We start from the raw sequence: 57,671 nt of genomic DNA, 5'->3' as shown, positions 1-57,671 counted from the left end.
GCGGCCCGATAGTCAGGTGATGCGAGACTATGCATGATGCGGTCTGCATATTCCCTGTAAGAAGCGGCATCGGGGACGTCATATGTGCTGATCTCGTACAGGGCAGAAGCGATGCAGGATGCGGAAGAGACGTCCCGGGGTTCATCGGGTATATTGGGTGCGTCCATGTCCCAGTAAGGTATCAGATCTTCGGGCATGTGCGGATCATTTTTCATCCTATTGAATGTTTTCAGTGCCTGATCCAGATATTTGCGGTCTTTCGTTTCACGATAGCAAATAGTGAAGCCGTAGATGGCCCATGCCTGTCCACGTGACCAAACCGATTCATCAGCATATCCTTGTGCTGTTTGTTTATGGCGTACGGAGCCGTCCGAAATATTGTAGTCCACTACGTGATAGCAACTTCCATCAGGACGGAAATGCTCGGAAAGAGTACGGTCGGCATGTGCTACGGCTACTTTATGGAAAGTGGAATCACCGGACAGTTTGGTTGCTTCGAACAGAAGTTCCAGGTTCATCATGTTGTCAATGATAACCGGACATTCCCAGCCTCTTTCACTTTGCCAGCTATTACCCTTTACATCCCAGCTTTGAATGACTCCGGCATTGGGGCGGAAACGCGTACAAAGTGATTTGGCTGCCTGTACCATTACGTCTTTATATGCAGCTGTATCGGGAGCGAGCCTCAGGCCGTTACCAAAACTGCAATTAATGATGAATCCTATATCGTGATGCCAAGTCAGGTGCTCGGCCGGGCGAATGGCTTCAGTATATTTTCTGGCCAGTGGGAGGTAGCTGGTGTCACCTGTCAGTTCGTACAGATACCAGATGCTACCGGGAAAAAATCCACTGCGCCAATCGGCATATCCGCAGTAATATACAGATCCATCTCTATTGAGAGTTACAGGATTGAGACATTTTCCGCTGGCCTCGATGGTGTCGATGGCCAAACCGAGTTGTGCTTTGGCAAATTCTACATTTTCTGTTATAAAAGACGGTACTGTGGGTTTGTGGCTTGAGCAAGCCACACATATCATTGCGCAGGCTGCTCCCAATAAGGGTTTTAAGTTCATGTTTTATTGTTTTTTTATGGTAAAAGAATAATTTCCTGTTTTATAAATGTTTGTTGCTGTGAGTGTAATGCGACAAATCGATTTACCCCATACATTGGATAGCCGGGGATCTGTTAATGGGATTATTTCTGTTTTCACATCGAACAGTTGTTTATCATATTCTATGACGGCTTTCTTTCCTTTTACTTCCAATTGAATTTTTCCCGGTATTTCCGTACACACCTGCCCCCATGTCATGAAATTGATTTGATTGGGCTGTTTGGCTGTCTTCAGACGGAAAGAATCTGAAATCCGTAATTGTCCTTTCTGAAGTGAATAGGAACGTATCCATGATTCCACTTCTGCTTCGGCCGGATAGGCTGTCGCTATATTGGCTGTGAATGTGTTTTTCCTTTTGTCAGCTTGTACTTGTGTTGCTTTATATGTTGCTCCGTATTTCTGGGGGACGCCATTAATCAGGGGGAGATTGTGATAATTGCTCTGCATGGTCCAAATGGTGTAGCGATCCTTGCTGAATGTCTGGCGTGTATAAGTCCCTACTCCGGCATCAATAAGAAAAGGAGTTTGGTCTATCCAGAATGAGAAGGTACCTGCGTCATTATGATTATGGCTTTCGTCGTTATATCCTCCTTTAGCGGCCAGGAAGTTTCCTTTATTGTCAGTTATATAGCAGAATTCGGTTTCCGGATACCAGGAGAATGGGGGAGTGAGATGTGCCGCTTGAGTTTCTTTTAGTTCGTTCGCAATTTTTATAGCAGCAAGCGTACGGTATATATCGCGTCCGGAAGGAAGCTTATTGGTGTTAATCATAGCAGCGAATCCTTTCATTTCGTTACTGTTTACAGCCTTGCCATACCGGAATATCAAGGGAGCGTCTCCACTGCTTTTCGCCGAGGCATCAGCGAAATTAACCACCCATCCTTTGCCCACGTATGAACGTGATATATATTCGCCCATATTCTTTATCATGGGATTATCGAAGATGGAGACAGTTCCTCCGGTAACGGCTGACAGTAATTCCAGATAATCAAACATTTTTCCTGCGGCATGTCCCCAGTAGGAGGGACCTTCCTCACATGCACCGTCGGTATGGGTATAGTTGATGAATTTATCTACCGAAACCATACTGCGGTATACTGCCTTCGCTAACATTTCTTTATCATTTTCAAGCAGCATAAAACACATTAAGGCGTTGCTGTTACACCAAGGATTCCAGTTGTTGACCATCATTCCCGGTTTATAGTCCACTGCCATCCACCAGAAGTGATCGTTATTCATGTAAGGATCCAGTATACGCTGTTGGAGCGTATGCCGTAAACGTTCGGATATGGCAGGATTGAGTTTGTCAAATTCTTGATGCATGTAATAATAGGTCCATGCGAGTAAAGAGCCCAGATCACCTGCTGTCAGGTCTATGATGTTTTCTTTAAAATCGGGTAGTGAGCGGTGAGACTGTTGTGCATTCAAATGGGCGGCCAATGCCCAGGAAGTCATCTCGCAGGAATGATATACACCGTTGATCAGCTGATCGATAAATCGTCCTTTCCCTTCTGCGAGTTCAGCGAGTAGCAGGTCGGCTATGGCATTGTTATTGTTGGCGAAGGGAGCTTCCATAACGCTACGGTTGCCGCTGCGTTCAAATTCCATATAATCAGTAGCTTTCACAACCTGCCATTGATAATTCAGCTGCTTTTCTCCGCGAAGGATACATTCATTCTTGAAAGAGCCTAAAAAAGTGTCCCATCCGGTTCGGTCGGTATAAGCAGGATAAGTGACCCATTGTTGATTTAATATAAGCACTTCCTGCAAACTGCTTACGCTGGCTTGTTTTTGAAGATAGTTCCGTTCTGTATAGCTGAGGGCTCTTACAGTACAGCATAGCAAGAGAGTGAATATTAATAATTTCTTCATCGTAATAAAATTAAGATTTTAACGTAGGCAAAGTAACAAAATTTATTGCTATTTCATCTTACTAAATGGTTCTTAATGCTATATAAATTTTCTATTTTAGTTGGATATTTGAGGGAGCCAATCCTCAAAAGAGGAAAAGTCGATAAGAGAGTTTATTTAGAACTTTCTTTTCAGATGGAATAGAGGGCGTGTGTCGAAACTCACCACAGAAGACACTGAGTAACACAGAGTGAATTTTAAGTCATTGATTATCTATGTTGATAATCTGTGATAATCCGTGTAATCTGTGGCGAAAAGAGTTTTGACACAGCCCTTTGGTTTATAAGAATCAGTAGCTTAAACGTATTTGTTTAATTCCAGCCCGAGTTCTGAGTCAGTGATTTATTCATATCAGTTTCATGTTTTGGGATTGGCCATACATAATATTGGTCTCCTCCCCATGTATAAGGATAGGTGACAGTACCCCATACATCTTTCATTCCGGCTGTACCATCAGCATTATTAAACTTACTTTCTTTCCATGTTTTCCAACGGAGTTCTTCGTAAAAGTCAACCCCTTCACCTGCTGTTTCCCAGCGGAATTCATTCTGGATGCGAATGCGCATATCTTCCTGTCCCTGGACTATAGTGGCAGTATTGCTGTTCAACAGTGCAACACCGGCACGTTGGCGTACTTTATTCAACCATTCGATGGCCTCGTCGGTTTTACCCTGCTCATTCAATGCTTCAGCCAATCCTATGACGACAGTTGCGTAGCGGATAATTGGCAGGTCAATCGGAGATTGTTCGCGATTGGTCATTTCACTTGAACCTTCGGCAACAAATTTGCGGAACAAATAGTATAAATGGCTCTGGGTGTCAGTGCGTAAGTCATAAGGATAATCGGTGTCGGCACCATAATAAGGCCAGCGTGAAGTGAAGGTGTGGTCTACGCTGTTTCCGGAACCATCATATGTAGCATATGGAGTGATGACAGTCTGGGCTAAACGAGGATCTCGGCTGTCATAAGCAGCTTTAATACGGGCCTCGTTTCCTGCCGGCAGATAGAATGCTTTTGCCTTGTCACTCAGCTTTTCCAGACGTCCGTCTACTTTTGCTTTTATTTTTTTTACCATATCGTCTAATGCCTCTTCCGTACCGTCAAAGCCGATTTCGCGATACTGTGCTTTTACTGTTGCCGGATCAGTATTACGCAAGAAGAATACTTCACGGTCTTTAATATCTAAGCTTGAGAACCCCGGAATGTATTCATCCCAGTTAAATTTACTGCCGTCTATATTTTCGTAGGTTTCTACAAAATCCACACTGGCCAACATGGTGTTCCAGCAAGAACCAAATGTAGTACGGCCACCATAACGGAAGCTCATGGAATTTCCGTAAGTGCTGCCATTGTTATCGATACACTGCAAAGAGAAGATAGCTTCATCACTCTGTTCATTAGCTTCCTTGAAGAGTTGCTTGTAACCATCCTGAAATAATGAATGTCCCAATTCACCTACTTTACGGAAATCTGCTTCCGCCTTACTCCATTCTTTGGTCCACAGATAGATTTTGCCACGCAGTGCATAAGCCACTGATTTGGTGACATGACCCCATTCTGCTTTACCGGCAGCGATACGGTCGGGGAAATTCGGATCGTTTATTGCGTCGGTTAAATCTTGTATGCAGAAATTCCATATATTCTCTTCGCTTTCACGTGGTTTGTCTGCTTGATCAAGTTCCATAGGCGTATTATAATAAGGAACACCCCTGAAGACTGCATTCAGTTTGTAATAATAAAACGCACGCAATACTTTTGCTTCGGATAATAATTTGCCTTTTACGCTTTCACTTATCGGTGCGTCGGGTAGATGTACAATGGCATCATTGGCACGATAGATACCTGCATAATGTTGTTTCCAATAGTCTGAGAATATTCCGGAACCGATAGAAGCTGTACCGGCCAGCAATGGATAATCGTTGTCGCGGCAGGTTGCACCCACGCTGAATGCCTCCATTAGATAAGCCTCTTTTGCCACATACCCTTCGCGCAGGGTGGCGTAGATAGAGGCTACTCCCATAGTACAAAAGTTTTCATTACTCCACATACTGCCCGATGATGCTTTATCATATGGCTTTGTGTCCAGTAAATCTCCCTGGCAACTGCTTATAGCAATTGCTGTGGCTGTTAATATGAATAATTTATTTAATAGTTTCATAAGATTTCAAGATTTATTTAGAATGTTATATTGGCACCTATTGCAATTGTTCTAAACGGAGAATAGCCCATACCGGTAGCAGATTCCGGGTCTTGGCCTTCAAATCCGGTAATTGTCAGCAGATTTTCAGCTGAAACGTAAACACGTGCATTCTGCATAGCGATTTTTGAAACCCAGTTTTTCGGTAGAGTATAACCTAAAGACAGGTTCTTCAATTTGATGTAATCACCTTTGTATAGCCATAAAGTTGTATTTCCATGACGATTTTGTACATAGCCGTCTATATAAGCCATACGCGGATATTTCGCATTGATGTTGGTACGTGGATCATCCGGATTTTCGGGATTGTAGAAATAATGGTTTTCGGCAATCCGTTGTGCGATGGTGCTACCCCATTCTGTAGATGCGGCATTATAGCCAGTGGTTGCTCCCCAGTATATGCTGAATCCGGCAGCTCCCGCCCATACCATAGAGAGGTCGAATCCTTTCCATGCGGCAGAGGCCTGAAAACCGAAATTGTATTTGGGCTTATTGGATGTTTTTTGGAAAGTATAGTCGTTATCGTCACCATATACTCCATTATTATTGGAGTCGGCATAGATGTAATCACCATACCAGATCTTGTTTTTGGCAACCGTCTTGCCTGGTTGAAATTCATATCCGGCTGCGATCATGTCTTTTACCCATGTCATATCTTTTTCTGTACGGATCATACCGGTCTTAGGTCCTCCTTGAGGATTTACGCTGCCATCCGCATTGTAGTAAGAGCCATTGCCATGATAAACGTTCCGTAAATAGTATTCATTCATCATGCGGCCTTCAACAATGGGGGTTGTGCCACCACTGGACACTTTACCGATATTATCTTCCCATTTACCTCCGGTCAGTTTGTTACTCGGATCTTCTACCCATGTTCTTTCATAAGAGCCGTTATAGGCATCTATATTGCTTTTGTTGTATGAGAAGTTGCCGTTAATGGAGTAGCTAACCCCTCCTATGTTATCACGCCATCCCAGTGATAACTCAACTCCCTTATTGCTCACTTTGGCGAGGTTCTGACGGGGGGCAGTCATTGTTCCGAATACATAAGGAATAGTTGGGCGGTATAAGATACCGTCGGTTTTCTTCTGATACAGGTCGGCACTTATGCTCAGACGGTCCTTTAATAAATTAACATCAACACCAAAGTTGACAGAGGTGGTAGATTCCCATTGCAGTAAGCTATTGGCGATGGCACCCATATACAGTGCAGAATTTAAGGCATTTCCAAATACTGCGTTGGTGGTACTGTATACCGACATGTATTCGTAGTTACCAATTTCAGAGTTACCTAATTTACCCCAAGATGCACGGATTTTCAGGTTATCCAGCCAGGCACGGGTATTTTCCATGAAGCTTTCTTCTGAGATGCGCCATGCACCTGATAAGGAAGGGAAGAATCCCCAACGATGATCTTTATGGAAGCGTGAGGATCCGTCATAACGGAAATTCGCCTCAAATAAATACCGGGAATTATATGCATAGTTCACGCGTCCGAATACAGAACGTGTGGCATAATCCTGGGTTGCACCTTTGGTACTTGTCATTTCGGTTGCTTCATCAAACTGGTTCAGTGATTCGTCGATCAAGCCTTTCTTTGCGGCATCTACAGTATAGTAATTCTTGTAGAATTCCTGATAACCTAACAATGCGGATACATCGTGTTTCTGAGCAAATGTGTGATGGTAGTTTAACAGGTTTTCCAATGTATAAGAATAATTGGATTCATAACCGAAACTTGTGCTTAATTGAGAAGGAGGAGTGATACCATCGACAATTACCCCGTCACTGAAACGTGTCTGATAAGCGGGTACTCCCCATTGGCGGGTTTCGTAGATGTAACGGTTGTAATTGAAGTTGAAATCCCAACTTAGATCTTTAAAGAACTTGACCTTACTAAATAGGGTCGTGTTGAAACGGTTGTAGCGTTTGAAGCCATCATTCCGTGCCAGTTTATATAGTGGGTTATTGGCTGTTGCACGTTCGTCCGGACATTCCGGGTAGCCGAAACTTCCGTTCCATTCAGGATAAGTACCGGCTGTAGATTGTCGGAGGAAAGTATTGGCATTGCTAAAGTCACCCACTTCACGGTCCATTTGTGAGGCATAAGTGCGCGTACCTAAAGTCAACCATTGAGTTGGGTTGGCTTCAATATTGGCACGTACAGAGTAGGTTTTGTTGGCTGTATTGTCTACAATACCTTCATTATCCTGATAACGGGCTGACAATAAGAAACGAATTTTGTTAGATCCTCCTGAAACCGAAAGATTATGTTCGTGTATCATACCTCCTGAGTATAGCTCTTTCAGCCAGTTGGTATTTGGGTATGCGATGTAATTAGGAACACCGTTTTCGTTTACTCCATTGGGATCTTTTGATTTCTCTCTCCACAAATCGATATACTTTTGGTCAAAAAGAGTTCCGGAGCCAACATTTTCGCAAGATTCGTTCATTAATTCCATATAATCCGCATAGTTGCTCATAGTTTCTATCATGCGTGTCGGGCTGTTGAAAGAGACGCGTCCACTATAGTTTACCTGTATCTTGTCGCGATCGCCGCTTTTTGTTGTGACTAAGATGACTCCGTTGGCAGCACGGGCACCATAAATAGCACAAGAAGCTGCATCTTTTAGAATAGAGATATTTTCTATATCCTGAGGGTTAATGGCATTCAATGAACCTTCCATGCCATCGATGATAATCAAAGGTGAGGCATTATTCATTGTACCGTTACCGCGTACCCGTAGGGTTGTGTTATCCTCTCCCGGCATTGCCGAGCCTGAGCTGGCTTGAAGTCCTGGACTTAGACCGGCTAATGCCGAAGATACTGTCGTAATGGGGCGTGATTTAGTTTGTTCTTCAAAATCAACGGAAGATACGGCACCTGTTAAATTTGCTTTCTTCTGTGTGCCATACCCTACCACTACTACCTCGTCGAGTGTTTTGCTGTCTTCTTCCAGTTGGATGTTGAAAGACACCTGGTTGCCACTTACTTTGACTTCTTTATTGAGATAGCCGATGTAAGAGATTTGCAGTGTTGCGTTGGACGGTACTTCGAGACTAAACTCTCCGTTCAGGTTTGTGATGACGCCAATAGTTTTATTACCTTTTACAATGACGTTAGCTCCGATAATCGGTTCTCCATTTGCATCTTTTACAATACCTTTAATCGTTCTGTGCTGTTGGGGGACTGCTGTGATCGCATCTCCGTTTTCAACTGTCTCTTGTGAAGAAACAGCCCAGGCACTACCGCTTAAAAGCATTATTAACGATGTACTTACAAGTACCCTTTTAGAAGATAAGGGTAGCAAATGTAATTTGCTTTTTCTCATAATACTTTAGATTGAGTTAATAAAAGTGTTAAATACATCGCAAAACTACGGTAACTGATCTGATCCGATGTGATACTTTTATTCTCAATAGGGGCACTAATTATTCAGAGCCTATTTGGAAGCTGTCCTAATCCGTGTTTTCCATATGGTTTTATGTACAAAATTTTGTGATAAGATGCTAAATTGAATAGGAATCTTGGGCATAATTTGTTCTTTTTCATGATCCGTATACTATTAAACTTTACAAAAAACAAATGAAAGAATCGGACTATGTCGTGAAGCAGACCTCTCTATGCTATTTTTGTTCGCAGTATAGGCACTAATTGTTCTTAACTCAGTAGAAGTTCCAGAAGAACTTTGGCGATGTCGCTGGAGAAAGAACGTATTGAAAAGGAACATATTGAAGAAATGAATCAAGCTAAATTACGATTCTTTACCAACGTGAGCCATGAGTTCCGTACTCCTTTAACTCTCATTATAAGTCAGGTAGAACTTATGTTACAGAAGAATACAATACCTCCATCTTTGCACAACAGTATTTTCAGGATAAGGAAGCATGCCCAACAAATGAAACTCCTAATCTCAGAATTACTTGACTTCCGGAAATTCGATCAAAACTATATCCAATTAAAACTATCGGAACAAAGTCTGAATACATTTTTGGAGGAGGTCTATCTGTCTTTCTCAGCTTATGCCTCTCAGAAGTCTATTTCTTATCATCTGAAGCTACTGGAGCAGGATGTATTTATTTGGATAGATGACTGGCAAATGAGAAAGGTTCTGTTTAATTTGCTTTCGAATGCTTTTAAACATGTTCCGGATAAAGGAAAAATAAATATATTGACCTCTACTACGCCGGATCAGGTAATTATTGCGGTTAAAGATTCCGGAAATGGCATTAGTAAAGAAGAACAGGAGCGGATATTCGACCGTTTTTATCAGGCGGACAATCGGAATAAAGCGATTCATGTTGGCACTGGTATCGGACTCGCATTAACGAAAAGTATTATTCAGCTACATCATGGTACAATTGAGGTAGAAAGTGAGTTAAATGAAGGAAGTTGTTTTATTGTGAAGTTACCTAAAACTCGTGCTTGTTTTGAAAAGGATACTGAAGTCGTTTTTCTGGAATCTCCAGAAAAAGAGCCTATGATACAAGAGAGTACCATACCGGATGAGAACTTTATGGAAAAGGATGATTCTATGTTCGAAACTCCCTTGATAGATGGGCGGGAAGGGAAACGGAAAGTTCTGTTGGTAGAAGATAATGTGGAACTTCTGCATGTACTTAAAGAAATATTTTCATCACTTTATCAGGTGGTGACGGCAGCTAATGGCGAGGAGGGATTAAAACAGGCTTTTGCAGAAGTTCCCGATTTGATAGTGAGTGATGTTATGATGCCGGTAATGACAGGAACGGAGATGTGCCTGAAAATAAAGAATAACATAAACCTGTGTCACATTCCGATTGTGTTGTTGACTGCACTTGACACTGTAGACCAAAATATTGAAGGACTACGTCGTGGGGCAGACGACTATATCACCAAGCCATTCAATGCAAAAATCTTAATAACCCGTTGCAATAATTTGATCCGTAACCGCTTGTTGATGCAAAGCCGTTTTGCTAAAGATCAGATTTCGGAAGTCGATCTGTTGGCTGCTAATCCGATAGATAAAAGTTTCTTGGATAGAGTAATCAAAGTGGTAGATAAGTATCTTGATAATGAGGACTTTGATATTGGTATATTATGTCAGGAACTTGGAATGGGGCGGACGTTGTTGCACACAAAATTCAAAGCATTGACAGGAATGACACCCAATGAATTTATTCTAAATCACCGATTGAAAAAAGCATCGCTGATGTTGAAGAACGAACCTTATTTGCAGGTAGCAGAAATATCCGATAGGTTAGGTTTCGGTTCTCCGCGCTATTTCAGTCGTTGTTTTAAAAACCAATATAACGTTACTCCGATGGAATATCGCAAAGGAGCTAAACAGGAAAATCTTAAATGACCTAAGTTGGATACCGGATAAGGAGAATAACATCTGAAAGTAAATTTACGCTCGTAAAGAAACTATTTAATCAATATGGACTCATGGTCTATTTAAATAGCTGGATTAAAAAGAATCTGATGATAGGTAAGAGAAAAGAGGCTTTGCCGTAATATCGCCAAAGTTCTTCTGGAACTTTTTTCGCGCCAGATAAAATAGGTCACTGAAATGCTGATAGTGATGTAACTGAGCCATGCCCACCAAGTAAGGTACCATGGGGTATTGATATGTATTTGTAATAAGATCTCCTGTGCTTTGCGCATTTTCAGGGAGTTGCCTTTTTGCCGTACGTGTAACACGTAGTCTCCAGGATCCAGATTGGTGTATTTCAGGCTTGTTTGTGAGGTGAGTGACCATTGCTTGTCAAAACCTTCTAACTGATACTCATACCAAGTATTATTCAGTATATCCACATAGTTGGAAGAAGCAAACTCAATAGTCAGGTTATTTTGGGTGGCATTTAGATTTATTTCCCGGACAAAAGGGAGCCCTTCTGTCAGTATACGACTTTTGTCATCCGGACTTATCCGTGCGTTGTTGACGGATAAACTTGAAAAATAGAGTTTAGGTTTGGGATATTCTTTGTTCAGGTCTTTTTCCAGAAAAGAACTAAGCCCTCCTGTACCTCCGATAAATATAGTATGGTCACTACACATCCATACACCACAACCATTAATGATGGATGAAAGGGACAGTCCGTTATCCAGTTCAATGGAACGGAATGATTCGGTGGTTGGATTAAACAGTGTGATACCCCGATCACTTGTGATGAGTATGTTGTCTGTCGAAGTCTGTAGAAGATTATAGCAATAATTACTGAGTAATTGGTTCTGCTCGGGAGTATAGTTGATGCAGGTCTGAGTTTGTTCGTTATAACAAAAAAGTCCTGAACCTAAAGTGGCGATATAAAGATATTGATTGTTACCTTTCAAAATCTTGCTGATGCCGAACTGTCCAATGGATGCAGGCAGACTGAATGATTTGACTTCTTCAGGGTGTTTCAGATTTATACTATATAAGTTAGTACCTGCCGACAACCAGAGAAAACCTTTGGGATCAATGGTGAAAGTTTGATAGTAATATCCGTCATAAAGCAAGCGGAATTCATTTGTATCGGGATTCATGGAAAAAACTCCGTTACGAGCGGAAACGATTAGCTGGTCGTTATAGAAAGATACTTGGAAGATAACATCATTGGGCTCTTTGAGGCCTTTCGTGGAATGATTGAGGTAGTTGTAAAAACGTCCGGTCTTGCGGTCGAACCGGGAGAGTCCTCCCATATGTGTACCGATATATAAGCAGTCTCTTTTAGGGTCGTAACAAATACTTTTCAGATTATTGTGGGGCAGTGAGTTGGGGCCTCCGGCAGTGTAAGTGGTGAAATGTCCCGCTTGTCGGTCTAAGCATGCCAATCCACCACCATCGGTGCATATCCATAGGTGGTGATCTTTGTCCTCGGTCATAGCCCCGGCGAACGGGTAGTTGAGACAGTCGCTACGATCGGGATTATAAGTGTAGTAATTGAATGCGTTGTTATCCGGGTTAAAGTAGTTGACTCCTCCATAATAACTACCTATCCAGATAGTGCCTTGTACATCCTGATAGAGTGAAAATATAGAAGAATGGCTGAGTCCTCCCGGGCGTTGTTCTTGCTTGATGAGGCTGTAGGTTTGGGTGCTTGGATCATATTTTTGTAAACCGTCGAAGGTCCCGAACCAGATGTTTCCTTGCTGATCTTCTACAAATTCACGTATTTGTTCGCTGGAAATGCCGTTTGGTGATGAGGGGTCATAAGGAATGCGGTTGATTCGTCCGTTCCGGTTGATACGGTATAGCCCTTGTGTACGGCAGCCTACCCAAAGTTCCTGACAGGAGCTTTGAAAAATACGATAAACATCTACTTTAGGGATCAGGCATTGAACCCTCCCTTTGTTTTCCGTGGTATATAGACCTTCTTTGGCACCGATATAAAACCTGTTGCCATTTATCGTCAGATAGTTGATGGATGATATACCTGTTTTTAATTGAAAGTCTAATTGATTGTTTTGGGGATTGTATCGGAAAATAGAGTCGTGTCCGGCACACCATATCTCACCGGCATGAGATGTTAAAGCATAGACAGATCCTTGACGCAGACGTTCGAAAGTCTCTTTACGAATATCGTATTTCAATAAAGCACGATCAACAATTAAAAACACATCTCCGTTTTGACTTCCAGTAATGGCGCTCACCTCATTCCCTATCAGAACTTTCTGATCCGGTTGATTCCCGTTCTGGATCCATGCTTTATAAACCGTCATCCTATCACTATTGTAGATGTTGACCCCTTCACGTGTACCAAACCACATTCTACCCAGTTTATCTTGATAGATAGCCATAACAGACGATTGCGAAAGACCTTCTTCTCTACCTATGTGTTTAAAATATCCGGCGTATGATAATTGAACGATGAAAATGCCGATAAAAGAAAAGGCTAATTTGTGTTTATTCATAGTTATTCCGTATTTATAAACGCAAATATATAAATAACAGATAGATTTAGTATACCAACTCTATGAAAAAAGTATATAAACAGAAATAAACCTCCCTACCATTCAACAGATAGGGAGGCTTGTGGGGGAAATCGTAGGTTTATCGGATGCTTTCCTGTATTTTCGGTTTCAGGATAGCGGTCCAGAGATCGTAGCCATTCTGATTCATGTGCAGGCCGTCCGGTTTAAAGATATCTTTTCGCAGTTCTCCGTTTGCACCGTACAAGCAAGAGGCTACGTCGACATAAGTGAGTCCGTCCGTCTTCGAAGCATACTCTTTAAGCAAAGTATTAATGATTTCATGCTTCGGAATCATCTCCTTGCGTGCGAGCGAAGGCTTATAGGAGAGAATGAATATCGGAATATCCGGATAGTCCCGTTGCAGCCGGTTGGTCAGTAAACGAAAAAAGTCGAATGTTTCTCCGACAGTCAGATCCTCGGGGGTACCTGCAAGATCATTTTCTACATAAACCACGATACTGCGCGGGTGATATCCCCGGGCAATCACGTCGTAATTATAAAGCATGTCTCGTAAGGCGGCACCACCGTATGAACGGCGGAGAATCTTCAGTGGGGCCATGTCCCGGTAAATGTTATCCCACAAGTTGATGGAAGAACTGCCTAAAAAGAGAACGTCGCAAGAAGTATCTTTCAATGTCCGGTTTTCTGTTTGGTACCGGTCTATTTCTCCTTGGTATCGGGTTACCCATGTAACCGGATCCGTGTGGCGGACAGGAAGATATTCGCTAAAGCGCACAGAATCCTGTGGCGTTTGTACCTCTGCTGCAACACTCTTGCAGCAGAGGAGGACAGTACAAAAGGTGATAAATATTGATTTTATCATTTATTTCTTTACGTTAAATCCAAGTTTCTTCAATCCGTTCTGCACGTCGGGATGACTCATGAAAAGTTTCCATAGAAGTCCGGTCCGGTAGTTTTCTATCATTACGGCTATCGGCCCTTGGTCGATGGCCAGATATCGCTTCGGATACCAGTCCGCGGTTTCGCTGAAGGCATCATAGAATCCGTAAGGACCGAATACCTTATCTCCCATCTGATACAGATGACGCATCACTTGCAGTGACTGGTCCGGTGTATAGACGATGGAAGAGAGGGCGGCGGTGGGAGAGATCACTCCCCGGTCATCACGTTCCAACGGGCCGTGGGCAGCATATCCATCCACGGAATAACTGGCGGTCAGCCCCCAGCAGTCAGCCCCGTAACCTTTATAATGTTTGGGGTTGCGGATGCAATATTCACGGTTTACCAGTGTAAGATTTCGCATCTCGTTGAAGTAGCTCGGGCAATATTCATCTTTCAAACCCACCGGATCGAGTCCGAGGAAGGAATACTGCGCCCAGAACAACGGACCGACTTCTCCACCCTGATAGCGGAGATGCAGTTCGATACCCTCTACCCGGTGTGGAGAAACAATCGCGCCATTCTGTGCCCATCCTTCATGATATACCGCAGCCGGCACTCCATGAGTAGGAGAAGCAGCGGCAAGGATATACATAATCAGGCATTCATTGTAGCCGTGTACCGGAAAGTTCATTTCCCAACCATATTCCGGACTCCAGTGCCAGTAAAGCACATTTTGCCCGTCACGGCGATACCAGTTCCAGTCTACCTCCCGCCATAGTTTATCGATACGTGCCGCAAGAGCTTTCTCTTCGGTTGAACCTCCTGCATAGTATTGATGTACGGCCAGCAAACCTTGCATCAGGAAAGCTGTTTCTACCAGATCGCCTCCATTATCTTTTTGTCCGAAAGGTTGCACACGTCCCGTTTCACCGTTCCACCAGTGTGGGTAAGCGCCTTTAAAGCGGTCCGCCTTTTCCAGGAAACGGACTATTTTCTCCATGCGGCGCAGCCCTTCTTCCCGGCTGACGTATCCACGATCGATACCCGCCAGTATGGCCATGATGCCGAAGCCGCTTCCTCCTGAAGTAACAATCTCCGGACCTCCGGCCGGATATTCGCCATCCATATGATAGCGTTCGCGTGCCAGTCCGCTATTGGGTTCGGCTGCTTCCCAGAAATAATTGAAGGTTCGTCGCTGGACGGTATCCATCAGGGCATCGTCTGTCAGGGTAGCGGCAGAAGAAGGTTTATCCTTTGGCTTGCAAGCTACAAGAAGAAAAAGAGCGAAGAGGAAGAAGAGGAGCTTGCTGTTGTGAGTGACAAGTTGGGTATTCATAATGATTTCTTGTTTGTAATGGTTTTGGTTTCACCACAGATTACACGGATTTTCACAGATTAATCATTTATCCCGTTGATATTTAAGATTAAAATTCTGTGTTAATCTGTGTAATCTGTGGTGAGATTAATTCATTTCTATTCCCTTGTGTATCCGATTCAACGCAACGTGAACCGTGCCGTTTTCACGTTCTGGCTGTCAGGTCCTATCATCACATCGAAATCGCCCGGTTCGGCTACGAATTGCAGGTCGGCATTGTAAAACTTCAACATTTCCGGAGCAATCGTAAAACGGACAGTACGCGACTCATTGGGCTGCAGGTAGATCTTTTCAAATCCCTTAAGCTCTTTTACCGGGCGGGTGACACTGCCTACGAGATCACGGATGTAGAGCTGCACTACTTCACTGCCGGCACGGTCTCCGGTATTCGTTACGGTGACGGAGGCTACCAACTGATTGTCCATCCCGATGGAGGGTTGACTTAAAGTGACATCACTGAAGCGGAATGTGGTATACGACAATCCATATCCGAACGGATAAAGTGCATCATTGTCTACGTCCAGATAGTTGCTGCGGAATTTCTCAAACCATTTGCCTTCTTTGAGCGGGCGACCTGTATTTTTGTGTGCATAGTAAAGCGGAATCTGGCCTACATTCTTCGGGAAAGTCATGGTGAGTTTGCCGCTTGGGTTCACTGCTCCGAACAGTACATCGCCGATAGCCAAGCCTGCCTCCGAACCTCCAAACCATACGTTTAAGATGGCGGGTACATTCTCCTGCTCCCAGTTCAGCACCAACGGACGGCCTGTGAAGAGTACGAGAACCACCGGCTTGCCTGTTTTCAGTAGAGCTTCCAGGAGTGTGTGTTGTACGTCCGGCAGGTCGAGGTTGGTACGACTGCTGCTTTCGCCACTCATTTCCGATGATTCGCCCAGCGCGGCAATGATTACGTCCGACTGTGAAGCTATTTTCAACGCTTCGTCCAGCAGTTGCTTGTCAGTACGGTTGTCGCGGTTCAGCGAACGGCCAAACAGGGTGGCTCTTTCCTCATAGGCAGCATCGCTTATCAGGTTACTGCCTTTGGCATAAAGAATCTTTGCCTGATTGCCTACCCACTCGGTCAATCCCTCTACCAAAGATGGGCTCTTGTCCAGAACTGCCGCCACACTCCACGTACCCGGCATATTCGAGCGGGTATTGGCCAAGGGACCTATCACTGCGATGGTACCGGTGGGTGAGAGAGGGAGAAGGGGAGAGGAACCGGGAGAGAGCTGTCCGTTTTTCAGTAGTACGAAACTTTCTCCGGCAATTCTCCGGGCTACGGCACGATGCTCTTTGGTAAAGATGTCACGTGCCGGACGTTTCAGGTCACAATATTTATAAGGATTGTCAAATAATCCCAGTTTATATTTGGCTTCCAGAATGCGGCGGCAAGCGGTATTAACGGTTTCTACCGATACTTTGCCTTCTTCGATCGATTTTTTCAATGTGCCGGCGAAGCCTTCACTGACCATGTCCATATCTACTCCCGCATTGATGGCACGTGCCGATACGGTTTGCAGGTCGCCAATCCCGTGTTCTATCATTTCAGAGATTCCGGTGAAGTCTGTCACTACGAATCCGTTAAATCCCCATGCTCCACGCAGCACATCGGTCATCAGCCATCGGTTGGCAGTTGCCGGCACACCCTCCACTTCGTTGAATGAAGCCATTACACTGCCTGCTCCGGCTTCAACACCAGCCTGATAGGGGAGCATGTAATCGTTAAACATCCGTTGGCGGCTCATGTCTACGGTATTGTAGTCCCGTCCGGCTTCGGCTGCCCCATACAAGGCAAAATGCTTGATACAAGCCATGATCTCATCGTTACGGCGCATATCTTTTCCCTGATATCCGCGTACCATGGCTTGGGCAATCTGAGCTCCGAGGAAAGGATCTTCGCCCGAACCTTCGGATACCCGTCCCCAGCGTGGATCGCGACTGATATCTACCATCGGACTGAAAGTCCACGAGATGCCGTCAGCGCTTGCTTCGATGGCTGCGATACGTGCCGATTCTTCGATGGCCGGAATATCCCAGGTACACGAAAGCCCCAATGGGATAGGAAAGATGGTTTCGTAGCCGTGAATCACGTCCATACCGAAGAGCAGAGGGATACCCAGACGGGAATTTTCTACAGCCAGACGTTGTACGTCACGAATTTTATCCACTCCTTTCAGGTTGAAGAGTCCACCTACTTCACCTCGCTTTATCTTGGCGGCGATGTCGCTGCTTTTAGCTTGTCCGGTGGTGATTTCACCTGTTACCGGCAGGTTAAGCTGCCCTATTTTTTCTTCCAGGGTCATCCGTTTCAGCAGATTGTCGAGGAAACGGTCCATGTCCTGAGGAGCTTTTTGCGCTTGCAGCCCCAACGGGAGTAAAAGTGCAAGCAGAATGAGTAAAGAATATTTCTTGTTCATAACTGTATATGGTTAAGAGTTCACCACAGATTACACGGATTATCACAGAGAAGAGATCCATTGGATTGATAATCTGCACTTAATATATCTATGATAATCTGTGTAATCTGTGGTGAAACTCTGAGATTAATAATCCGGGTTCTGTACCAATACGCCTTTCGACTTGTCTATCTCGTCCTGTGGAAGTGGCAGCAAGGCATTCTTGGGTTGATAACCCGTTTTGCCAGCAGCATGTAGCACTTGCGAAGCGATACCCCAGCGTACCAGGTCGTAGAAACGTCCCGATTCCAATCCGAGTTCTACCCGTCGTTCATGCCGGATGGCATCACGCAACACGGTCTGATCCAATGAAGTCACTTTGGGCAGAATGTCCGGATTGTTGCCACGGGCGCGGGCACGTACCATTTCCAGATAACCCGATGCTTCGCCTGTTTTACCTAACTCATTAGCCGATTCTGCAGCCATTAGCACTACGTCGCCATAGCGGATGATACGGATGTTCACCCAGAAACCATGACGGGTAAACTCCTCACGAAGTGCCGGGTTGGTATAAGCTTTCTTGTTAAAGTAAGCCCCGTCAGCCTGTGATACCGGAGACTCTCCATAAGGCTTGTTGGTGTTTTCAGGAGTAATCGGGTCGTCATCCGAACGGCGGAAGTAGAGCAGGGTAGCGTCTTTGCGCGGGTCACCCGGTTCGAATGCTTCACCCATCAGTTCGGTTCCCATATGCCATCCCCAGCCAAGGTCCCATTGGCCGGAGCCGCGTACACCTTGTACCTCGCAGAACTGACTGCCTATTTTATCACTTGCAGGCAGGGCGGCAGTCGATGCACATTGCAGCTCAAATACCGACTCACTGCTGTTTTCGCCATCATCGGTAAAGATAACGTCATAAGGAGTGTCCAGATTATACTGTCCGGAATTCATTACATCGGTTGAGGCAGTATACATGTTCTGCCAGTCGTTACGCATCATATACGTGCGGGCATGCAGTGCACGGGCACTTCCCCAGGTTAGACGTCCCAGGTAAGCAGACTGCCATTGACGGGGTAAAAGCCCTTCAGCCTGTGTCAGGTCTGAGTCGATCTGTTTATAGATCTCTTCGGCGGTGGTCTTCGGTACATTGGCTTCCGAGGCGTCGTTCACTTTGAAAGTGACCAACGGCACTTCGCCGAATGCACGGACCAGGTTGAAGTAACAGTAAGCACGGAAGAAAAGAGCTTCTCCCTTATTCCGGAGATCATTTTCTTCTGTCAGGTTACCTTTCTCGATGGTTTCTATCACGTCGTTGCATTGATAGATGATAGCGTAATTCTGGCTCCAGTAGGCTTTGATCAGTCCGTTATTGGTATTGTACTGGAAATCATCGTACATGGCAGCCTGATCGGCACCGTCGCTCGCCGTACTTCCTTTTTCCGAATCTTCCGAGCGGAAATATTCGATGGCAAAGGCCGGGATACCTGCGGTAATGTTATAGTTACGCATCATGGTGTAGATATTGAAGACTTTTCCTTCGGCAAGTGCTCCGGGATTATCATCTTCGGTGAACTGCCCTTGAGGGTGACGGTCCAGAAAATCGTTGCAACTGCTGAAGCTCAGAGCCGATACGGCTAATGCAATGGGTAGGATGTATTTATTTAGTTTCATACTCTGCTTCGTTAAAATGTTAAGTTAATACCAAATGTATAGACTGCCGGTACCGGATATGTTCCGTTATCCACTCCGAAGGCAATGGCCGATCCGCCGATTTCCGGTGTATAGCCTGTGTTATGCTTCCACGTCTTCAGGTTTTGTATGTTGACATAAACCTTCAGAGCCTGCATGCGTATTTTCGCCAGCAAGGTTTTGTCGAAGTTGTAAGCCAGTTGGAGGTTACGGATACGGAAGAAGCTGCCGTCTTCGATGAAGTACTCGGAGTTCTCGCTGTTGATGGCATGTTTTGTATTCAGCAGGGGTTGCGTGTTCGATGTGCCTTCTCCGTGCCAGCGGTCGAGACGTTGCTCCATATAATTGAACTGTGCCCAGTTATAATTGTCCCAGGTACGGTAAATCTGATTGCCGCCTTGTCCCATCATTTCCATGCTGACTTCCCAGTTCTTATATGAAAGGCCGAGGCTGATGCCGTATGTTACGTCCGGTGTCGGATCACCGATCATCGTGCGGTCGTCCGGTGTGATTTTTCCATCTCCGTTTACATCGGCAAACTTAAGGTCGCCGGGTGTGACGGTTGCCAGTGTATTCGCCGGTGAAGCGTCGATCTCGGCCTGGTTTTGGTAAACGCCCGCTACTTTGTAGCCATAGAAATAACCGATCGGATAGCCTGCCATTGTGTAGCTTTGGCTTTTGTCGCCTGCGATGATGGAGTATCCTTCCTGTACCAGACTCTTCACTTTGTTACTGATAGTGGTCAGGTTCGCGCTGACAGAATATCCCCAGTCGCCGATCTGATCTCTCCAGGAGGCCATCAATTCGATACCTTTGTTCTCTATTTCTCCAAGATTTCCGATACCCGGTACGGTTCCCGACAATCCCGGTACGGTAGCCAGCAGGTCTTTGGTATTCTTTTTGTAATATACTCCTTCCAGATGGAAGCGGTTGCGGAACATATTGGTCTCGAATCCGGTTTCCCATGCTTCTACTTTTTCCCAGCGGAGGCGCGGGTTGGGCAGGTAAGCCAGTTGGTAACCCGGATAGATGATAGCCGGTTTGCCGAATACGGCGGCGAAAGCATTCTCCAACAACGGTTCTGCCGGATAAGCCCTATCCATATTCTGGTTACCTAATGTGCCCCACGAACCTTTCAGTTTCAACATGTCCAGCCATGTGATGTCTTTCATGAACTCCTCTTCAGTCATCAGCCATCCGGCACCTACAGAGTAGAAGTTCTGCCATTGGTTGCCCGTGTATGCGAAGGCCGATGAGCCGTCACGACGGAACGAGCCGTTGAACAGGTATTTCCCTTTATAATTATAGATGACACGGGCCAGCATGGACACGGTGGTGCGTTCCCACTGTGTACTTCCGTTGGTAGCGGTAGCCAGATCGCCAATGCTGACGAACCATTTATCGGGATTATTCGGAATTACCAGCCCGATACCCTGTCCGCGCGAAGCATCCAGTCCGCTGAGTGAATTGTAGTAGGTTGTGAAACCGGCAGTAGCGGTCAGGTTGTGTGTACCATCGGCAAAACTGTTTTGGTATGTCAGCAGATAGTCACTCTGCACTTTCGTTTCGTTTTGTTTGTTCTGGCTCACTTCCGTCTTTCCCGTTCCGAGTGTAGCCACATTGCCGGCTACGGTTGCGTCATATACTTTAATGATCGGTTTGTAAGTCCGGCTGTCATTGGTGGCATAATCCATGGAGAACATTGCTTTGAATGTGAAATGCTTCAGGAAATCCACTTCACCGTAAATGCTGCCCGATGCACGGTAATTGATGGTGCGGGTGGTGTTGGCACGCAGATCTACGTCAACCAACGGATTGGTCATCTGTGCTTTCTGGAATTCCGGCAATGAAGTATACAGACCGTATTCTTCGTTGTAAACCGGAGCTACAGGAGTGGTACGGATAGCGTTCAGAACCGTTTTGCTGTCGGCCGGGAGCATTCGTGCTCCGTTGAACTGAAATCCCACTTTGATATCTTTGGTGATCTTATAATCATTACTTGCATTGATCGTCACTTTGCTATACTTCTCATGCTTAATGTTTCCCTGTTCGTGCGAGTAGCCCACACCGAGATAGAAACTATGTTTTTCCGAAGCACCTGTGATACTGATATTATTGTTCGTGATGAATCCGGTCTGGAATATTTCGTCTTGCCAGTCCGTATTTGCGTTCCAGTTGCTGAAGTCGAATGGGGTGTTTCCCTGATTCGCCATCTGCTCGTTATAGAGTTCCTTGAACTGTGGCGCATTCACCATTTTGATTTTGTCTACTACGCTCTTCCAGCCGAAAGAGGTGTTGATGTTGACCAGCGTCTGTCCCTCTTTGGCGCGTTTGGTAGTTACGATGATCACGCCGTTGGCACCACGTACACCGAAGATAGCCAATGAAGAGGGGTCTTTCAATACTTCCATCGATTCGATGTCTTCCGGGTTCAGGAAGTTGATATTGTCATTGAAGAGTCCGTCTACAATATACAGCGGCTTGTAACCATTGATGGAGTTTGTGCCGCGGATACGGATTTCGGGATCGGCACCTGCCTGTCCGGAATTGACAATCTGCACACCGGCAATCTTTCCTTGTAGGGATGATAGTGGGTTAGTGGCCGGTTTGTTGGCTATTTCCGAACCCTTGATGTTGGTGATAGAACCGGTCAGGTCACGTTTCTTGGCACTACCATAACCGATAATTACTGTTTCGGCAAGCATTTGGGAGTCGTCTTTAAGCGTGACATTAATCACAGTCTGCTGCCCCACTTTGATTTCCTGCTTTTCATATCCTACATACGAGAATACGAGTACATCGTTGGGCGTTACCGAGATGGAGTATTTGCCATCCATATCGGTGATGGCTCCGGTAGAAGTCCCTTTTACCAGAATAGATGCGCCGATCAGGGGCTCATGGGTTGAATCTGTAACAGTACCCGTTACTGTTTTGGTTTGCGCCATGGCTACCGATGCGCTCAGCAGTAGGCACGTCAGGATAAATACACTTTTTAGCCATAAGGCTCTCTTCTGCCGAAGAGGTCGTAAAGGTTTAGTCTTCATTGCATTAAATTTTACCATTGTATAACTATTTTGATTTAACACACCTTCTGCCAGTTCTCTTTCAGATACTCGATAGCTATATCGACGGCAAAAGTACCCAATGAAACAAATAAATGTCGAAAAAGATGTGAACGGATTCAAACTCCCTGCACTTTTAACATATGTCGGACTTGGAATCCGACTAATGTATTTTTATATATGGCTCCCTGAATGGATCGGTCAAAAACAATTCGCCCAGATGATAGAAACATCACCTGGGCGAAACCATTTATACTGTGAGGACTATCCTTCGGTGCGACTTGGCCATTTGCTTCAAAACCGCTCTTGGCTCAATCTCTTGTTGCAGTGGTAACGTGGGAATTTGATATAGTTCTTTTTGTGTGTTTATAAAGGTGAGACGCATAAATATATAAAAAAAAGATGCGTTTTCTTTATACGTTCATGGAGATATATAAAGAAAATACGTTTTTTTTTACATTGATATAGTCTCTGAGCGAACCGGATAGAAACAATTCGCCCGGGTGATGTTTCCATCATCCGGGCGAAACCGTTTAAATTTGTACTTCGATATTCAGCTTACCGCCAAGCCCCCTTTCAACTATATCTATCAGGGTTTTCAGGGTCAAGTTACCTCCATCATTCTCTACTCTTACTACACATAATAAACGTGTCCGTTTAGGTTTATAATTGCTTTGCTGGGTTGATGCCGCTTCCCTCTCTGAGAATTATATTCACTAATACGGGCACGTCCCAGTTTTAAATCTGCTATATGGAAAATTACGACAAGCAAAACTTCTTCGGCCTACCACACAAAGTCGCTTACTACTTGGTGATTAGTACATGGATCATCAGTATATATGCATTGTAGGACAACAAGAAATCATCCGGCAATATCAAAGTATAGTAGACGAAACCATACACAACAATCAAACCCAGATTGAGCCCAGCCGGACACTACTCAAACCTGAACCGCCGTTTGACTGTATGACGATCAGTGAATACAACTACATCTTTAACCCGGAAAATGACGGAAACCGATAGAGGGGTATTTTTCTTCTTTTCATGCACAAAGATAGGTCGCAGCCGTTCATCCATCAATGACCGCTACGCTATTTCAGCACAAAATATCCTGCGCTCCTGCGTCGTGCGGTATTTTCTGCCAAAATTCATTGCCGGCTGCCCGTCCGTGTCCTGATGGATGTTTAAGAAAAAAGGGAAAAAATGTGTAGGGGCTGCGCTGGTGATACCGGAAATTATGTGCACTTTTGTATGTTTCCAGCAGTGTAGGCCTTGTCGGTTACTTGGCGGCTGCTGAGAGACGACTATTTAAAAACTTTAGATAAACGGTTCTGCTCCCGTGTCCGATACTGTAATGGGTCGGCATATTTTTCTTTCTTGCCTTGGCATTAAAAGTTTGATAGTTTAAACGGGTAAGCAGAACCGTTCTGTTTTCATTAAATCTCCCCTATACAAAGGACGTTCAGCAAACAATTCCACCTATAAAAGTGTTTCATTGTACATTTTCTGTCGTTTTGCTATGGTTATTTAAAAATTATCACCATCTTTGTGGTGCACTACGTATTTTTATTAATGCGAAACGAAGGGATAACATCTCTTTGTTTTAAACTGGCTACGGACATAATCTATTTTATGTCCGCAGCTTTAGGATAAAACGGCTCTGCCCCCGTGTCTAACTTGTAATGGGTTAGCATATGTTTTTCCTTTGCTTCGCATTGAGATTACGTAGTGCAAACGGGTCAGCAGGGCCGTTCATTTTTCCCTGCCCGATTTACGTTTGAACTATGGGCAAACAATCTACTATCAAAATCCTGTATTTCCGTCGACGCAAAACCAACGCAAGCGGTTGGTATAAGTTGGAATATATTTTTCAGCGAGGTAAAAAGATTCTGCATTATACACTCTCTACCCGGGATTATGAATATTTAGAAAGTTTCTGTTCCCCCTGCATTGCCGAACGTTCAGAAGTGATTGTCTATGTGGCCGAACTTCTTTTGGAAATCCACAAAGTGAAATATTCTCGCTTGAAAGTCACCCCAAGTTATGCCTATGCTACTTCTAAATATAAACCCCGAATCAACCAAATGTGCAAAAAGAGCCGTTACCACAAAACATCTGTCATTATAGACGGGCTATAGTACTTTGATTTTTCATAATAAATTCTCTTTTATAATTGGCCTTGAATCTAAATTCTGCTCACCTAACCAGTTAGCTCGCCGAACCGCTGTCACTCTATCCCCCCGGAGGACAGCGGTTCTCTTTTTGCTTTGCAATTATCAGACTAAGTGATGCTATTGGGTTTAACCTTAAGATAGATTATCGGTCAGGTTAGTGAGTTTTCAAATCAATATCAAATAAGAATCGGGAAGAAACAAGGCAGTTGGTATCTTAAAACATAAACTCTTTAATGGATTGTATCTAAGTGTTTTATGATGAGTCCTGCTACTCGGGCCGATATAAATAGTATACCATTTTCGGTTAAATATTAAAGGAAAACAAAATGCTCTAAACGATATTTTTACCTGAAAAGTGAACTTCTTTCTGTTGTAAATCAGTGAATTAGTTCCTGATGTGCTCCCCAATCGGCGGGTGTAAGATAGAAGATCGAAAGGCGAAAAGTGGTTCTTCTTCAAATTTGGTGGTAAGTTTTCTTTTACTCATGGAATCTAATTTAGTTTTCGGACGTGTAAGCCCTCTTTTATAGTTGACAAAAAAGCAAGTATCCCGGCTTTCTCCCGAAGAGTCCATCCGTGAGGTGAAGAAGCTAATCTTAGACTAAACCATCTGAAAATCAATATCTTTAGAAAGTAAGATTTCTGTCCTCAAAAGCTTTGTTTTAACATAGAGTTAAAGCTTGTTCTTTGGATGTGAATAAGAAGTTCTTTAAATGCAAAAGACTTGTTATTTGCGCACAAGAACCTGACAACCTGCAAAAGACGTTAACAATGTTAATTGAAGAAAGGTATAAGGATGAAGATACCGGTTCAGACGGCGTAAACTCACTTCTGAAACCTGAGCTATCTTATTCAGCCGGTGTCTATTTTTTCTTATTAAAGCAAAAAGGACAATTATCAACTTGAAAATAAAGAAATAAAGAATTTACCACCAAATTTGAAGAAGAACCTTTTTTGTCTGAGAGGGGAAAGAAAGCAAATTATGATACCGGATTAGTCACCGATTTTGTATTTTTCGGATCAGCGTAAAACCGTGGCCAAGCCTTTTTGGACATAGCGGATTAGCGGATTGAAACGTATAGAGAAATACACCTGTGCGGTGGATAAATTAAAAAAGGAAGCAATAAACAGTTTGCCCAAACTAAAGTTTTAAACTATAAAACGTTGTATTTTGCTATAACTTCTTACAATAAAGGAGTTTAGAGTGGTATTTTAAAGATGCAGGTAACGATTTGGTGATGGAAGTCCTGCTTCGGGTTACACTGCTTTGCATTGTTTCAAATATCTCAATACAAAGATAACCATTGTTTTTAATATAGGTAAATCGCATCTCCATTATTTCCATATAGTATTGAGAATCAATTATAATGGATTAAATACGTATCCTTTGTAATCAAAATAGTTGGAAGAAAACTCTTCGATTATTTTGGGGGCGGTTACTCAACGGTTGATTAACCAATGGCCTCATAAGAACGCTGTAATATTGCACCATGAAAACAATAAATACAGGTCATTATGAATAACAGAAGAACTAAAGGAAACGGACAGATTATCCATCTGCTCAGTACCATTTTCTCAAAAGTAAATTCTATTGAGAAGTTGCTTTCGGCCGCCATTCCCAGTATGCCCGACAATGAGATACTCTACTCAAAAGGTGTGCGCCTGCTTACTAAAATGTCGGACAGGACACTGCTTAGAAGGCGTAATGACAGCTCACTTTCCTTTTACAGGGACAAGGGAAAGATTCACTATCTCCACATGGATGTTCTGAAAGCCGTATTACTTGAAAAAGAAGAAAACTTAAAAGGAAGTATTATGAGAAGAATGATTAAAATTGAGAGTAGCTCATTCGCTGCTCTCGTGAGAAATCACAAAAAGACATTGAATATGTTGGCAGTGATGCAGCATATCTGTCGGGACAATAATGTGGTGCTGTCCATGTTACCGGATGAAGTCTGCGAGTTGATTAACCTCGATCCTGCGGAAATTGAGAAACAACGGTTGAACGGCCGACTTCGTTTCGCAGAAGAAGAGAACGGTACAAGGTATTATTTTATCGTGGATATTATCAATCTGAAGGATTCCATCGACAGTAAGACGATAGTCAGATAGGTGGAAAGTCTTTCTTTTGAGGAAGAATAATCTTCGGTCAGTCCCGAACTAACAGACAAGGGTACGGCAGGCAATCCGGATAAATCCGACCCTGCCTGCCGTACCTTTGTCATTTCCTGAAAACGGCTCTTTGCCGAAACCTGCGGAAGTGAAGTTTACGTAGCTTCCGGGGAGGCCGCAATGTGCTGTGGGAAACATTTAGGATATTTTCTTCAATCCCGTGTGAGGGACGATTACCTTCAAGGAAGGTACATGCCGGGCTGCTACCATATCGCTACCGATTACAAGCTCATTATTATTTGTATTCTCTTCTTGTTTTTTCGGCTGAATAGTCAATTGTATTTGCCTGTTCAAGGCCAGTATATCCTTATTAAGCCGTTTTAATTCCTCCTCTTTAGGCCATGTGGTCGAAACAATCCCTTGTAACACGGGAAGGTTCTTCTCCATCTCCGCGTTCTTTTCCTGCCGTTTGGCAATTATATCGGGAATACGTTCCAACGCATTGATGAAATTGGTTACCGCCAGTTTCGGGTCTTTAGCGGTATATCGTGTGGATAACAGTTTGCGGATTAACCGATGGAGAGTTTGCTCTTGTTGGTTTTCGCTTTGAACGGGGCCACATGGTGCGCTGTTTTCTGCTGGGCTTTCTTCTCCTTCCCCCCCGGTGAGCTGCGGTTTGTGCTCGCGGGCGTTCTTGCCGATGAGCAGGTTTTGCTTTTGTTACTGAAACGGACGTCATCGGAGAATAACTGTTTGGTCTTCGGATTGCGCATGTTCTCAATGGAGACCATCCCGTGATTTTCCAGTATCTTCTTCTGTTCGGGAGTTACTTTCGTTCCAAGAATGGTTTCGCTGATTCGCAGTTTCTCATCCGATTGCTTGAATGTGATGCCTTTCGATGCGGCATCCACGAAAGCGAACCGGAAAGCATCGTATTATTTTTGCGTTGGATGTCATTGATAGGAGCCTGCCCACCGCCGGCTAATGTCTGTTTCTGTGTATCGTCCAGCCGCTTTCCGTAGATGTAGTCCGGTATCTTGATGGCATCTATGGGCATGGTGATAATACGGTTGGTCGGCTAATGGAAACTGACATAGCAGTTGCAGACTTTTCCGGTGAAGGAATTTTTCATCTCTTTGGTGGCTCTCAGTGTACCCGTTTCACGAAGTTGGTCTTTTTCCGCATCAGAGAATACACTCTTGTAGGCGGATTGTTCAAATTGTGGGGTGTCGATTCGGCTTAGTGTCCTTAATTGTACCTTTCCGCTCTCGTCTTTTACGCAGATAAAACAGGCTTCGTTCATCTCTTTGCGCTCTCCGTTCACCTCTTTACTGATAGGGAAAAGCGGTAGAGGTGATTTTGCCTTTCAGCAGTTCTCCCATCGCACGGTTCTCGAATAGCAGTTGTTTGTCGATGCCAAGGGTGTTCAGGTCTTTCCACGGTAATTGATGTTCATCGAATTTGTAACGTCGTGCGAGTTTGGCGATATGCCCTTCATCGTTCAGTTCGCTGTTCTCTACCAATTTCTTGCCATCCATGCCAGGGGCTTCCTCTTTTCGGATTTGTACCACCGCGTTAAGTGTCTTTTCCAACAATACCAACGGTACGAGGAAGAAACTGAAACTGCTGGGGTTGTCATACTGGTTTTAAAATTGGAGAAGAAAAGCGCCAGCGATGTGGTATTGCTGAGTCTAAGATAGTCGGGATACCACCTCGATGCTACTGTCATTCTCATTCATCTTTGATACCACCGCCGTTTTGTTCGTTCTCTTGTCAAGGACTGCCATTACGTGCCCGTCCTTCACCTCTTCTTGTTCTTGCTTCTTTTTAGCCATACATTGAAAATTTAAGTGATAGAATAATTGATTTGTACGGGAAGACTTTAGCCAGTGGCTGCGAAGATATGGTATTAAAAAGCTGGATATTACGTTTCTGAGGTGGTAGGGAATGATTGGTGGGAGATGGTGAGAAATGGCGATGCACTTGTATAATTAGTAAAATTCTTAGAAATTTGAACAAAAGTTTGTGTATCTGTAGAAAATTTGCGAATATTGTATTTAATTTATATACAATTCTAGTATAACTTAAAATAGCATTTACCTAATAAGTAGTAATATGAAAGAAGATAATCACACGATTAAATTTTATTTGGGAGAAGAAACAGCACCTGTGATTGAAGGGTTGGATAGATTAGATGAATCTATATTTCACTATCAGATACGACAAGCACTAACTGTTTTAGCATCAAGACTAGAAGATAACTCATCTGAAAATGAAAATAATAATATTATAGCTTTCATAGGTGAAAGAGGTGCTGGAAAGACATCATGTATGTATTCAACCATCAAAGTCTTAAGTGATTTTAATAATACAGACTGTAATAGGAATAGAAAAAAACATATCAATAATGATATTGATAATATATTGATAAAAAAACGTTTTTCGTTCATAGAAACCATTGATCCCTCCTTTTTTGATACAAAACATAATATAATCGAATTAGTAATCGGTAAAATGTACTCTAAGGTTAAAGAATTGGAAAAGGGAGATCATCGAAATGATGAAATAGAACATCAATATCTCCATTTTTTATTAAAAGAGTTTCAAATGACCAAGACTCATTTACGATATATTAGCAGTGATTTAAAGTTGGAAGATGATACTATGGAAGAGCTTGCTTATCTTTCATCTGGCATAGATTTAAAGCATAGCATGCAAAAATTGATTACAGCTTTTTTGAAATATAATCAAAGTGATGTTTTGGTGATCAGTTTGGATGATATAGATTTGAATACAATGCAGGCATACACTATGGTTGAACAAATACGTAAGTATCTAATTCTTCCTAATGTAGCAATTTTTATGGCAATAAAATTAGATCAATTATCTAATGTAATTAGATTGGAACTATCAAAGCAGTTTAATGACTTATTGCGCATAGAACAAGTCTCATTTTCAGAAATAGTTGAAATGTCTGAGAGATATTTAATGAAATTAATACCATTACAATCTCGTATATATCTGCCAATGCCAGAAACCTTTTTTAACCATGCGCTCGAAATATATGATGATCAGCAATCTTTACTGGTTAGATTTGATTCGATCAAGCAATCTATTCCACAATTAATATACGAAAAGTGTAGGTATTTATTTTATAATACTAGAGGAACTACTAGCTTAATTGTCCCCAGAAATCTACGAGAATTACGTATGCTTATACGCATGCTAATTATAATGCCTGAATATATAAAAAATTCCACAATAACCTCTGGAAATAAGCAAATTTTTAAGCGATATTTTTTTGGGAGTTGGCTTGATTCTTTAAACAAGGACAATAGGGATATTGCAAATGCTATTTTAGCAGAAAACGAACCTACTTTGTTTAACAAGACTGTAATTCAAGAACTTTTTAGACTATACTTCAACAATAACAAACAGAATATCCCTGATCATTTTCATGATATTGTAGATATACAAAATCTTTCATTTAATGTCTCTTTGGGTGACTGCTTTTATTTCATGAACTATATTGAAAGTATTAATTTGAGTCCAGAAACAAAGAAATTATTATTCTTCATAAAGTCAGTATATTCAATTAGGTTATATGAATATTATGATGAGTTGACAGATGCACTTAGGGATAATACAATTCCTCAAATTCAGGATGATACTAATAGTAAAATAGATAATCAGCCTTATAGAGCCGAAATTTTAGAGCAATATTCATTGTATGAAAAAATAATAGGAGGAAGTTTTTATTTGTTAGAAGGAGATACTTTGATTGGGTCCCAAAGAATTCACGGTGGGTTTATTGGTAGAGAGTTGCGCTTAATTAATGGGAAAGCATTAAACCAATTAATCAAAGACATTGTACAGAGCAAACCATTCACGGAAATTAGTATGGAAAATGATCGTACTTACATACTTAAACTCCGATTGGCAGAATTTTTTATGTTGACAAGCTCTCGTTATGTGTGGACAACTGATGCCACTATAAATGAATCAGGTATGCATAAGTATCGTCTAAATTCTCCTGCATATTATGAAAGAAATTTAAGCTTAACGACTAATTTGTGTTTTGATGTTCTTGCTCCTCTATATTCAATGATAGATATACAACGAACTTATGGAAGATTCAATTCTGATATATTTAATATTGCTTTAAATTGCGAATATTCATTATATAACTCATTATATAAGTCACCAAAAGAAAACAAGAAGTTACGCAAGGAGAATTTTTTGTCAAAAATAAGCCTTAGGAATGCTGAAATAATTGATGACTTAATTACAAAGTTGAAGTTAAACAGAAGGCCTTTAGGACAAAGTGATGATAATGTTGATATACTAAAAAACTTCTATAAGAATATTGGTTTGTATGAAATTGCATCATATGATTATGAAGAAGAGGGAAGTAAAACATATTATCAAATTAAAATGGATGTTTTTAAGGAGTTTGAAAAAGTTTTATCGGAGATAGATAAAGATTTATTCGAGGCTATTTTTACCTCAAAGCCCAATAAAAAAGAAAATATGGATGATTTTGACCTAGAATTTGAAGATTTTTTAGGCAAATATAAAACCATGGGACAGACATCCATAATTTCGGGTTTAAAAAAATACAATCATGATTTTTATACAATAATTGGTGAAGAGAAGATTAAAGAAATTTTTCCAGAAAAAACAAATCTTGGTGTAGAAAATCATATAAAACCTCGATTAAAGGAATTGTGGAAAAAAGTCCAAAAAGAGTCAGAGGTGGAAAGTGAAGATACTGAAACCTTAGATGAAGTGAGTTCTGAAAATGTTTCTCAAGGATTAATACTAGGTGAAACGGATATGAATAATAAATTAGAAAAATAGTTTCACATCATTTTTAACAAAATTACATCATGGATTTTATTCGTTTAGCACTTGAGCATATTTTTTGCAAATATCCATATGATAGGTTGGTGTGTAACTTTTATAATAATAAAATTTTTGATTTACATGACCCAATAGACAAAAATGTATTCATACGAAATATTAATGCTAAAAATCCTATTTATTCAGATGACACATTAGAGTTGTTATATAATATTTACAAATCAGAGTGGTTGCTGTATCCTACTCTTAATAAGCCATTAGATTGTATTGAAAATAGGCAGAAAAATATATTTCACACTTTACTTCATTTTACTAATAAAATTCTAAGAATCAAAGAAGGAAAAGCTGTTGTTAGATTTGAACAATTATTAAGATGGCGTGAGTTGTCCTATTTGGTTGGAGAAGATCTATTGATTTGTTCTTTTTTGGCTCATCAAGATTGTAAAACATTTATTCATCGGACTGATTTTTCGTGGTCAACAATATGTATTAATGATGATCTAGACCTGAGACATCTATTAAATAAAAAAATAGCAGAACTGCATTTTCATTTAAAGGGTTCGTCTGATAATTTTGAAATCTCGTGGATATGTTTAATGAACCATATAACAAAGCGTTCGAAGGAATTCAAAGAATTAGATAAGAATGTAATGTCAAATAATACAACTATAGAAAGAGATTTATTGTATTCCTCATTCTATAAATTATGTATTGATGCTGCTTATTTGAGATTAAAAATATTTCGCTTTATTGAACAAAATAGCAACAATATATTCTTTAACGCATTTGCTATTAGTACATTTATTGAGGAAACAGAAAATTTGCAATACGAAATTAATATTGAAAGAAATAATTGTCATAGTTTAATAGAAAATTATTGTTATGATTATACGGTTAAATTAGAGAATAATAATACGGATATATTAGATGTTTTTAGCGGTGAAAGAAGGCTATTATATGCATCCTTTAAATATATTTACGAGGGTTCAGATCCAGATGGACATTTTACTTTTCTTGTATTTAGGTATGTACTAGCAAAAGCTCATTTAAGAATGGAGTTAATTCAGGTGAATGAGCAAAAGGGATTTAGCAACTTCTCAAAATACGAAAATCGAAAAGAGATGTTTGTTGAAAGATATGTAAAGTATAAATTATTAGTTCCACGTATTGCTATCCATGAAAGTGTAAATAAACACGGGGTTAATTATATAGAAGCAAGAGTTACTCCCAAAAATAGTGTTATAGATATGCGTTCATTGATTGTAAAGTTGAATGCCGAAATCGATAAAAGTGTACAGACTAAAGATAATAAAAAGTTATTCTATATTTGTCATTTTATAAAACAAAAAGATTTTTTCAATAAGGACAGTATAGGAGTAGTTGAACGTCATCACAAATTACGAATCAATATTAAGAAGCAGGTACAAGCAATAATGCGATTAAGACATGAGTCACCATTAATAGCGGCCAATATATTAGCGATAGATGCTGCTAATAGTGAATTATATTGTCGTCCAGAAGTGTTTGCTCAAGCTTATAGGTATGCTCAGTCATTTGCGAATTTTACATTATACAGTCCTTTGAATTACATGACTAAACTATCTGATTTGAAATATACTTTTCATGCAGGAGAAGATTTTTTTGATATTGCTGATGGGTTGAGAGCCATAGATGAAGCTATTCATTTTCTGAATTTGCAAAGAGGTGATAGGTTAGGGCATTGCTTAGCATTGGGAATTGATCCTGTAAAATATTACATTCAAAGGAACAAGCAGGCTATAATTCCTAAAATGTTATTTTTAGATAATGTAGTTTGGCTTAAATATAAATTGAGGTATTTTAATATTGATACGCCTCCGTCTATTGATGATTTTATAGAGACAATATATGAGAGATTGTATTTAGAAATATATGGAGGAAAAATTCCTACAATACGTAGCTATTGTCACTCTATGAATTTGCGAGGTGATGATCCCTATTATTATTTAGACTATCAGACCATTGAAAAAGTAAAAATACCTTTTGGATGGGATTCGGTTTGTTTTGACATGACGCTTCAAGTGAGGGAAAGTAGATCTGATGCAGTGGCGCGAGAGTTATATTTTCGATATCATTTTGATAAAAATGTTCGTATTAAAGGAGATGAAGTCATTAACTTTACTTTGTCCAATGACTATATAAATGTTATTAAAATGTTACAAGATAAGATGATTCATGAGTTGACGAATCGTCATATTATTGTTGAATGTTGCCCAACATCTAATTTAAAAATAGGTTCATTCAACAGGTATGATGAACATCCAATATATCGTTTTTTCGATATAGCTTTAACAAAACCTTCTAATAATCAACTGCAAGTAACAATAAACACTGATGATCAAGGAATATTTGCAACCTCTCTAGATAATGAATATGCATTAACAGTATTATCTTTGTTGAAAAAGAAAAATGATGACGGGAATTTTTGTTATTCACGTCATCAAGTGCTTAAATGGTTAAATGAAGTGTATGAAAATAGCAATAAGTATAAGTTTATGACAGAGTAATTTTACTTTTTCCAAACCATATTTATCGCTATTTTAACACATTTAATTGGGCTCGTTTAGTAAATGCTTGAGCTTCGGCTCATTCTCTATCCGAATCAACTCCCTTTCCAGCAGCTCCACAATATCCTGCTTGATTTACCGATAGTTGGCCTGTATCTGCTGCTCCATCGTGTCGTTGCCGTTCTCATCGAGGAAGCTACTGATTTCGGGGATGGACTGGTAGGCAGCGGTTTCACGTTGCACGGTATCGTTATCTACCACAATCTGCGCATGGAAGATTTTCTGGTCGATGGTTTCGCCGAAGTTATCCTCTACTGCACCGACAAACATACCTTGTGATAACGTACTGATTTTACCGGCGGGTATTAGGCTATCCAACTGCGTACTGATTGAGGCCGAGGTATCATTACGGTTGATGCTCATGGACTCCCGCCTTTGTAGGATTTTACCGAAGCGTTCGGAGAGTGATTTGGCGATTTCACCTACGACTTGCCCGCTAAAGACATTGCCTACTGTGGACATGATGACGGCGGCCTCCTTGTCGCCGTAGTCACGTTTTAGCTGGTTGAAGTCCTGAAAACCTAAGACGACCGCTACCTTATTACTTCGTGCCGTGGCTATCAGGTTATCCAGACCTTTGAAGAATATCGTGGGTAGCTCGTCAATGATGACACAACTTTTGAGTTGCTTTTTCTTGTTGATGAGCTTCATGATACGCGAGTGGTACAGACCGAGGGCCGCTCCATAAATGGATATTCTATCGGGATTGTTACCGACACATAATACCTTTGGCTCTTTGGGATTATTAATATCCAATGTGAAGTCACTGCCGGACATAACCCAATAAAGCTGTGGGCTTATCAAGCGGGAGAGCGGTATCTTGGCGGATGCTATCTGACCGTTCAACTGTTCGGCGACTCCGCCTTTCCTTTTCCTCTCTTTTCCTTGTAGGATTCAAGCTGTTCTCTGAACAGTCCCATCATAGTGTGATAATCATCCCCGAAACCGACATAACGGTTATAGACTTTCTTGGCGGTGACAAAACTATCATGGTCGTAAATGTACTGATAGTGCTTTGTAATTTGCGTCTTGATGTTGTCAAGCTCCTGATTCAACCTACGGGCTTCTTTGGATTTGCCTTTTGCCCGGTTGGCCTTCACGTCCCACAAAGGAAGGGACACTTCTCTCTTACAACTGAAACGGGCTTGGATTCCATTAATGGTGATACGGCCCATTATTGGTGCCTTACCATTTTTTACTGACTAGTTTTTGATGTAAAATAACACCTTGAATGTACGTCTCATAACTCAACTTTTTTTAGTTACCAATTTAATTGTTGTTGATTTACTTGAGGTTATGCAAAAGTAGACAACAAACTGAAAAATAATCAGTTAAGCTGTACATGACGGCATATTGGAGATAGTTACGATTTGGTAACGAAACTCCCGTCCAAATGTGCTTTTCTTGGCTTCCCTTTTACCGCCTCGCTAAAAATAATGTTTTATAACTATTTGATTTTTAGCATGATTGCGTTATCTTTGCGCATCTTTTGAAAATACTTGGTTTTATAGTTTAAAAACTTATCTTTGTAACTATGAATTTTGAAGCATTAGTAGAACATATCAGTAAGATACAGAACACGTTGCAGGCACAAGCTGCACATGCTGTAAACCTTGCCCTTACTTCTCGTAACTGGCTTATGGGTTATTATATCGTGGAGTTTGAACAGAACGGAGAAGACCGTGCCGCATACGGTGAACAACTGCTGAAGAAGCTGGAGTAACGTTTGAAAATTAAAGGGCTGAATGAACGTAGATTTCGTGAATTTAGGCGGTTATACCTTATTTACCCACAATTAAAAGAACCTGTTACACAATACATTGCAACACAAATTCAAATTCGGCAGTCATTGACCGCCGAATTCACCGAACCAATTCGGCGGTTGACGACCGCCGAATCTGATAATGGCGTTTGGAAACTACCAACAGAACACCCACAAATCGAAACATGGATGATTCCTGCTGATAGATTATTCAACAGATTATCTTCCACCCATTTAAATACCATGTCGGGAATTGAGAACCCGGTAAAACGTGCTTTCTATGAAATGGAAACTATTCGTGGTTGTTGGTCTGTAAAGGAGTTGGAGCGACAAATAGCATCCTTATATTATGAGCGTAGCGGACTATCCAAAAATAAAGAAGCCCTCTCTTCCTTAGTCCAGCAACCTTATTACAGCCCAAAGATGTTATCAACACTCCTGTTACTTTGGAATTTTTAGGACTAAATGACCGTGCATTGGTGACGGAAAACGATTTGGAACAATCCATTCTTGATAACCTGCAACACTTTCTGTTAGAAATGGGACATGGCTTTTGCTTTGAAGCCCGGCAAAGACGTATCTTGATTGATGAAGATTATTTCTTTGCCGACCTTGTGTTCTATCATCGCATTTTGAAATGTCATGTTATTGTGGAATTGAAGATAGACAAGTTCCACTATGAGTATGCTTCACAACTGAATATGTATCTGAACTATTTCAAAGCAGAAGTGATGCAGCCAGATGATAATCCACCTATCGGCATTTTGCTTTGCACAGAAAAGGGAGATACATTGGTAAAGTATGCCACTGCCAGATTAGACCCCAATATATTTGTTCAGAAGTACATGATAGAGCTTCCAACCGAGGAAGAAATAAAGAAATTCATATCTTGTCAGAACTATTAAAAAAATATTTGCATATGATACGAGTTCGTTTTTTTTAATATAAGAGACATAGCTCTTAATGAAATACATAACTCTAAAAGAACTATATCAATAGCTGTTGCATGGTTTACTCAACGAGATTCATTTAATGCTATAATTGGAGCTATAGAAAGAGGCGTAAATATTTCGCTTATGCTTATCAACGATATTATCAATCGCAATGAATATGGTCTTGATTTTTCATTATATCTTCAAAAGAGGGGTAAATTATGTTTTGTTGATAGTATTTTCGGATAGCTTATTGTTACAAATAAAAAACCCGCTAAAACAATTGTTTTAGCAGGCTTTTTATACAACATTGAAAGTTTGTGCGGATGATAGGACTCGAACCTACACGTCGCGAGACACCAGATCCTAAGTCTGGCGCGGCTACCAATTACGCCACATCCGCTCACTAAATGCTCACTCGTTTGGAGTTTTGCGCTGCAAAGATAGATACTTTTTCTGATTTTACAAATTTATAAGCAATAAAGTTATTTACCGGGGAATCTGCGGGAGATCTTTATTAATAGTAGCTTTTCTTCTCAGGGGCTCTTGTTAAGCGGGTTGTAGAATAGTTCCACATCTTTGTGGAGCAGTTCTACAACCCTTCTTTTCATTTTTAGCTTTTCTTGAATGTTTAATACTCTTATTTACTGATGTTTAGACTTTATTGATTTCATCAATACTTTTGAGGTACAATTATTGGAGTACAAGTGCAAATAGGTATTTGTAGATTTAAAATGATTAGCCAATGAGAAGTTTGAAAACAGTGTTGATTATCTTGTTGTGTATGTGTGGTATACATGTGCAAGCACAACAGTTGGAAATAAAAGGTTTAGTGACGTCATCGGAGGATAAACAGCCGCTTATCGGAGCTACGGTTGCCGTAAAAGGGGTACCGGGAAGGGGAGTGGTAACGGATATGGACGGCCGTTACACTCTGAAAATAGAACCATCAGATAAAATCCTTGTCATATCCTATATAGGAATGAAATCGTCTGAGGTCAAAGTGCCGAAGAATGGAGTCTTGAATGTGGTGTTGCAGCCCGAATCACTTAATCTGGATGAAGTTGTGGTAACCGGATACGGAAATTTTTCAAAGTCATCCTTTACCGGATCAGCTAACACCTTACGGGCCGACATGCTGAAAAACGTACCGGTACTTTCTGTAGAACAGAAGTTGCAAGGTATGACCACGGGGGTAAATATTACTTCCGGTTCCGGCCAGCCAGGAGCTAACCAGAGTATCCGTATCCGTGGTATGGGTTCATTCAATGCATCCAATGAACCTCTTTTTGTGATTGACGGTATACCGGTCACTTCCGGCAGTATGGGAGCCGGTACGGGGGCCGATGCTGCCTATATGAATAATGCCAAAACAAATGTGATGAGTACTCTTAATCCTGCCGATATCGAGAATATTACAGTGATAAAGGATGCCGCCGCCGCTTCTCTTTACGGTTCGCGTGCTGCGAATGGGGTGATTTTGATCACTACCAAGAAAGGAGCGGTAGGGCGGACTAAAGTTACTTTGAGCGCGAGCGGAGGCTTTTCTAATGCAGCTGTCAACTTCCGTCCCACATTGAACGGTGAACAACGCCGTGAAATGATTTATGAAGGTCTTTACAACTCTGCAGTAGATAAGGGGCTCCAATCTCCCGAAGCATATGCAAACGCAAATATTGATACATATGCAGGGATACCGGAACTGGGATATACGGACTGGAGGAAAGAACTGATCCGAACCGCTCATAATCAAAACTACGAGGTGACTGCTTCCGGAGGTAACGAGCGAACTACTTTTTATGCTTCTCTCGGCTTTAACCGTCAGGAAGGTCTGGTCGAGAATTCTAATCTGGACCGTTACTCTGCCCGCCTGAACATGACACATAAAATAGGTAGCCGTGTCGAGGTAGGAGGTAACATGATGTTTACCCAGATAAGTCAGGAGATGAACGAGGAGCGCGGTTCCAATATCAATCCCTTCCTTTGTGTTGCTGTGTCTGCCACACCTTCCATGCCTGTGCGTGACGCTTCGGGCAACTATGTGGGGTCTTATATAGGCACCAATGTGAATCCGCTTCGTGACATCCGTACTGACTATAACCGCAGTCGTATGACACGTATGTTCTCCACCGGTTATGCTTCGGTAGATATCATCAAAGGATTGAAACTGAAAGAGACCCTGAGCTATGATTATACTGTACAGAAAGATTCCCGCTATTTGAATCCGCTTAGCGGGGCAGGCCCCAAGAGCGGAAGTGATGCTCAGACCTCAAAGGGATTTACCGAATATGGTAAGCTATTGTCGTCTACTTCACTCAACTATACCCACACATTTGCCGCTAAGCATCACCTTGACATTTTGGCTGCCTATGAACTGGAAAGCTATCAGAGTGATAAAGCTATGGGAGAGAAGGCTAAACTCCCCTCGGATGTGTTGCTTGAGCCGGATAATGCCGCTGTGCTGAAAAGCTTTGTTTCTTCTACGCAGGCATACAGAATGATTTCTTACCTGTCCCGTTTGAACTATGATTACGATAATCGTTATTATATTGCAGGCAGTTATCGCCGCGATGGCAGTTCACGTCTTGCTCCGGAAAGCCGGTGGGGAGACTTCTGGTCTGTTTCCGGTATGTGGCATCTGAGTAGTGAACCTTTTATGGAGGCTGTGAAGCCGGTATTGAACGATGTGAAAATCCGTGCTTCTTATGGTGTCAATGGGAATCAGCCGGGAGCTTTTTACGGATATATGGGGTTATACAGTTATGGGCAGAACTATATGGGGGCAGCAGGTTCATACGAGTCTGCCCAAGCCAATCCCAAACTGAAATGGGAAAAGAACTATAATCTGAATATTGGGCTTAGCCTGACTTTTATTGACCGTATCTTTGTGAATCTCGAATACTACAACCGCGATACAAAGGACTTGCTTTATAATCGCCCTATTAGTTCTACTACCGGTTTCCTGAATTATCTTGCAAACATCGGTCAGCTCAACAACAAAGGGGTGGAGTTCGAACTGCGTACAATTAATTTTGCCGGTCCTAACTTCAACTGGACATCGGTGTTGAATTTAACACATAACCGTAATAAAATCGTGGCACTGGACGGAGATATAAAGCAATCTGTCGAGGGCTCCTGGTTTATTCATAAAATAGGTCTTCCTTACAATAGTTTCTACGTGAAAGAGTTTGCCGGAGTAGACCCGTCGACCGGGAAAGCTCTTTATTATCTCAATACACAAGATGAACAGGGGAATTATAATAGAGAGATGACTGACGATGCTTCTAAAGCGCAAGCTATTCCGTATAAATCTGCTGATCCTAAGATATCGGGAGGGTTCACTAACATCATTTCTTATAAGTGGTTTGATCTGGGACTTACCTTTACCTATTCGCTGGGAGGATATTCTTTTGACAAGACAGGAACTCTGATAGAAACCGACGGCAGCAAAGAAAAGTCATACAACCTGCCTGTATATGCTTTGGACCGTTGGCAGAAGCCGGGAGATAGAACTGATGTGCCTCGTTTTGTATTGGAACAGGGAGCCGGTCCACAAAATTCATCCCGCTATATTCACAGTACCGATCACATCCGCCTCAAGAACCTGACACTCGGTTTCACACTTCCTGGCAGATGGGTACAAAAGGCACTGATAGAGAATGCACGTGTCTACTTCTCAGGAAGTAATCTGCTGACATGGGCCAAATGGAAACAGTATGATCCTGAAGTACCGGTTAATGGTGAGGTGTTCTGTGAGGCTCCTCCCATGCGTACCTTCAATTTTGGGGTTGAGATAACTTTCTAAATCATTCATCATTATTAATATTCAGATATATGAAACGTACACTTATATACATGTTTGCCGCTATGTCGCTTGTGGGTTCTTCTTGTTCCGGCGACTGGCTGAATTTAAATCCATCTACCTCTGTGACTACTCCGCAAGCCATCCGTACACTTGAGGAAGCACAAATAGCTTTGAACGGCATTTATCGCATTGCCGCTTCACATAGTTATTATGGTGATAATTATCTCTATTATGCCGATTGCCGTGGTGAAGATGTTCAAGCACGTGTCAGCAAGGGAGCCGGAAAACGTGTATCACCTTATTATGAGTTCAATGTCACGGCAGATGATGCCTTGAATATTACCCGTGTATGGAATCAGCCTTATAGTGTCATTCATCAGGCAAATAGTCTGCTGGAAAGAATAGAATCCGGTGCGGTGGTTACCGATGATGCTGTGGCTCTCAACTGTATCAAAGCTGAAGCGCTTGCTTTGCGCGGATTGGCTTTGTTCGATCTCACCCGTCTGTTTGCTATGCCCTATACCTTGAACAATGGTACTTCTTTGGGAGTACCTATTGAGATTAAAACAACTTTGCCTACTCACCAGCCTGCCCGCAATACGGTGGCCGAATGCTATCAGCAGGTGATAGACGATATGACAGGTGCACTGAAACTCTCGGCACTTTCCGCTGATAAGAAAAACGGTTATCTTAATGTGTGGAGTGTCAAAGCATTACTTTCACGGGTATATCTTTATATGAATGATAATGAAAAGGCTCTCGCCTTGGCCAAGGAAGTGATGAATAACGGTGGATTGTATCAGTTGTTCACACACGATGAATATCCTACAGTATGGGGAAAAGACTTCAGTTCTGAGTCACTGTTTGAGTTTTACTACACTCTTTCCGAGCCTGATGGCGGAACGGGAGGTGAAGGCGCTCCGATGGTTTATGCCGATAATGTGAAGGATTGGAACAACCTTGTACTGACCAAAGCATTCCTCGATCTGTTGGGAGAAGATCCGGATGATGTGCGTCATTCATTGAATCGTTTGCCGGAGAAACCGGAAGAGGACCTATTGCCCGAAGGTTCCAAGGGTCATCCTAAATATCTGAATAAATATCCGGGTAAGACGGGGGATAATCCGCAGGATAATGACATTTGTATAATCCGCCTCTCCGAAGTTTACCTGAATGCTGCCGAAGCTGCCTTTAAGTTGGGGGGAGCAGAAAATCTGAAATTTTCTTTGGATTGTCTTAATGCCATCGTGAGTCGTGCTAATCCGGTGAAGTGCGTGAAAGAATCGGAGTTGAGCCTGGAGCGTATCTTGAAAGAACGCCGTAAGGAATTGGTAGGAGAGGGACATGCTTTCTTTGATGCCATGCGAAATGGTTTGTCTGTAAATCGTACCGGTGGTTGGCATTTGCCTTCTGTAGCTGCTGCTGCGGTTATTGCTCCGTCTGATCCGCGGGTAGCATTACCTATTCCGCAGGCGGAGATAGATGCTAATCCGAATATGGTGCAGAATCCGCGTTAATGCTTTCTGGGAGGTGAGATATACCGGTTTCCCGGATGACAAGGCTCGAACCGGCATATTGTGAGACACCAGACAGTTATTCACTGAGGAATCTGCGGGCGATCTCTATGAGTGTATCTTTTCCTCTCATTTCGTCTTCTTGCAGCATATCTACCTTAATGTCCGGTTCAATGCCGAACTCGATGTGCTTCATCTCCGCATCGAAGTGCGGGCTGGCGGAGAAACGTACGCTCCACCCGTTGGGTAATTCGGAGGTAAAGGGCATACCCGATCCTCCTCCGGTTTTATCTCCGATGATGGTGACATTGGGCAGGCAACGCATGTGGTTGACAAAATCGTTGGTTGCGCTGAAAGAACGGCGATTGGTCAACACGACTGCTTTCTTTTGCCAGCGTACCCCATTGGCCGGTTCCAGATAGATGGCATAGGGTTTAGAGAAGTCGTTGTGTCCGGTTCCTGTCTTATGGCAGATGTATCCTGTCAGAACCTTTTCGTTAGTGAATCGGGAAGCGATGCGGGCGGAATTTGTCGCGTTTCCACCACCATTATCGCGCACATCGATAATTAGTCCATTGCATATGGCCAGGTAGGAGAGCACTTCGTCCAAGTTGCCGTTGCCAATCGGGTCGGCAAAGCTTTCATACCGTATATAGCCGATGTTGTCTTTCAGTATCTTATATTTGAGGCCTGCTGCCGTACGATAGTCCGTACTGGCACGGCCCAGATAGGAATCTTCAACCAGGTCTGCACGGAAGTTACGGGGATAATCCTGATACCAGGCGTCGTAGTAAGACACGTTGTGTGCCGAAGCCAGATTGACATGCCCGTCCTGCAATTCATAAAGCATTTCACTCAGAACTTCGAACAGCCCTTCGTTGCTCATATTCGGGGTAATACGTTTTTGATATTGGGTATAGATATCATCCCAGTCGATTTGTTTGTAATCGAGAAAGCAATATTGCCGGTCGATGATTTTCCATAACTGCTCAAAGTTTCCTTGTGGATCGTTGGCATACTCTTCTTCCCGGATACAGGAAGAGAGGAGAGCCAGAAAGAAAATCAGGCAGAAGCTTTGTTGCAGGATACTATGGATAGGAGGATTCTTCATGATTCACTTCTGTTTTAATAGGCTCTGACGGCAGGTGGCAGGGGAGTTCCGTTCTTATTTCGGATACGGAACAGATCGTGTACAAATCCCACCATGAAAACTTGTGAATAAGTATGTGTTTTGATTCCGTTCAGTTTGGATTGTTGGAGATCACACAAATAGCTAAGGCGCATTTTGGTATATCTGATTGGAAAGTCGACTGATATCATCTGTCGTAACGCCGGCTGATTATGCAGAGAAGTAAAACGGACTACGCCACTGGCGTGTCCGAGTGTGAATATTTCGTAGTAAGATTGCCCGTAATGGGGAGAGAACATGAGCCCTATTACCGGAAGATTAACCTGGTAACGTAATGCCAACGGATAATTTTTTATTTTTGTATGCCAGATGGCCATTCCCGAAGCGTCCAGGTTGATGTAAGCACGGGCTGAGGCCGGATTGTTGGTATTGCGCAGATTGTAGACAAAGCCGCCGTTGAAATCTCCCATTCCTCCGGCAAGCAGCTTAAAGTTGTCTGTTATGCGGAACTGATAGTGCAGTCCATAGTTCCAATTCACTAATCCGGCAAATGTATTGTTGTTATCTACCCGGTTGTGAGTATATGCCAGGTTTGCCTGGAAAAAGTTCTGTACCGAGACATTGCCATCGCCCCAGGCGGTCATACGCATTGTTTCGCGTGAGATACGAAATTCGATACCTTTATATTCCTGCGGAGAAAGATAGGTGTCGAATACATTGGTGTATCCCACACCGTACATGGTGGCACGTGTCACATAGCGGGTAGCTTGAAGTGAGTCTGTGCCGTTACCATTTCCGTTCCCTCCAAAAGAAGGGAGAGCGATTGCTATCATTAATAATAGCAATATACTTGTATTTACTTTCATACGCAGTTTTATCTTGGACTTGTGCTAAAACAGCTTCATCTGTCCGGTCATTTCATCGAGTATGTCGTTTTCTGTTTTACCATTGTCCGGGTCCAGATTTTCCGGTTCTTCATCCGTGTTTTCATCATCCGTGGTTTGTGGCGGATCCGGGAAACGGGTCGGTTCCAGTTCGTTGATGGTCTCTACTGTATAAGTAGTGAGACGTTTCCCTTTGGCCTTAAAACCTTTGACGGCAATGAACTCTTCGGCATCAATGACAACAGGTTCGCGGAAACTGTCGTGACCTCCGAAGATGATCTCCAATCTTGGGTAATACTCATCCGTCAGTAAAATCAGGCGGTTATGTTTGTTCTCACCCAGATAGTTCTGCTTACGGGCAGTGGCTTCGAAGCAGAAACGTTTCAGGTACGGATAGTTCTGTTGGTCGGCATCATAAAGCGCAGCCGTCCATATCTTGTTGGCATCGAACTTCTCGACGATACTCACATTATCTTCGTAGTGATTGCTGAGATCGAAGTTTGAGGTATAGAACTCTCCGGTGTTCAGCACAACAAGGATGCTGTCGTCGCTCTGGAACTCACCCAAATATTCACCCCGGCCGTCGTAATTGAGGCGGAGCACATCGCGGTCGAACCATACTTTACGTCCGCCCAGTGTAGAGCCTCCCCGTTGTTTCAATACAATTTTGTGTACCGGCAGGCGTGTCAGAATGACACCCAGACTTTGTCGGCTGCGAATGGTCACTTCACTGAAATCACGCTCGAAGATGATGCGGCGTACACGAGGATTAGGTTTCAAGGTGACCTTGATGATTTCAGCTTCACCATTGGGGTTGGCACTGAAATAAGAAATGCGTGAATCGGGTTTACCTTGTGTCACGTCGTATTCACGGTCGCGTACGATGGAAGTGACTGCAAACCGTTTGATATAGTGTGTTCCTTCTGCACCGTCGCGGTAGGCTACGTTGTAGATGGTGCGTTTGTCATTCTTCTTAAATACATTGACGTAGATTACGTTTTTGCCCACAAACTTTTTGTCGGCTACGGGAGTGACCATGTAACGCCCGTCCCGGTAGAAGATGATCACATCATCGATGTCCGAACAGCATGCCACGAATTCGTCTTTCTTTAATGACGTTCCGATGAAACCTTCTTCACGGTTGATATAGAGCTTTTCGTTGGCTTCCACCACTTTGGCGGCTTCAATGGTGTCGAAGTTGCGCAACTCAGTACGTCGGGGGAAGTTTTTCCCATATTTATCTTTAAGCATCCGGTACCATTGGATGGTGTACTCCACGATGTTGGCCAGATGATTGTTGATCTCGGCAATGTCTTCGTTCATGCGGGCAATAGCCTCTTCCGCCTTGTCGGAATTGAACTTCAGGATACGTCCCATCTTGATTTCCATCAGGCGGAGGATGTCTTCTTTCGTCACTTCACGTATGAATTGCGAATAGAAAGGAGTCAACCGTTCGTCGATGTGTGCGCAGGCGGCATCCATATCTTTAGACTGTTCGAACTCTTTATCTTTATAAATGCGCTCTTCAATGAATATCTTTTCAAGAGAAGCGAAATGCAGGCTTTCCTGTAGTTCGTCTTTCTTGATTTCCAGTTCCTGGCGAAGCAGGGACAATGTATTGTCGGCAGATTTTCTCAGGACGTGGCTGATGGTGAGGAAGTGAGGCTTCTGATCATCAATCACACAACAGTTGGGCGAGATGCTTACTTCGCAATCCGTAAAAGCATAGAGGGCATCGATTGTTTTGTCCGATGAAGTGCCCGGAGCCAGATGGACAAGGATCTCTACGTTGGCTGCTGTGTTGTCGTCTACCTTGCGTATCTTTATTTTTCCTTTGTCGACGGCTTTCAGGATGGAGTCGATGACCGAAGTCGTAGTCCTGCCATAAGGAATTTCGGTAATGGCGAGTGTTTTATTGTCTACTTTATTGATTTTAGACCGTATCTTTACTGCTCCACCGCGTTCACCGTCGTTGTATTTCGACACGTCAATAGAACCTCCGGTCTGGAAGTCGGGATATAGTTTGAACTCTTCGTTTCGCAGGTAACTGATGGAAGCGTCGCAAAGTTCGTTGAAGTTATGTGGTAAGATCTTGGATGAAAGTCCTACGGCGATACCTTCCACTCCTTGTGCCAGCAAAAGTGGGAACTTCACCGGCAAGGTGATAGGTTCTTTGTTTCGTCCGTCATACGACAGTTTCCATTCGGTTGTTTTAGGGTTGAACACTACATCGAGTGCAAACTTTGACAGGCGTGCTTCGATATAACGGGGAGCGGCCGCACCGTCACCGGTGAGGATATTACCCCAGTTACCCTGGCAGTCGACCAATAAGTCTTTCTGTCCCAACTGTACCAATGCGTCACCAATAGATGCATCGCCATGGGGGTGAAACTGCATCGTATGTCCTACAATGTTAGCCACCTTGTTATACCGTCCATCATCCATGCGTTTCATGGAGTGCAGGATGCGGCGTTGCACCGGTTTCAGTCCGTCATTGATATGGGGCACGGCTCGCTCGAGGATAACGTATGAAGCATAGTCCAGAAACCAGTTCTGGTACATTCCTGTAAGTTGATGTTTAATGCTTTCGTTATGTGAGTCCGCCGGCTTATAGTCAGAATGTCCTTCCGTAATCTCGTTGTTCTCTTCGCTCATAAAATCAAATTTCCCTCTGGTTTTAACAACAAATTATCTTTTTTACATCATTATTGGGTGATGTGCAGGCAAAAATACGAATTTAATTGAAAAAAATCATTTACTTTGCAGATTATTTCTGAGTCTGGCTTACAGGCAGATGTATGAAATGTAAATTGTAAATGACTAAATTGAAAATAAGACGATGGCACAAGAAGATGTTTTTAAGAAGTTAGTATCACATTGCAAAGAATACGGTTTTGTGTTCCCCTCAAGCGATATCTACGACGGATTGGGCGCAGTGTATGACTACGGACAGATGGGTGTTGAACTGAAAAACAATATTAAAAAATACTGGTGGGACAGCATGGTGCTGCTGCACGAAAACATTGTCGGCATTGACTCTGCAATTTTTATGCACCCTACCATCTGGAAGGCTTCCGGACATGTGGATGCATTCAATGATCCGTTGATTGACAACAAAGACTCTAAAAAACGCTATCGTGCCGATGTACTGATCGAGGATCAACTGGCTAAGTACGACGATAAAATTAATAAGGAAGTAGCCAAGGCTGCCAAGAGATTTGGCGAAGCTTTCGATGAAGCCCAATTCCGCAGCACGAATGGCCGTGTTCTTGAACATCAGGCAAAGCGTGATGCATTGCACGAACGTTTTGCAAAAGCACTGAATGATAACAATCTGGAAGAACTTCGCCAGATCATTATCGACGAAGAAATAGCATGTCCTATTTCCGGGACCAAGAACTGGACGGAAGTCCGCCAGTTTAATCTGATGTTTTCTACCGATATGGGGTCTACTGCCGATGGAGCCATGAAAATTTATCTTCGTCCGGAAACTGCGCAAGGTATTTTCGTAAACTACCTGAATGTACAGAAGACCGGTCGTATGAAAGTTCCTTTTGGTATCGCTCAGATCGGTAAAGCTTTCCGTAACGAAATTGTAGCCCGTCAGTTTATCTTCCGCATGCGTGAGTTCGAACAGATGGAGATGCAGTTCTTCGTTCGTCCGGGCAGCGAATTGGAATATTTCAAGAAATGGAAAGAAATTCGTTTGAAGTGGCACAAGGCACTTGGTTTTGGCGATGATCATTATCGTTTCCACGATCACGATAAATTGGCTCACTACGCGAATGCCGCCACCGATATTGAGTTCCTGATGCCATTCGGTTTCAAAGAAGTAGAAGGTATTCACTCTCGTACTAATTTCGATCTTTCCCAGCACGAGAAGTTCTCCGGAAAGAGCATTAAATATTTTGATCCCGAGTTGAATGAATCGTACACTCCGTACGTAATCGAAACTTCGATCGGTGTCGATCGTATGTTTCTCAGCATTATGTCTGCCGCTTATTGTGAAGAACAGCTGGAGAACGGTGAAAGTCGTATCGTATTGAAATTGCCTGCTGCATTGGCACCCGTGAAGTTGGCTGTAATGCCGTTGGTAAAGAAAGACGGACTGCCTGAAAAGGCTCGTGAGATCATTGACAATCTTAAGTTCCACTTCCATTGTCAGTATGATGAAAAAGACAGTATCGGTAAACGCTACCGTCGTCAGGATGCCATCGGTACTCCGTACTGTGTGACTGTTGACCATCAGACATTGGAAGACAATTGTGTGACACTGCGTAATCGCGACACTATGGAGCAGGAACGTGTGGCAATCTCTGAATTGAATAATATCATTGCCGACCGGGTAAGTATTACCTCGTTGTTGAAAACAATCCAATAACTCTTTAGCGAATGAACAAAAAAATCTATTTATTACCGTTGCTGTTACTGGCCCTTATCTTTGTTTCTTGTGAAGAGACGAAAGAAGCTACAAAGTTTGATAATTGGAGGGCACGTAATGAAGGATATATTGATTCTTTGAAGACGGTATTTGATGACAAGAAGGATCCCGAGCTGAAAGCTTTTGCACCGGAAATAAATCCTAAGTTGCGAATTTACTATAAGAAGAAAATTTCTAATGATACAGGAGCTATTCCTCTATATACCGATTCTGTAAATGTATTCTATCGTGGAAGTTTCATTTTTGGAGAAACATTTGATCAGAATTTTAAAGGGGATAAACCGGGTCCATTTGATTCACCAAGTAAATTTGTTATCCAAAGTTTTATTACAGTTGGTGGTGTCTCTGCTTGGGCCGAGATATTACAACGTATGCGTGTTGGAGAAAGGTGGCTGGTTTATATCCCGTGGCAATTGGCTTACGGAACAAGCGGATCTGATAAAATTCCAGGCTATTCGACCTTGATCTTTGATATGCAATTGGAAGAAATATTGGATGAATAAAGGATAGGTTCCACTGGATATTGAATCCCCTAATTTTTGGCTTAATTAAAGGTTGAGGCAAAAGTCAGGGGATTTTTTCTATGGATTTATTAGTAAATATTACTTTTTTTATTTTGATAGAATGGAATATATCAACGATTTAATCCGACGGAAGGACCACCTTTTATCGGAAGATGAAGCAATGAGTTTACTTGAAAATGGAGAATACGGAGTGTTATCTATTTCTTCACCTGAAGAAGGTGTTTATGGCATTCCCATTAATTATGTATGGGATAAACAACAGTCTATCTATTTTCATTGTGCTCCCGAAGGGCGTAAGCTTTGTATACTTCAAGACTGTAATCAGGCATCGTTTTGCGTGGTAGGACGCACGCGCGTTGTTTCCAATCAATTTAGTACCGAGTATGAAAGTATCGTGATTAACGGGACTATGATTTGTCAGTTAGAAGAAACTGAGAAGCGAAAGGCATTGGAACTTCTGCTTGATAAATATTCTCCGGAAGATAAAAAGGTGGGGTTGAAGTATATGGAAAAGTCTTTTCACCGTACCCACGTCTTGAAACTTGTTATTAAAACAATATCCGGTAAGTGTAAGAAAATGAATCAGCCCTGTCCGGATTATTAAGAAGCCCCTGCCTTATCTCTCCTTTGTTTATCTTTTGTTTTTTTAGCATGGGTTATTTTTCTTTCGCAAATGTAATCTGGATTACATTCTTTTTAAATGGAAATCCCTTTCTTTGCATAAATACATAGCATACATACTATGAAGGTAAAAGAATATATCCAATGGTTACTCCCTTCGCGTAAGTGGAGAGTACTTGCGATCATTATAACAGGTGTGATTGTAGGTGGAGGGGCTCTGACCCTTTATATGCTTCGGGCACATACCTATCTGACCGATGATCCGGCTGCTTGTGTTAATTGCCATATCATGGGACCGTATTATGCGACGTGGTTTCATAGTTCGCATAGCAGGAATGCTACATGCAATGACTGTCATGTTCCACACGAAAATGCAGTGAAGAAATGGGTATTCAAGGGAATGGACGGTATGCGTCATGTTGCCGTATTCCTCACCCATGGAGAAAAAGATGTGGTTCGTGCCAATGGTGAAAGCTCGGAGGTGATTATGAATAATTGTATTCGTTGTCATACACAACTGAACACTGAATTTGTAAGTACAGGACGGATAGATTATATGATGTCTCAGGTAGGTGAAGGGAAAGCTTGTTGGGACTGTCATCGGGACGTACCGCATGGAGGAAGTAACAGTGTCGCATCCACTCCTAATGCGTTAGTCCCTTATCCGGATTCTCCTACACCGGAATGGTTGAAAAAAATGATCGAATAATATAGAAAATCAAGATAACAGAATTATGGAAAAGAAACTGAAATCATGGCAAGGATGGTTGTTGTTCTGCGGAGCGATGGTAGTCGTTTTTGTGCTTGGGCTTGTTGTCTCGGCGCTGATGGAACGCCGGGCAGAGACGGTAAGCGTTTTCAATAACAAACGGGTGGAAATTACCGGAATAGAACCACGAAACGAAGTGTTTGGGGATAACTACCCACGTGAGTATGAAACATGGAAAGAAACGGCTAAGACCGATTTCGAGAGTGAATTTAACGGTAACGAAGCGGTAGATGTACTTGCACAACGTCCCGAGATGGTGGTGCTTTGGGCCGGCTATGCATTCTCAAAAGATTATTCGACTCCGAGGGGACATATGCATGCTATTGAGGACATTACACATTCACTCCGTACCGGTGCGCCGATGGATGATAAAAGCGGGCCGCAACCTTCTACCTGCTGGACTTGTAAGAGTCCGGACGTTCCTCGCATGATGGAAGCTATTGGAGTGGATTCGTTCTATAATAATAAGTGGGGAGCTTTCGGTAGTGAGATCGTCAATCCGATAGGTTGCGCCGATTGTCATGAACCGACGAATATGAAACTTCATATTAGCCGTCCGGCTTTGCGCGAGGCATTTGCCCGTCAGGGGAAAGATATCGATAAAGCGACTCCGCAGGAAATGCGTTCGTTGGTATGCGCACAATGCCACGTGGAATATTATTTCAAGGGAGATGGCAAATACCTGACTTTCCCTTGGGATAAAGGATTTTCGGTAGAAGATATGGAAGCCTACTATGACGAGGCCGACTTTGCCGATTATACACATGCACTGAGCAAAGCCCGTATACTGAAAGCACAACATCCGGATTACGAGATTTCTCAGATGGGAATTCATGCCCAACGCGGAGTGTCGTGCGCCGATTGTCATATGCCCTACAAAAGCGAGGGAGGCATGAAATTCAGCGATCACCACATTCAGAGTCCGTTAGCTATGATCGACCGGACTTGTCAGGTTTGTCATCGTGAGAGCGAAGAGACATTGCGGAATAATGTATATGACCGTCAGCGTAAAGCGAATGAAATTCGTGGCCGTCTGGAACAGGAGTTGGCTAAAGCGCATATTGAAGCTAAATTCGCCTGGGATAAAGGTGCGACGGATACTCAGATGGCAGAGGCGTTGAAGTTGATTCGCCAGGCCCAGTGGAGATGGGATTTCGGCGTGGCTTCACACGGTGGTGCGTTCCATGCTCCGCAAGAGATACAGCGCATTCTGGGACACGGACTTGATAAAGCTTTGCAGGCCCGTCTTGCCATCTCAAAAGTGTTGGCTCAGCATGGCTATACAGCCGATGTGCCGATGCCTGATATTTCGACTAAAGAGAAAGCGCAGCAGTATATCGGTCTCGATATGCAGAAAGAGCGTGAAGCGAAAGATAAATTCCTGAAAACAGTAGTACCCGAATGGTTGGAGAAAGCGAAGGCTAACGGTCGTCTGGCTAAACTGTAAACTATGTGGCAGAAACCTTGGGGATATAAAGAAGGGTTCGCCATCTGTGGCGGACTTTTTCTGACAGGCATTTTCCTGCAAATGACGTTGGGGAAGTGCACACTTTCCATTCTTTCTTACCCTGTGAATGTGTGTGTAGGGTTGCTATATGTCGTTATCTTGTTATCGGCCTACACCTTTTCACAAAAGAGTTATTTTATCCGGTGGATGGGGAGCTGCCAGGCCGCTGTTTCATCCATGGTGTCAGTGGCCGTGCTCACTGTAGTGATGGGACTGATCCGCCAGGTGAAGTCCGATATACCTTTGTCCGGTATTGAAACCTGGTTGGGATTTTCCCAAATGTTGTCCGCCTGTTCGTTTGTGCTGTTGTTCCTCTGGATGGTCACTTTGTTGGGGTTGACCACCATTCGGCGGATTCATCATTTCCATTGGCGGGACGTTCCTTTTGTGCTGAACCATCTGGGACTTTTCCTTGCACTGACCGGAGCTGTATTGGGAAATGCCGATATGGAGCGTCTGCATATGACTACAAAGATAGGACAAGCCGAATGGCGGGCTTCCGATGAAAATCAGAAAATGCGGGAGCTGCCTTTGGCTATCGAGCTTCAGAACTTTACGATCGATGAATATCCCCCGAAATTGATGTTGATTGACAATGAAACAGGTAAAGCACTGCCGGTCGGGAAGCCGGAAAACCTGCTGATTGAAGATGATTTTCATGCCGGGCATTTGCTCGATTGGGAAATCCACATAGAGAAGAAACTCCCTTTGGCAGCCAGTGTAGCGACTCAGGATACTTTGAACTTTGTGGACTTTCCTTCAATGGGAGCTGCTTATGCTGTCTATCTGACGGCAGTGAATGATAAAACAGGCCGGAAACATGAAGGATGGGTGAGTTGTGGCAGTTTTATGTTTCCTTATAAGGCTATCCGTCTTGACGATCAGACCAGTTTGGTAATGCCTGAGCGTGAACCTCGCCGTTTTGCATCCGAGGTGAAAGTTTATACGGAGTCGGGACGCCGTGATTCGGCTACGATTGAGGTAAATAAACCTTTTGAGTTGGAGGGATGGAAAATATATCAGTTCAGTTATGACGAGTCGAAAGGTCGCTGGAGCGATATAAGCGTGTTTGAACTGGTTCGTGATCCGTGGTTACCGGTGGTTTATACCGGTATCTGGATGATGATAGCCGGAGCTGTCTGCCTGTTCGCCCTGTCACAGAAAAGAAAGGAGGACAACGTATGAGTTGGGATCATTTTGTGATATTTGCCATGGCAGCTCTTCTGTGTTGGGCTATCGGTGCCGTTGCCGCATGGAAAGAGAAACGCCAGTTTGTTGTTTATGCAGCCACGTTGGCAGGACTGGCCGTCTTTTTTGCTTTTATCCTTGGGATGTGGATTTCATTGGAACGGCCTCCGATGCGTACAATGGGTGAAACCCGATTGTGGTATTCTTTCTTTTTACCTTTGGCAGGCATCATCACTTATAGCCGCTGGCGATATAAGTGGATTCTGAGTTTCAGCTTTGTTCTTTCGCTTGTATTCATCTGTATCAACCTGTTTAAACCCGAGATACATAATAAAACCTTGATGCCTGCTTTGCAAAGTCCTTGGTTTGCACCGCATGTCATTGTATATATGTTTGCTTATGCTATGTTGGGCGCAGCGGCCGTTATGGCGGTATACCTGCTTTGGATCAAGAAAAAAGCTACCGAAGAACGTGAGATGGAACTGTGTGATAATTTGGTCAATGTAGGACTATCCTTCATGACATTGGGAATGTTGTTCGGAGCTTTGTGGGCTAAAGAGGCCTGGGGGCATTACTGGAGTTGGGATCCGAAGGAAACCTGGGCGGCAGCCACGTGGATAGGCTATCTCTGTTATATCCATTACCGGATGAACAGGCGGCAAAAAGTACGTGTGGCACTTGTCGGACTCCTCATCTGTTTTGCATTGCTGCAAATGTGTTGGTATGGCATTAATTATCTGCCATCGGCACAGGGAACCAGCGTACATACGTATAATTTGAATTGATAAATCGCTAACTACTAATTACTAATTGAGTTATGAGAATCACGAATCTAATCTGGGCAGCAATGCTTTTTGCACCGCTGTCCGCCTTTGCACAGCAACAAAAGGAGAATCAGTTTACAATTGATGCACAAATACGTACTCGTGGTGAATACCGCAATGGAGTGTTGAACCCCCGTCCCGAAGGCGCAAGTCCGACTTTCTTTATCAACGAGCGGGCACGGCTATCCTTAGGTTATCAGCGCGATCGCCTGCAAATGAAACTTGCTGCACAGCATGTAGGGGTGTGGGGGCAGGATCCGCAGATCGATAAAAACGGACGGTTTATTTTGCACGAAGCTTGGGCACGGCTTGATTTTTCAAAAGGCCTGTTTGCGCAGTTGGGGCGTCAGCCACTCTCGTATGATGATGAGCGTCTGCTTGGCGGACTGGACTGGAATGTGGCAGGCCGCTTCCACGATGCATTGAAGTTGGGGTATGAAAGCAAGATGCACAAGTTGCATTTGATACTGGCTTTTAATCAGAATAATGAAGATCGCTCCTATGGTGGCACTTATTATGCTCCCGGTGGACAGCCTTATAAAACCATGCAAACGGTATGGTATAATGGCCGGTGGGCTAAAGATTTCACTGCTTCACTGCTTTTTATGAATACCGGATTTGAAACAGGGACGGAAGAAAAGGGTAAAACTGCTAATATGCAGACGATGGGTACTTATCTGGTGTATACACCCGGGGCATGGTTGCTGAACGGTAGCGTCTATTACCAGTCGGGTAAAAACAAAGCCGGCAAGAAGGTATCTGCTTATATGTTCAGCTTGAAAGCCGGGTATAAGATTGATCCAAAGTGGAGTGTAAGCCTCGGCACGGACTACCTGAGCGGAGATCCCGACAGTAAGAAGGTAACTACTTTTGATCCGCTTTACGGGACACATCATAAATTCTATGGAGGAATGGATTATTTTTATGCATCGGCTTATAACAAAGGTTTGTGGGACAAAATACTCAGTGTTGATTTCAAGCCGACCCAAAAGATAGGGCTTTCACTGAATTATCACCATTTTTCTACGACTTATGACGTAACGGCCACAGACGGTAAAGAAGGACGCAGTCTGGGATCGGAGTTCGATTTGCAGGTAGATTATGTTTTGATGAAAGATGTAAAACTGACAGCCGGTTATTCGACCATGCTTGGAACTAAATATATGGACATTGTAAAAGGTGGCAGCCATAAGAGCTGGCAGGACTGGGGATGGCTGACACTGAACATCAATCCGCGTATTTTATTTACCAAGTGGTAGGATTGGTACGGGAGAAAATGCTATCTTTGCTAAAAAGACAAGCATTGTGGTAAAAGTAGAGTTTACAGACGAATATCAAAAAATCTTGTGGCAGATATCTTTATTTAAGGATATGGATGTCAGTTTGCAACGTCGGCTGCCTTTGGAACTGGAACTTTCGGTGTACGAGGTTGCCAGGAAAGAGGTCGTATTGAAGCAGGACACCTATTGCAATCATTTGTATGTATTGCTGAAGGGAGAACTGGAGGTCAATATCGTTGATGTGGCAGGAAATCTGGTGAAGGTAGAAGATATCCGTGCTCCCCGTGCTTTTGCCACACCCCATCTGTTTGGCGATAAGAATCTCTTGCCTGCTACGTTTACTGCCAGCGAAGATTCTGTTTTGCTGATGGCTACCCGTACTTCCGTTTTTAAGTTGATCAGTTCCGTACCCGATTTACTGCACCGTTTCCTGTGTGTCACAGGCAATTGTAACAAGTGTACGGTCACCCGTCTGAGGATTCTTTCTTACAAGATGCTGCGTAGCCGTTTGGTTTATTACTTCATGGAGCATAAGACTTCTCCGAATACGGCTATATTGGAGCATAATCAGGTCCAGTTGGCAGAATATCTGGGGGTAACCCGCCCTGCACTTTCGAAAGAAATAAATAAGATGATGAAGGAGGGCCTGATTTCAATCAATAAGAAAGTGGTGACGCTGGAAGATATGGCGGCACTTAAAGAATATATTTGAAAGGGCTGTGTCAAGAGTCTTTTCACCACAGATCACACAGGTTATCAATATTGATAATCAATGGCTTAAAATTTACTCTTTGCCTTCTGTGGTGAGTTTCGACACACCCTTCTCAATGCTTTGCTCCAAATCTTGTAGCCTTCCTCCGTCAGATGGAGCCCGTCCGTAGTCAGTTCTTTCCGCATCACATTGCTACCTTTCTCCGTAAATAGAGGGAAAAGGTTGATAAAAGGTATTTTCCTGTCTTTGGCAAGTGCTTCCAACTTACTGTTGATTTCGGGTATCAGGTCGGTTTTACCGGTCATTGTTTTGTATCGTCCGAACGATTCGTTAATGGGTAAAAGACTCTGCAGATAGAGTTCGGTGGATGGTGATCCGGTTCGTATTTTGTCTATGACCAGAGTAACCAGTTCTACCACACTATCGGCACTCAGGTTGTGTGACACATCGTTTATTCCTGCCATCAGGAAAATCTTTCGGGGAGTGCCGGGCAATATCTGGAAAAGACGTTGGTAAATTCCCATTGCTTCGTCACCAATGATTCCGCGGTTTCTTATATTCTTTTTATTCAGGCGTATGCTCCAGTCTCCACCGTTTTCGGTGAGGCTATTGCCCACCATTACGATATCCTTCGGTCCGATGGGAGCATCTGCTTCAAATTCCAGGAAACGTTTGTAATAATGATCCGTATATACTTGTGCGGGCGGGCAGATAGAAGCGGCTACTGCATTGGCAACCAGCGAACGGAGGCGGACTACACTGTGTCCGTCTTCAGGATGCACGGCGTTGATGAGCAGGATGACGGCCGTGTCGTTATCTGGGTCAATCAGGATGGAAGTACCCGTATATCCTGTATGCCCGAAGGTGTTCGGCCCGAAGAGATCGCCATGATTTGAGGCATAGGCTGAGAAGACATCCCATCCCGGAGTGCGTCCCAGTCCGGCTACTTCACGGGGAACGGTACGCATGGTTTTTACCCCCAGTGGGCTGAGAATACGGCGACCATTATATTCGCCCCCATTCAGCAAGGCAGCTGCGAGAACGGCAATATCATTGGCGTCCGAGAAGACCCCTGCATTGCCGGAGATTCCTCCGTTCAGGATGCGCGCCAACGGATCGTGCACCTGTCCGCAGAGTACACTTCCGTCTTTTTGCTTCTCGGTAGGTGCAATCAAATCCATCCAGGGGTAATCTACGGTATTTATCCACTTTCCGTCTTTCTGCTGTACGGTGGGCAGATAATCGGTGTGCTGCATGCCCAGGACATTGAAGATATTCTCTTTGGCAAAGTCCCGCAGGTTTTGTCCGGTAATGACTTCGATGACATGTTGCAAGGTGATATAGTTGAGGCAACTATACTGAAAATTCGTTTGAGGCTTGAAGTCACGTTTGCAAGTGGAAATATACTTCATGAGCCCTTCCGGATTGGGTGAACCGTACTCTTTCTGTAACTCGGCTACCGGTGCGTAAGGTGGAAGGCCCGAAGTGTGAGTCATAAGGTC

At 43.0% G+C, this 57,671-nt stretch carries 37 protein-coding genes, 1 tRNA gene and 7 pseudogenes (2 of these 45 running past the window's edge); 20 read left to right on the top strand and 25 right to left on the bottom strand.

Going from position 1 to position 57,671, the window contains the following annotated elements; translation table 11 throughout:
• From ISX59_RS07075 to ISX59_RS07060, 4 genes are all read right to left on the bottom strand, one after another.
• Positions 1-1,073, bottom strand: partial view of a glycoside hydrolase family 88 protein gene (locus tag ISX59_RS07075; protein WP_032542861.1) — the 5' portion only. 139 nt of this gene lie to the left of the window's left edge; only the first 1,073 of its 1,212 coding nucleotides appear in the window; it begins with the start codon at positions 1,071-1,073; its stop codon lies beyond the left edge, outside the window.
• A gap of 3 nt (positions 1,074-1,076) precedes the next feature.
• Positions 1,077-2,984, bottom strand: a complete 1,908-nt coding sequence (locus ISX59_RS07070) for a heparinase II/III-family protein (protein WP_032542862.1) — start codon at positions 2,982-2,984, stop codon at positions 1,077-1,079.
• A 350-nt stretch (positions 2,985-3,334) separates the two neighbouring features.
• Positions 3,335-5,182: a RagB/SusD family nutrient uptake outer membrane protein gene (locus tag ISX59_RS07065; protein ID WP_032542863.1), complete on the bottom strand. Its 1,848-nt coding sequence runs from the start codon at positions 5,180-5,182 to the stop codon at positions 3,335-3,337.
• Positions 5,183-5,199: 17 nt separating this feature from the next.
• Positions 5,200-8,553 (bottom strand): TonB-dependent receptor, encoded by a 3,354-nt coding sequence (locus ISX59_RS07060; RefSeq protein WP_005811985.1) that lies wholly within the window; start codon positions 8,551-8,553, stop codon positions 5,200-5,202.
• Between the two features lie 363 nt (positions 8,554-8,916).
• Between ISX59_RS07060 and ISX59_RS07055 the strand changes: the two genes are divergently transcribed.
• Positions 8,917-10,566: an ATP-binding protein gene (locus ISX59_RS07055; RefSeq protein ID WP_032540361.1), complete on the top strand. Its 1,650-nt coding sequence runs from the start codon at positions 8,917-8,919 to the stop codon at positions 10,564-10,566.
• Positions 10,567-10,658: 92 nt separating this feature from the next.
• On the opposite strand, the gene ISX59_RS07050 is transcribed toward ISX59_RS07055, so the two are convergent.
• From ISX59_RS07050 to ISX59_RS21195, 7 genes and pseudogenes are all read right to left on the bottom strand, one after another.
• On the bottom strand, positions 10,659-13,097 hold the full coding sequence (locus ISX59_RS07050; protein ID WP_220575767.1) for a two-component regulator propeller domain-containing protein: 2,439 nt from the start codon (positions 13,095-13,097) through the stop codon (positions 10,659-10,661).
• 139 nt (positions 13,098-13,236) lie between these two features.
• Complete coding sequence (locus ISX59_RS07045; RefSeq protein WP_032540359.1) at positions 13,237-13,980, bottom strand: SGNH/GDSL hydrolase family protein; 744 nt, start codon at positions 13,978-13,980, stop codon at positions 13,237-13,239.
• Positions 13,981-15,336, bottom strand: coding sequence for a glucoamylase family protein (locus ISX59_RS07040; RefSeq protein WP_032531082.1), 1,356 nt, complete (start codon positions 15,334-15,336; stop codon positions 13,981-13,983).
• 158 nt (positions 15,337-15,494) lie between these two features.
• Entirely contained in the window at positions 15,495-17,795 is a 2,301-nt protein-coding gene (gene bglX / locus ISX59_RS07035) for a beta-glucosidase BglX (protein ID WP_005811975.1), read from the bottom strand.
• A gap of 126 nt (positions 17,796-17,921) precedes the next feature.
• Positions 17,922-19,442 (bottom strand): RagB/SusD family nutrient uptake outer membrane protein, encoded by a 1,521-nt coding sequence (locus ISX59_RS07030; RefSeq protein WP_005779130.1) that lies wholly within the window; start codon positions 19,440-19,442, stop codon positions 17,922-17,924.
• Between the two features lie 11 nt (positions 19,443-19,453).
• Complete coding sequence (locus ISX59_RS07025) at positions 19,454-22,522, bottom strand: TonB-dependent receptor (protein WP_220575766.1); 3,069 nt, start codon at positions 22,520-22,522, stop codon at positions 19,454-19,456.
• Between the two features lie 533 nt (positions 22,523-23,055).
• A pseudogene (locus ISX59_RS21195) lies at positions 23,056-23,160 on the bottom strand (transcriptional regulator); the annotation flags it as partial.
• Between the two features lie 1,146 nt (positions 23,161-24,306).
• Between ISX59_RS21195 and ISX59_RS07020 the strand changes: the two are divergent.
• The 5 genes and pseudogenes from ISX59_RS07020 to ISX59_RS07005 all read left to right on the top strand — a co-directional run bounded on the left by ISX59_RS07020 (position 24,307) and on the right by ISX59_RS07005 (position 26,808).
• Positions 24,307-24,660, top strand: a complete 354-nt coding sequence (locus ISX59_RS07020) for a hypothetical protein (RefSeq protein WP_220575765.1) — start codon at positions 24,307-24,309, stop codon at positions 24,658-24,660.
• A gap of 729 nt (positions 24,661-25,389) precedes the next feature.
• Positions 25,390-25,616 (top strand): annotated as a pseudogene (locus ISX59_RS21410) (hypothetical protein).
• Positions 25,617-25,759: 143 nt separating this feature from the next.
• Positions 25,760-25,849: pseudogene (locus ISX59_RS21405) on the top strand (integrase); the annotation flags it as partial.
• Positions 25,850-26,211: 362 nt separating this feature from the next.
• Positions 26,212-26,502, top strand: a pseudogene (locus ISX59_RS07010) (DNA-binding protein); the annotation flags it as partial.
• 9 nt (positions 26,503-26,511) lie between these two features.
• Complete coding sequence (locus ISX59_RS07005) at positions 26,512-26,808, top strand: hypothetical protein (RefSeq protein WP_032534527.1); 297 nt, start codon at positions 26,512-26,514, stop codon at positions 26,806-26,808.
• 48 nt (positions 26,809-26,856) lie between these two features.
• On the opposite strand, the gene ISX59_RS07000 is transcribed toward ISX59_RS07005, so the two are convergent.
• The 7 genes from ISX59_RS07000 to ISX59_RS21165 form a co-directional block, all read right to left on the bottom strand.
• Positions 26,857-27,006 carry a hypothetical protein gene (locus ISX59_RS07000; protein WP_155268208.1) on the bottom strand — a complete coding sequence of 50 codons (150 nt, stop codon included), beginning with the start codon at positions 27,004-27,006 and terminating at the stop codon, positions 26,857-26,859.
• Positions 27,007-27,306: a hypothetical protein gene (locus tag ISX59_RS06995; protein ID WP_220575763.1), complete on the bottom strand. Its 300-nt coding sequence runs from the start codon at positions 27,304-27,306 to the stop codon at positions 27,007-27,009. It abuts the gene before it with no gap.
• A gap of 71 nt (positions 27,307-27,377) precedes the next feature.
• Positions 27,378-27,719 carry a hypothetical protein gene (locus ISX59_RS21185; RefSeq protein WP_255580137.1) on the bottom strand — a complete coding sequence of 114 codons (342 nt, stop codon included), beginning with the start codon at positions 27,717-27,719 and terminating at the stop codon, positions 27,378-27,380.
• Positions 27,635-27,865 carry a DUF3945 domain-containing protein gene (locus tag ISX59_RS21180; protein WP_230321749.1) on the bottom strand — a complete coding sequence of 77 codons (231 nt, stop codon included), beginning with the start codon at positions 27,863-27,865 and terminating at the stop codon, positions 27,635-27,637. The genes ISX59_RS21185 and ISX59_RS21180 overlap by 85 nt, the downstream gene beginning before the upstream one ends.
• A 21-nt stretch (positions 27,866-27,886) precedes the next feature.
• The gene (locus ISX59_RS21175; protein WP_255580136.1) at positions 27,887-28,132 is read right to left on the bottom strand and encodes a hypothetical protein; all 246 of its coding nucleotides are present in this window, start codon (positions 28,130-28,132) and stop codon (positions 27,887-27,889) included.
• 4 nt (positions 28,133-28,136) lie between these two features.
• Positions 28,137-28,379 carry a DUF4099 domain-containing protein gene (locus tag ISX59_RS21170; protein WP_230585978.1) on the bottom strand — a complete coding sequence of 81 codons (243 nt, stop codon included), beginning with the start codon at positions 28,377-28,379 and terminating at the stop codon, positions 28,137-28,139.
• 120 nt (positions 28,380-28,499) lie between these two features.
• Positions 28,500-28,643 (bottom strand): hypothetical protein, encoded by a 144-nt coding sequence (locus tag ISX59_RS21165; RefSeq protein WP_255580135.1) that lies wholly within the window; start codon positions 28,641-28,643, stop codon positions 28,500-28,502.
• A 280-nt stretch (positions 28,644-28,923) separates the two neighbouring features.
• Here ISX59_RS21165 and ISX59_RS06985 point away from each other — a divergent pair, with 280 nt between their 5' ends.
• Entirely contained in the window at positions 28,924-31,668 is a 2,745-nt protein-coding gene (locus ISX59_RS06985; protein WP_220575762.1) for a hypothetical protein, read from the top strand.
• A 29-nt stretch (positions 31,669-31,697) separates the two neighbouring features.
• Entirely contained in the window at positions 31,698-34,217 is a 2,520-nt protein-coding gene (locus ISX59_RS06980) for a hypothetical protein (RefSeq protein WP_220575761.1), read from the top strand.
• Between the two features lie 42 nt (positions 34,218-34,259).
• On the opposite strand, the pseudogene ISX59_RS06975 reads toward ISX59_RS06980, so the two are convergent.
• Positions 34,260-35,141, bottom strand: a pseudogene (locus ISX59_RS06975) (TraM recognition domain-containing protein); the annotation flags it as partial.
• Positions 35,132-35,521: pseudogene (locus ISX59_RS06970) on the bottom strand (Arm DNA-binding domain-containing protein); the annotation flags it as partial. The pseudogenes ISX59_RS06975 and ISX59_RS06970, both read right to left, overlap by 10 nt.
• A gap of 290 nt (positions 35,522-35,811) precedes the next feature.
• Here ISX59_RS06970 and ISX59_RS06965 point away from each other — a divergent pair.
• Positions 35,812-36,944 (top strand): annotated as a pseudogene (locus ISX59_RS06965) (YhcG family protein).
• A 348-nt stretch (positions 36,945-37,292) separates the two neighbouring features.
• On the opposite strand, the gene ISX59_RS06960 reads toward ISX59_RS06965, so the two are convergent.
• Positions 37,293-37,374 (bottom strand) — tRNA-Leu (locus ISX59_RS06960).
• A 342-nt stretch (positions 37,375-37,716) separates the two neighbouring features.
• Between ISX59_RS06960 and ISX59_RS06955 the strand changes: the two genes are divergently transcribed.
• Both ISX59_RS06955 and ISX59_RS06950 read left to right on the top strand, forming a co-directional pair.
• Positions 37,717-40,776, top strand: coding sequence for a TonB-dependent receptor (locus tag ISX59_RS06955; RefSeq protein ID WP_220575760.1), 3,060 nt, complete (start codon positions 37,717-37,719; stop codon positions 40,774-40,776).
• Between the two features lie 29 nt (positions 40,777-40,805).
• Entirely contained in the window at positions 40,806-42,293 is a 1,488-nt protein-coding gene (locus tag ISX59_RS06950) for a RagB/SusD family nutrient uptake outer membrane protein (RefSeq protein ID WP_122142946.1), read from the top strand.
• A 76-nt stretch (positions 42,294-42,369) separates the two neighbouring features.
• On the opposite strand, the gene ISX59_RS06945 is transcribed toward ISX59_RS06950, so the two are convergent.
• From ISX59_RS06945 to ISX59_RS06935, 3 genes are read right to left on the bottom strand one after another with little or no spacing between them, the layout of a single operon-like run.
• Positions 42,370-43,401: a S41 family peptidase gene (locus tag ISX59_RS06945; RefSeq protein ID WP_032540343.1), complete on the bottom strand. Its 1,032-nt coding sequence runs from the start codon at positions 43,399-43,401 to the stop codon at positions 42,370-42,372.
• Positions 43,402-43,415: 14 nt separating this feature from the next.
• Entirely contained in the window at positions 43,416-44,252 is an 837-nt protein-coding gene (locus ISX59_RS06940; RefSeq protein ID WP_229066957.1) for a DUF3316 domain-containing protein, read from the bottom strand.
• Positions 44,253-44,309: 57 nt separating this feature from the next.
• Entirely contained in the window at positions 44,310-46,958 is a 2,649-nt protein-coding gene (locus tag ISX59_RS06935) for a DNA gyrase/topoisomerase IV subunit A (RefSeq protein WP_122142943.1), read from the bottom strand.
• A gap of 184 nt (positions 46,959-47,142) precedes the next feature.
• On the opposite strand from ISX59_RS06935, the gene ISX59_RS06930 reads away from it, so the two are divergent.
• The 9 genes from ISX59_RS06930 (at position 47,143) to ISX59_RS06890 (ending at position 56,169) form a co-directional block, all read left to right on the top strand.
• Positions 47,143-48,684, top strand: a complete 1,542-nt coding sequence (locus ISX59_RS06930; protein ID WP_005779103.1) for a glycine--tRNA ligase — start codon at positions 47,143-47,145, stop codon at positions 48,682-48,684.
• An 11-nt stretch (positions 48,685-48,695) separates the two neighbouring features.
• Positions 48,696-49,247: an FKBP-type peptidyl-prolyl cis-trans isomerase gene (locus ISX59_RS06925; RefSeq protein WP_005779102.1), complete on the top strand. Its 552-nt coding sequence runs from the start codon at positions 48,696-48,698 to the stop codon at positions 49,245-49,247.
• 121 nt (positions 49,248-49,368) lie between these two features.
• Positions 49,369-49,872, top strand: coding sequence for a pyridoxamine 5'-phosphate oxidase family protein (locus ISX59_RS06920; protein ID WP_220575759.1), 504 nt, complete (start codon positions 49,369-49,371; stop codon positions 49,870-49,872).
• A 138-nt stretch (positions 49,873-50,010) separates the two neighbouring features.
• The gene (gene nrfH / locus ISX59_RS06915) at positions 50,011-50,598 is read left to right on the top strand and encodes a cytochrome c nitrite reductase small subunit (protein WP_005779097.1); all 588 of its coding nucleotides are present in this window, start codon (positions 50,011-50,013) and stop codon (positions 50,596-50,598) included.
• 25 nt (positions 50,599-50,623) lie between these two features.
• Positions 50,624-52,105, top strand: coding sequence for an ammonia-forming cytochrome c nitrite reductase (nrfA, locus tag ISX59_RS06910; protein WP_032540342.1), 1,482 nt, complete (start codon positions 50,624-50,626; stop codon positions 52,103-52,105).
• A gap of 3 nt (positions 52,106-52,108) precedes the next feature.
• Positions 52,109-53,350, top strand: coding sequence for a cytochrome c biogenesis protein ResB (locus tag ISX59_RS06905; RefSeq protein ID WP_032540341.1), 1,242 nt, complete (start codon positions 52,109-52,111; stop codon positions 53,348-53,350).
• Positions 53,347-54,138 carry a cytochrome c biogenesis protein CcsA gene (ccsA, locus tag ISX59_RS06900; protein ID WP_005811936.1) on the top strand — a complete coding sequence of 264 codons (792 nt, stop codon included), beginning with the start codon at positions 53,347-53,349 and terminating at the stop codon, positions 54,136-54,138. Before ISX59_RS06905 ends, ccsA begins: the two co-directional genes overlap by 4 nt.
• 32 nt (positions 54,139-54,170) lie before the next feature.
• Positions 54,171-55,436 carry an alginate export family protein gene (locus ISX59_RS06895; protein ID WP_195317464.1) on the top strand — a complete coding sequence of 422 codons (1,266 nt, stop codon included), beginning with the start codon at positions 54,171-54,173 and terminating at the stop codon, positions 55,434-55,436.
• Positions 55,437-55,482: 46 nt separating this feature from the next.
• Complete coding sequence (locus tag ISX59_RS06890; RefSeq protein ID WP_005822874.1) at positions 55,483-56,169, top strand: Crp/Fnr family transcriptional regulator; 687 nt, start codon at positions 55,483-55,485, stop codon at positions 56,167-56,169.
• A 65-nt stretch (positions 56,170-56,234) separates the two neighbouring features.
• On the opposite strand, the gene ISX59_RS06885 is transcribed toward ISX59_RS06890, so the two are convergent.
• Positions 56,235-57,671 carry the 3' portion of a serine hydrolase gene (locus tag ISX59_RS06885; protein WP_220575758.1) on the bottom strand. Its footprint extends 486 nt past the window's final position, so the window shows 1,437 of its 1,923 coding nt (coding positions 487-1,923); the start codon falls outside the window, past its right edge; its stop codon occupies positions 56,235-56,237.

Source organism: Bacteroides sp. FSHCM14E1, assembly GCF_019633785.1.
Classification (GTDB): Bacteria; Bacteroidota; Bacteroidia; order Bacteroidales; family Bacteroidaceae; genus Bacteroides; species Bacteroides hominis.
This window is presented reverse-complemented; position numbering and strand designations above follow the sequence as displayed.

Excerpts from the sequence above, each read along its gene's own strand:
- ISX59_RS06920 (WP_220575759.1), top strand. The coding sequence starts at position 49,369 with ATGGAATATATCAACGATTTAATCCGACGGAAGGACCACCTTTTATCG.
- ISX59_RS07045 (WP_032540359.1), bottom strand. The coding sequence starts at position 13,980 with ATGATAAAATCAATATTTATCACCTTTTGTACTGTCCTCCTCTGCTGC.
- ISX59_RS06980 (WP_220575761.1), top strand. The coding sequence starts at position 31,698 with ATGGATTTTATTCGTTTAGCACTTGAGCATATTTTTTGCAAATATCCA.
- ISX59_RS07040 (WP_032531082.1), bottom strand. The coding sequence starts at position 15,336 with ATGAATACCCAACTTGTCACTCACAACAGCAAGCTCCTCTTCTTCCTC.
- ISX59_RS06945 (WP_032540343.1), bottom strand. The coding sequence starts at position 43,401 with ATGAAGAATCCTCCTATCCATAGTATCCTGCAACAAAGCTTCTGCCTG.
- ISX59_RS21180 (WP_230321749.1), bottom strand. The coding sequence starts at position 27,865 with ATGCCCATAGATGCCATCAAGATACCGGACTACATCTACGGAAAGCGG.
- ISX59_RS06905 (WP_032540341.1), top strand. The coding sequence starts at position 52,109 with ATGTGGCAGAAACCTTGGGGATATAAAGAAGGGTTCGCCATCTGTGGC.
- ISX59_RS21165 (WP_255580135.1), bottom strand. The coding sequence starts at position 28,643 with ATGGCTAAAAAGAAGCAAGAACAAGAAGAGGTGAAGGACGGGCACGTA.
- ISX59_RS06940 (WP_229066957.1), bottom strand. The coding sequence starts at position 44,252 with ATGATAGCAATCGCTCTCCCTTCTTTTGGAGGGAACGGAAATGGTAAC.
- ISX59_RS07020 (WP_220575765.1), top strand. The coding sequence starts at position 24,307 with ATGGGCAAACAATCTACTATCAAAATCCTGTATTTCCGTCGACGCAAA.
- nrfA (WP_032540342.1), top strand. The coding sequence starts at position 50,624 with ATGGAAAAGAAACTGAAATCATGGCAAGGATGGTTGTTGTTCTGCGGA.
- ISX59_RS06985 (WP_220575762.1), top strand. The coding sequence starts at position 28,924 with ATGAAAGAAGATAATCACACGATTAAATTTTATTTGGGAGAAGAAACA.
- bglX (WP_005811975.1), bottom strand. The coding sequence starts at position 17,795 with ATGAACAAGAAATATTCTTTACTCATTCTGCTTGCACTTTTACTCCCG.
- ISX59_RS07025 (WP_220575766.1), bottom strand. The coding sequence starts at position 22,522 with ATGGTAAAATTTAATGCAATGAAGACTAAACCTTTACGACCTCTTCGG.
- ISX59_RS06935 (WP_122142943.1), bottom strand. The coding sequence starts at position 46,958 with ATGAGCGAAGAGAACAACGAGATTACGGAAGGACATTCTGACTATAAG.
- ISX59_RS07000 (WP_155268208.1), bottom strand. The coding sequence starts at position 27,006 with ATGTTTCCCACAGCACATTGCGGCCTCCCCGGAAGCTACGTAAACTTC.
- ISX59_RS07050 (WP_220575767.1), bottom strand. The coding sequence starts at position 13,097 with ATGAATAAACACAAATTAGCCTTTTCTTTTATCGGCATTTTCATCGTT.
- ISX59_RS06895 (WP_195317464.1), top strand. The coding sequence starts at position 54,171 with ATGAGAATCACGAATCTAATCTGGGCAGCAATGCTTTTTGCACCGCTG.
- ISX59_RS07030 (WP_005779130.1), bottom strand. The coding sequence starts at position 19,442 with ATGAAACTAAATAAATACATCCTACCCATTGCATTAGCCGTATCGGCT.
- ISX59_RS06925 (WP_005779102.1), top strand. The coding sequence starts at position 48,696 with ATGAACAAAAAAATCTATTTATTACCGTTGCTGTTACTGGCCCTTATC.
- ISX59_RS07055 (WP_032540361.1), top strand. The coding sequence starts at position 8,917 with ATGTCGCTGGAGAAAGAACGTATTGAAAAGGAACATATTGAAGAAATG.
- ISX59_RS06930 (WP_005779103.1), top strand. The coding sequence starts at position 47,143 with ATGGCACAAGAAGATGTTTTTAAGAAGTTAGTATCACATTGCAAAGAA.
- ISX59_RS07060 (WP_005811985.1), bottom strand. The coding sequence starts at position 8,553 with ATGAGAAAAAGCAAATTACATTTGCTACCCTTATCTTCTAAAAGGGTA.
- ISX59_RS07005 (WP_032534527.1), top strand. The coding sequence starts at position 26,512 with ATGAGAAGAATGATTAAAATTGAGAGTAGCTCATTCGCTGCTCTCGTG.
- ISX59_RS07070 (WP_032542862.1), bottom strand. The coding sequence starts at position 2,984 with ATGAAGAAATTATTAATATTCACTCTCTTGCTATGCTGTACTGTAAGA.
- ISX59_RS06950 (WP_122142946.1), top strand. The coding sequence starts at position 40,806 with ATGAAACGTACACTTATATACATGTTTGCCGCTATGTCGCTTGTGGGT.
- nrfH (WP_005779097.1), top strand. The coding sequence starts at position 50,011 with ATGAAGGTAAAAGAATATATCCAATGGTTACTCCCTTCGCGTAAGTGG.
- ccsA (WP_005811936.1), top strand. The coding sequence starts at position 53,347 with ATGAGTTGGGATCATTTTGTGATATTTGCCATGGCAGCTCTTCTGTGT.
- ISX59_RS06955 (WP_220575760.1), top strand. The coding sequence starts at position 37,717 with ATGAGAAGTTTGAAAACAGTGTTGATTATCTTGTTGTGTATGTGTGGT.
- ISX59_RS07065 (WP_032542863.1), bottom strand. The coding sequence starts at position 5,182 with ATGAAACTATTAAATAAATTATTCATATTAACAGCCACAGCAATTGCT.